The organism is Alteromonas sp. ABE4_545 (assembly GCF_056161325.1).
Window position 1 is genome coordinate 115,344 of sequence record NZ_JBSWYY010000009.1, and the last position, 49,209, is coordinate 164,552.

36 protein-coding genes (1 of these 36 cut by a window edge) are annotated in these 49,209 nt (G+C 46.8%); 21 read left to right on the forward strand and 15 right to left on the reverse strand.

All coding sequences use genetic code 11. From position 1 onward, the window contains the following. From ACXAH6_RS10785 to ACXAH6_RS10830, 10 genes are all read left to right on the forward strand, one after another. Positions 1-628 carry the 3' portion of an NAD(P)/FAD-dependent oxidoreductase gene (locus ACXAH6_RS10785; protein ID WP_474876771.1) on the forward strand. It extends 290 nt beyond the left edge of the window, so the window shows 628 of its 918 coding nt (coding positions 291-918); its start codon lies off the left edge, out of view; the stop codon is at positions 626-628. Between the two features lie 177 nt (positions 629-805). Next, positions 806-1,504 carry an SDR family NAD(P)-dependent oxidoreductase gene (locus ACXAH6_RS10790; RefSeq protein WP_474876712.1) on the forward strand — a complete coding sequence of 233 codons (699 nt, stop codon included), beginning with the start codon at positions 806-808 and terminating at the stop codon, positions 1,502-1,504. 198 nt (positions 1,505-1,702) lie between these two features. Next, entirely contained in the window at positions 1,703-2,947 is a 1,245-nt protein-coding gene (locus tag ACXAH6_RS10795; RefSeq protein ID WP_474876714.1) for an ABC transporter substrate-binding protein, read from the forward strand. Beyond that, on the forward strand, positions 2,944-5,814 hold the full coding sequence (locus ACXAH6_RS10800) for a response regulator (RefSeq protein WP_474876716.1): 2,871 nt from the start codon (positions 2,944-2,946) through the stop codon (positions 5,812-5,814). Before ACXAH6_RS10795 ends, ACXAH6_RS10800 begins: the two co-directional genes overlap by 4 nt. 106 nt (positions 5,815-5,920) lie before the next feature. Then, complete coding sequence (locus tag ACXAH6_RS10805; protein WP_474876718.1) at positions 5,921-6,712, forward strand: formate dehydrogenase accessory sulfurtransferase FdhD; 792 nt, start codon at positions 5,921-5,923, stop codon at positions 6,710-6,712. Positions 6,713-6,722: 10 nt separating this feature from the next. Beyond that, entirely contained in the window at positions 6,723-9,035 is a 2,313-nt protein-coding gene (locus ACXAH6_RS10810) for an FdhF/YdeP family oxidoreductase (RefSeq protein ID WP_474876719.1), read from the forward strand. A 137-nt stretch (positions 9,036-9,172) separates the two neighbouring features. Further along, on the forward strand, positions 9,173-10,174 hold the full coding sequence (locus tag ACXAH6_RS10815; RefSeq protein WP_474876721.1) for a family 43 glycosylhydrolase: 1,002 nt from the start codon (positions 9,173-9,175) through the stop codon (positions 10,172-10,174). Positions 10,175-10,299: 125 nt separating this feature from the next. Continuing rightward, positions 10,300-10,764 (forward strand): CreA family protein, encoded by a 465-nt coding sequence (locus ACXAH6_RS10820; protein WP_474876722.1) that lies wholly within the window; start codon positions 10,300-10,302, stop codon positions 10,762-10,764. A gap of 87 nt (positions 10,765-10,851) precedes the next feature. Continuing rightward, the gene (locus ACXAH6_RS10825; RefSeq protein ID WP_474876724.1) at positions 10,852-12,702 is read left to right on the forward strand and encodes a TonB-dependent receptor; all 1,851 of its coding nucleotides are present in this window, start codon (positions 10,852-10,854) and stop codon (positions 12,700-12,702) included. 71 nt (positions 12,703-12,773) lie between these two features. Continuing rightward, positions 12,774-13,199 (forward strand): DUF6314 family protein, encoded by a 426-nt coding sequence (locus tag ACXAH6_RS10830; protein WP_474876726.1) that lies wholly within the window; start codon positions 12,774-12,776, stop codon positions 13,197-13,199. A 33-nt stretch (positions 13,200-13,232) separates the two neighbouring features. Here ACXAH6_RS10830 and ACXAH6_RS10835 read toward each other — a convergent pair whose 3' ends face one another. Continuing rightward, on the reverse strand, positions 13,233-14,099 hold the full coding sequence (locus ACXAH6_RS10835) for an EamA family transporter (RefSeq protein WP_474876728.1): 867 nt from the start codon (positions 14,097-14,099) through the stop codon (positions 13,233-13,235). Between the two features lie 237 nt (positions 14,100-14,336). Here ACXAH6_RS10835 and ACXAH6_RS10840 point away from each other — a divergent pair, with 237 nt between their 5' ends. The 3 genes from ACXAH6_RS10840 to ACXAH6_RS10850 are packed head-to-tail and all read left to right on the forward strand — an operon-like array spanning position 14,337 to position 18,200. Next, positions 14,337-15,350 (forward strand): arginine N-succinyltransferase, encoded by a 1,014-nt coding sequence (locus ACXAH6_RS10840; RefSeq protein WP_474876730.1) that lies wholly within the window; start codon positions 14,337-14,339, stop codon positions 15,348-15,350. A gap of 2 nt (positions 15,351-15,352) precedes the next feature. Continuing rightward, complete coding sequence (gene astD, locus ACXAH6_RS10845) at positions 15,353-16,828, forward strand: succinylglutamate-semialdehyde dehydrogenase (protein ID WP_474876732.1); 1,476 nt, start codon at positions 15,353-15,355, stop codon at positions 16,826-16,828. After that, complete coding sequence (locus tag ACXAH6_RS10850; RefSeq protein WP_474876733.1) at positions 16,821-18,200, forward strand: aminotransferase family protein; 1,380 nt, start codon at positions 16,821-16,823, stop codon at positions 18,198-18,200. Before astD ends, ACXAH6_RS10850 begins: the two co-directional genes overlap by 8 nt. Positions 18,201-18,250: 50 nt before the next feature. Here the strand turns inward: ACXAH6_RS10850 and ACXAH6_RS10855 are convergent, their stop codons facing one another. The 12 genes from ACXAH6_RS10855 to ACXAH6_RS10910 form a co-directional block, all read right to left on the reverse strand. Continuing rightward, positions 18,251-19,558: an amidohydrolase gene (locus tag ACXAH6_RS10855; protein ID WP_474876735.1), complete on the reverse strand. Its 1,308-nt coding sequence runs from the start codon at positions 19,556-19,558 to the stop codon at positions 18,251-18,253. Positions 19,559-19,563: 5 nt separating this feature from the next. Continuing rightward, complete coding sequence (locus tag ACXAH6_RS10860; RefSeq protein ID WP_474876737.1) at positions 19,564-20,712, reverse strand: alpha/beta hydrolase; 1,149 nt, start codon at positions 20,710-20,712, stop codon at positions 19,564-19,566. 31 nt (positions 20,713-20,743) lie between these two features. Then, positions 20,744-21,211 carry an Lrp/AsnC family transcriptional regulator gene (locus ACXAH6_RS10865; RefSeq protein WP_474876738.1) on the reverse strand — a complete coding sequence of 156 codons (468 nt, stop codon included), beginning with the start codon at positions 21,209-21,211 and terminating at the stop codon, positions 20,744-20,746. After that, the gene (locus ACXAH6_RS10870; RefSeq protein WP_474876740.1) at positions 21,208-23,094 is read right to left on the reverse strand and encodes an MOSC N-terminal beta barrel domain-containing protein; all 1,887 of its coding nucleotides are present in this window, start codon (positions 23,092-23,094) and stop codon (positions 21,208-21,210) included. Before ACXAH6_RS10870 ends, ACXAH6_RS10865 begins: the two co-directional genes overlap by 4 nt. 37 nt (positions 23,095-23,131) lie before the next feature. Beyond that, entirely contained in the window at positions 23,132-25,843 is a 2,712-nt protein-coding gene (locus ACXAH6_RS10875; protein ID WP_474876742.1) for a winged helix-turn-helix domain-containing protein, read from the reverse strand. 46 nt (positions 25,844-25,889) lie between these two features. Further along, a complete protein-coding gene (locus ACXAH6_RS10880; RefSeq protein ID WP_474876744.1) occupies positions 25,890-27,635 on the reverse strand; it encodes an amidohydrolase in 1,746 nt (581 codons plus the stop codon). Positions 27,636-27,693: 58 nt separating this feature from the next. After that, the gene (locus tag ACXAH6_RS10885) at positions 27,694-29,760 is read right to left on the reverse strand and encodes a TonB-dependent siderophore receptor (RefSeq protein WP_474876773.1); all 2,067 of its coding nucleotides are present in this window, start codon (positions 29,758-29,760) and stop codon (positions 27,694-27,696) included. Positions 29,761-29,991: 231 nt separating this feature from the next. Further along, the gene (locus ACXAH6_RS10890; RefSeq protein ID WP_474876746.1) at positions 29,992-31,272 is read right to left on the reverse strand and encodes a cytosine permease; all 1,281 of its coding nucleotides are present in this window, start codon (positions 31,270-31,272) and stop codon (positions 29,992-29,994) included. A 3-nt stretch (positions 31,273-31,275) separates the two neighbouring features. Then, positions 31,276-32,403, reverse strand: coding sequence for a DUF917 domain-containing protein (locus ACXAH6_RS10895; RefSeq protein ID WP_474876747.1), 1,128 nt, complete (start codon positions 32,401-32,403; stop codon positions 31,276-31,278). Further along, on the reverse strand, positions 32,400-33,995 hold the full coding sequence (locus tag ACXAH6_RS10900) for a hydantoinase/oxoprolinase N-terminal domain-containing protein (RefSeq protein WP_474876749.1): 1,596 nt from the start codon (positions 33,993-33,995) through the stop codon (positions 32,400-32,402). Before ACXAH6_RS10900 ends, ACXAH6_RS10895 begins: the two co-directional genes overlap by 4 nt. Positions 33,996-34,495: 500 nt before the next feature. After that, a complete protein-coding gene (locus ACXAH6_RS10905) occupies positions 34,496-36,049 on the reverse strand; it encodes an ATP-binding cassette domain-containing protein (protein ID WP_474876750.1) in 1,554 nt (517 codons plus the stop codon). After that, complete coding sequence (locus tag ACXAH6_RS10910) at positions 36,049-37,647, reverse strand: ATP-binding cassette domain-containing protein (RefSeq protein WP_474876751.1); 1,599 nt, start codon at positions 37,645-37,647, stop codon at positions 36,049-36,051. The genes ACXAH6_RS10905 and ACXAH6_RS10910 overlap by 1 nt, the downstream gene beginning before the upstream one ends. A 288-nt stretch (positions 37,648-37,935) precedes the next feature. On the opposite strand from ACXAH6_RS10910, the gene ACXAH6_RS10915 reads away from it, so the two are divergent. The 7 genes from ACXAH6_RS10915 (at position 37,936) to ACXAH6_RS10945 (ending at position 44,885) form a co-directional block, all read left to right on the forward strand. Next, positions 37,936-40,044: a TonB-dependent receptor gene (locus ACXAH6_RS10915; protein WP_474876753.1), complete on the forward strand. Its 2,109-nt coding sequence runs from the start codon at positions 37,936-37,938 to the stop codon at positions 40,042-40,044. Positions 40,045-40,132: 88 nt separating this feature from the next. Beyond that, positions 40,133-40,843, forward strand: a complete 711-nt coding sequence (locus ACXAH6_RS10920; protein ID WP_474876755.1) for a TetR/AcrR family transcriptional regulator — start codon at positions 40,133-40,135, stop codon at positions 40,841-40,843. A 55-nt stretch (positions 40,844-40,898) separates the two neighbouring features. Then, positions 40,899-41,840: an ABC transporter permease gene (locus ACXAH6_RS10925; RefSeq protein ID WP_474876756.1), complete on the forward strand. Its 942-nt coding sequence runs from the start codon at positions 40,899-40,901 to the stop codon at positions 41,838-41,840. Beyond that, positions 41,837-42,787 carry an iron chelate uptake ABC transporter family permease subunit gene (locus tag ACXAH6_RS10930; RefSeq protein WP_474876758.1) on the forward strand — a complete coding sequence of 317 codons (951 nt, stop codon included), beginning with the start codon at positions 41,837-41,839 and terminating at the stop codon, positions 42,785-42,787. Before ACXAH6_RS10925 ends, ACXAH6_RS10930 begins: the two co-directional genes overlap by 4 nt. Further along, entirely contained in the window at positions 42,784-43,548 is a 765-nt protein-coding gene (locus ACXAH6_RS10935; protein WP_474876760.1) for an iron ABC transporter ATP-binding protein, read from the forward strand. The genes ACXAH6_RS10930 and ACXAH6_RS10935 overlap by 4 nt, the downstream gene beginning before the upstream one ends. A gap of 13 nt (positions 43,549-43,561) precedes the next feature. Further along, on the forward strand, positions 43,562-44,560 hold the full coding sequence (locus tag ACXAH6_RS10940) for a siderophore ABC transporter substrate-binding protein (protein ID WP_474876762.1): 999 nt from the start codon (positions 43,562-43,564) through the stop codon (positions 44,558-44,560). Next, a complete protein-coding gene (locus tag ACXAH6_RS10945; protein ID WP_474876764.1) occupies positions 44,553-44,885 on the forward strand; it encodes a DUF7709 family protein in 333 nt (110 codons plus the stop codon). The genes ACXAH6_RS10940 and ACXAH6_RS10945 overlap by 8 nt, the downstream gene beginning before the upstream one ends. A 66-nt stretch (positions 44,886-44,951) precedes the next feature. Here the strand turns inward: ACXAH6_RS10945 and ACXAH6_RS10950 are convergent, their stop codons facing one another. Continuing rightward, positions 44,952-47,210, reverse strand: a complete 2,259-nt coding sequence (locus ACXAH6_RS10950) for a TonB-dependent receptor (RefSeq protein WP_474876765.1) — start codon at positions 47,208-47,210, stop codon at positions 44,952-44,954. Positions 47,211-47,336: 126 nt separating this feature from the next. On the opposite strand from ACXAH6_RS10950, the gene ACXAH6_RS10955 reads away from it, so the two are divergent. Further along, the gene (locus ACXAH6_RS10955) at positions 47,337-48,200 is read left to right on the forward strand and encodes a helix-turn-helix domain-containing protein (RefSeq protein WP_474876767.1); all 864 of its coding nucleotides are present in this window, start codon (positions 47,337-47,339) and stop codon (positions 48,198-48,200) included. 468 nt (positions 48,201-48,668) lie between these two features. On the opposite strand, the gene ACXAH6_RS10960 is transcribed toward ACXAH6_RS10955, so the two are convergent. Further along, positions 48,669-49,025, reverse strand: coding sequence for a RidA family protein (locus tag ACXAH6_RS10960; RefSeq protein ID WP_474876768.1), 357 nt, complete (start codon positions 49,023-49,025; stop codon positions 48,669-48,671). Positions 49,026-49,209: the final 184 nt, after the last annotated feature.

The following is a 49,209-nucleotide window of genomic DNA, read 5'->3' on the forward strand; positions in this document are numbered from 1 at the left end:
GAGAGCCAAGGCCAAACGGTTAATAATAGCTTGTGGGATTACTGATAAATTGCCCGAATTGACCGGGCTTCAAAAGTACTGGGGAAAGAATGTAGTGCATTGCCCCTATTGTCATGGATATGAGTTGCGGAACACGGCGCTAGGTGTTCTGGCCACATCTGAATTGTCGATGCATCAAGCCGCGATGGTTCCTGATTGGGGAGACACCACTTTGTTTACTCAAGGAGTATATTTTCCGGAACCTACTTTCGAGACGTTTCTCCGATCTCGCAATGTGAATTTCGAGCATTCGCCTGTTGTGGCGGTAAATGGCAATGATGAAAAGATGGAGTCAGTAGAACTCGCTGATGGAAGAATAATTCCACTAAGTGGATTGTACGTTGGCCCCCAGACCCAAATAACCTCCCCTCTAGTGAATCAATTGGGTTTATCTCTGTCAGATGCGCCGTTAGGGAAAGTTGTCGAAGTGGATGAATTAAAGGAAAGTTCTATAAAAGGCGTCTACGTTGCGGGAGACCTATCCAACCCAATGCAGAATGGTACTTTAGCAATAGCATCTGGCACTATAGCCGGCATAAGCACACATCAATCATTGATTTTCGAAGGTTTAGGGCTAAACAACAAGTGATTGTAGACTGTCCAACCAGTGGCTTCTTGTTTTTAGCTGCCAGTAATGAGCGAATAGCGATTTCCGCTATTCGCTCATTACTGTCGTTTGGTATTTTATTACTTTCCCACAAATGTCTGGTGTTCACGCAAAGGTCAGTTAGTCTATACAACAAATTGATTTTTAGTGAAAAGCAACATGGCAAAACATTTGGTATTAACCGGAGCATCTTCTGGAATTGGTCGAGAACTAGCGAAACTGGCGCACGCACAAGGGTACGTGCTCAGCTTGTGTGGGCGAAGTGAGGAAAAGCTCGCTGCTACTATGTCTCAATTGCCGAATGACAATAACGTGTATCACGAACATTTTTGTTTAACCGACGCTCAGGCTCGAGAAGCGTTTTTCAACCATGCCGTTGCGGCAAATGGGCCAATTGATATTTTGATCAATTGTGCGGGTTTGAATAACGTCAGACAAAGTGGCGAAGCCACCCAAATTGAGCAACTTGATTGGTTAATGCAGGTAAACTGTTATGTGCCCATCGCTTGTATGCAAGCCGTTCTGCCGCGCATGCGAGAGCAAGGGCAGGGTGCTATCGTCAATGTGCTGTCTACGGTTTGTTTGTTTGCCAACCCTGGAATTGCGGCCTACACAGCGAGTAAATCGGCATTAGATGCTTACACAAAAGTGATGCGCAAAGAATTACTCGGTAGTCACATTAAAATGTTATCGGTTTATCCCGGTGGCGTAGATACCGACTTCAGAGAGGCTGACCGACCGAATTATTTAACTGCCGAAGATGTTGCCAAAGCCATCATGGGCCAGTTAGATACCACTGCCTCTGCGCATATTCATGAGTTAGTGATTCGTCCAGAAAGTGAGTCTAATTTTGTGTAAGCGAACCATGAGTACCGAAAAATAACGTGATTAAACCCATTTCTTGTTATTGTATTTACGTTTCATAAACAATTGAGTTGAACTAAAGTTCTGTTAGGTTACAAAGTCTAACCGTGACTTTTGTTGAATGATTAGTGAGCATTGCGTTGTCGACTGTGTATGTGGGGCAAAATAGCAATGGCAGTCGAGAGTGTTGAAATGAAAATACAAGGTTTGCGTTTTTTTCTCATTCCCCTGTACTTACTGGCCTTTGCTGGCCAGTCGGTGGCGGCGTCCAAGACTTTAACTATTTACCACGACGCTGATTATTCCAATCATGCTGCGTCGGCCGAATCGATGTACATGGGGCTGCAAACCGCACTAAGTGAAGTCGACTTTACCGTGCAAGGCTATCGTCTCGAACTATTGAAAAAGGACCATCGAGGCAATAGTAATCGCGCTAAAATGCATATGCAGCAGTTCACCACTGACAAATCAGCACTGTTTGTTTTAGGAGGGCTGCATTCTCCTCCTTATATTAAATACAGAGATTACATTAATGAAAACGGTGTTTTGTTACTGGTGCCATGGGCTGCTGGCGGGCCAATAACACGGTACGAAGCTGGGGAAAACTGGGTCTTTAGATTGTCAATTGACGACACCAAAGCCGGATTGAGGTTAGTCTCGTATGCAACTGACACGTTAAAGTGCCACAACCCCCATTTGTTGTTAGAAGAAACCCCTTGGGGGCGCTCTAATCAACAAACCATGTCTAGAGCTATTAATAAATCATATGGGCGTTCACCTAGTACCACTTGGTTTAATTGGAATACCAAAGAAAGCCATGCGCGTATCATGTTGCGCGACATTATTGCCCAACAAGCCGATTGCATTTTGCTGGTTAGCAATGCGGTAGAAGGGCAGGTTTTTTCAAAGGCGTTGGCTGAAATTAAAGGCGCTCAGCCTATAGCTTTAGTGAGTCATTGGGGTATAACAGGCGGTGATTTTGCCCAACGGGTCCCGCATGACATAAGAAAGTCGGTTAACCTTCACTTTATACAATCGTGTTTTTCGTTTGTGTCGTCTCCGCAAACCCCGTTTACCAATCAGGTGTTTTCTCACGCACAAGTGTTGTTTCCCAATCGCTTAGCTACACCTCGTGACATGCCAGCACCTGCGGGGTTTATTCATGCTTATGACCTCGGGCGTTTGGTGATTGCCGCGTTAAACCAAGTCGTGCTCACTGGTGATATGACAGTCGACAGAGCCAATTTACGCAACGCGCTGGAGCATATTGAAGCCCCCGTTCAGGGGCTGACTAAAACCTATCACACGCCCTTTCGTCCGTGGAGTAAGCAAGACGCAGATGCACATGAAGCGTTAGGGTTAGACGATTTTTGCATGGCCGAGTATTTGGAAGACGGCGCAATTAATGTATTCCCTGCCAAAGGGCGGCCTGAATGAATGTAAATTGGCGTTCTAATCGCGTTTTCTATTTATTTTTCTTCGCCAGTTTACTGCTGTCGCTGTTAATCAGTATGTTGATTGTCGGTCAGCGGGCAGAAAGTATCTTACTGCAAACTCAACGTACAGCTTCAAATTATGAAGCGTCGTATGCGATTGAAAATATTCGTCAGTACCTCGTTAATCGACAGCAGGTTTTAGAAGACATTGCACGCTCACCGGTTGTTGCCAATAGCGTGATGGGTTCAGATATTGAACGCGGCAACTTAGATGATTTTTTGAATAACTTAACTATTTTAGGGAATAAAGAAAATATCACGGTTTTCAATGTATTAGGCGAGGCGATATACGGTAATAAAGGCGATGAGTACAGCGATGTGTCGGGAGTCGATTGGTTTCAGCAATTACTGAATGACGGGTTAAACGTTAAATTTACGATTCATCATATTGATGAGGGGTTTTTCTTCGAGATCTCTGTGCCTATTTTATACAACGGGTTTGTTGAGGGTGTGTTAACCGCGCAGTTTAACAAGCCTCTCGCGTCTTTTTTCGCGGCGTCTATGAAACCGGGTCACGCTATTCGACTGGTTTCTGATGCTGCCACTTATCAAAGCTTTGAGCAAAGCAGTGACTTTGCATTAATCACTAATACCACAATTGCTGGAACGCATATTAACGCGCAGTATTTTATTCGCATCGCCAATTTAGAGCGTGAGAAGCGCGAGTTTATGTCGAGCATTGCCCTGGCGGTATTACTGAGCCTCACACTGAGCTTTTGCGTGCTGGCAATATTCGGAAAGCGCTACATATTAAACCCCTTTAAGCAGTTGGCTGAAGCCAAAGAACTCAATGAATTATTAGCCCAAGCCATCGAAGCGGCACCTATCGGTATTTCCATTGCCGATGCTAAGCAACAAGGCTTTCCGCTTACTTATGTTAACCAAGGCTTTTTGAATATAACTGGGTATAGGCGCAAAGATGTACTCGGGCGTAATTGCCAGTTTTTACAAGGGCCAGAAACCAGTGAAAAGTCGGTGGAGTTGATTCGGCAAACCATTCAGCAGCAACAAACCGTGGTGGTTGAATTGGTGAACTATCGCAAAAATGGTGAGCCGTTTTGGAACATACTGCATCTGTCGCCTATTTTTGATGAGCAAGGTGAGTTAGTCGCCTTTATTGGTATTCAGCAAGATGTCACTGAACGCAAAGAATTTGAGCACAAATTAGAGTGGGCGCGTATTGAAGCCGAGTCTGCCAACAGAACCAAATCGGATTTTCTGGCCAATATGAGCCATGAAATACGCACGCCCATGAACGGCGTAATTGGTATGCTGAACCTGCTAAAGCGAGAAACACTTACCCCAGAGCAAAAACAAAAGATTGATATTGCCAATAGCAGTGCAACGTCGCTGCTATCATTGATTAATGATGTACTCGACTTTTCAAAAATAGAAGCGGGAAAACTCGCGCTTGAAAGTATTCAGTTTGACGCGGAAAAGCTGATTGAAGACACGGTTGAAGGTGCGTCAGTGCTGGTTCAAGAAAAGGGCTTGGAACTGATTTTAGATACCAGTGGTATGCAAGCACCTTTGATGGAGGGTGATCCAAACCGCATTCGACAAGTGCTCACCAATATTTTAGGAAATGCGATTAAATTTACCCGCCAAGGAGAAGTGGTGGTTAAAGCTGAGTGCCGCCATCAGGACGACGGTACTTGCCTATTGCATTGCACGGTGGCTGATTCTGGTGAAGGGATTGCCGCTAACAGAATTGACGCGTTGTTTGACGCATTTACTCAAGCCGACGCCTCAATGACACGGCGGTTTGGCGGGAGTGGTTTAGGCCTTGCTATCGTGAAAAAGCTGTGCAAATTGATGGGTGGGAATGTCACCGCAACGTCAGAGCTTGGTGTGGGCAGTGAATTTGTATTTTGGGTGAAGCTCACTGCGGCCACTACCAGCAATAGCGCATCAGAACTCAATAACGGGTTTAGCGGGTCACGTGTGTTGCTGGTGGAAAGTCACAATAAAGCGCGTCAAGCCATAGCACAGATGCTTACGAAGATGGGAGCAAGGGTAGTGGTGAGTAAATCACAAGCTCATTTATTACAAACATTAACTGACCACGACAACCAAAATGGCGCTCCATTTGATGTTGTTTTGTTGTCAGACAATTTCAATTTACCCGCTACGTCTGACGATGTTTTTTTTCAAACGCTGAAAGATTTTCGTTGTTTACACGCTGCATATTGCATTTTGTTAACTACGTTTAGCGAAAACGACGCACTGACAAGTTACCAGCACACGCCGGTTTTTGGTTATATCAATAAACCTGTGTCTCGCTCAGACCTGGTAGCAACACAAAGGTTACTAAAACAAAAGCCCAATAACGCCGCCAATGCGTCGCCAATTAATGTGCGGCGATTTGACGACACACATCACGCACAGCCTGAAGATTTCTCACAAAAGACGGTGGCTCAACTACAAGACAAGCGTATCTTGCTGGTGGAAGACAACGACATTAATCAGATTGTTGCCACATCCATGCTCAACCACTTGGGCTTTACTCATATCGAAACGGCTAATAATGGCGTAGAAGCGATTGATGCTCTGAACGCTGACAGTACCTTCGACATTGTACTGATGGATTGTCAGATGCCAGAGCTAGATGGTTATGAAGCAACGCAATGTATACGCCGTGGTGATGCAGGCAATCATTATCGTACTATTCCCATTGTCGCGATGACTGCCAACGCTATGCGAGGCGACAAAGAGAAGTGTCTTGCCGCAGGGATGAATGGTTACATAACAAAGCCCATTGCTGAAGAAGCACTGTACACAACGTTAATTGAATGGCTCGACGAATAGGGCGGGGAGAATGACATCAACTGCCTTTTCTTTGCTATGAGTTACACTGCGCGCTTATTCATGAAGTGATAAACTAAATGGGTTCATTTATCACAAGTATTGCGTTATGTGTCAGGCAACATTCCAAACGCGGTATCTCACCGCTGATATCGAAGCCAACCCTGTCAATTTGATCCAAGAGTGTCCGATAGTTATCTCTATCGAGGGGCTAAGTCATGCCGTGATGATGATCACGCCAACAGATGTTGAAGCCTTTGTGATGGGCTTTTTATTTACCGAAGGGATTATCGAATCCAGCGCTAGCGTCACGGGTATCGAGTTGTCAGTGGTAGATATTCCAGAATTAGGTGAAGAGGGGATTCATGCCGACGTTTCTGTTTTAGGGCGAGCATTACATCAATTTAAATCGGCCAGACAGGCTCGACAAGGTAAATCTGGATGTGGGCTGTGTGGTGTCGAAACCCTCGCACAGGCGTTTCCTTCTCTCACGCCTGTTGCCGCCACGTCGAGAACATCACTCAGTATTGAAACTCTCTCATCAGTTAAGGCGCAACTCGCCAAGCATCAAATCATCGGGAATCAGACGGGGGGAATTCACGGTGCACTTACCTTATCTCCCCATGGCGAGGTTGGCTTTTTTGCCGAGGATATTGGCCGTCATAACGCATTAGACAAAGTCATTGGTATGCACTTATTGCATAACAGCCCGTTAAATGGGTGCCATTGTGTGATGACCAGCCGGTGCAGCACTGAGCTGGTTCAGAAAGCGGTAACGGCGCAATTCAGTAGCTTGATTCATTTGGCATCACCCAGTAGTTTGGCTGTCGCTATGGCTAAACGGTACGGCCTTGGGTTGATTCATATTCCGAAAAAAGACGCCCCACGACATTACAACTAGGATTACTTCAATGAGTAAACAAGACGATTATTATCAGCCTTATGCAGGACCTGCCGGAGGGTGGGGCGCACTTAAAAGCACCACTAAGCACCTGCTCGACAGCGATAACGCCGTGCGTAATGTTCATACACTACTCAAAACCAACCAACCACATGGGTTTGATTGCCCAGGCTGTGCTTGGGGAGAAAAGCACGACCCCGCCAAAATACGCTTTTGTGAAAATGGCGCGAAAGCCGTGAACTGGGAGTCGACAGGGCGAAAAGTTGATGCAGAATTTTTTGCTAAACACAGTGTGACATGGCTGAACAAGCAAACCGACTATTTTCTCGAATATCAAGGGCGCTTAACCGAGCCCATGCGTTACAACGCCGACACAGATCACTATGAACCCGTGTCTTGGGACGCAGCCTGTAAAGCCATTGCCGAACAGCTCAATGGGCTGGATAACCCCAATCGCGCCGCGTTTTATACTTCGGGGCGAGCAAGTAATGAAGCGGCCTTTTTATATCAGTTATTTGTGCGTGCTTTTGGTACCAACAACTTTCCAGATTGCTCGAATATGTGCCACGAAGCCAGTGGTTATGCCCTGATTAGTTCGATAGGGATCGGCAAAGGTACAACGACAATAGAAGATTTTGAAACCGCTGACGCCGTATTTGTGTTTGGTCAAAACCCCGGTACTAACCACCCTCGCATGCTCGATACCTTACGAGATGTAGTTGAGCGAGGAGCGCAAGTACTCACGTTTAATACCTTAAGAGAGCGTGGGTTAGAGCGATTCCAGCATCCTCAACATCCTATCGAAATGCTGACTAACGGTTCCAAGCCTCTCAACACTGCCTATTTTTGCCCCAAAATTGGCGGTGATATGGCGGCTGTTCGAGGCATGGTGAAATGTCTTGTTGAGCGTGAAGACAAGGGCGAAAGCCTCATTGATTGGGATTTTATTCACACCCATACCACGGGTATCGACGAGTATCTTGAAAAAGTGCGTCAGACCTCTTGGGATGCCATTATCGAACAATCGGGGTTAACCAAAGCTGAAATTACTCAGGCAGCTAACGTGTATTGTGAAAGCGAACGAGTGATCTGTACTTGGGCGATGGGGATCACCCAGCACAAACATTCGGTGCCGACTATTCACGAGATAGTTAACCTATTGTGCCTGCGCGGGCATATAGGTAAAGCAGGGGCGGGAGCTTGCCCTGTTCGCGGCCACAGCAATGTGCAGGGCGACCGCACTATGGGCATCAACGAACACCCCAGCGAGGCGTTTTTAGCGGCGTTAGGCCAACACTTTAATTTTACGCCCCCCAAAGAAGACGGGTTAGCGGTAGTGCCGACTATTCAAGCAATGCTCAATGGAGACGTTAGTGCTTTTATTGCGTTAGGTGGGAACTTTGCCGCTGCCACACCCGACACGCAACAAACCTGTAAAGCGATGCAGCAATGTGAATTGTCGGTGCAAATCAGTACTAAGCTCAACCGCTCACACTTGATGACGGCAAAACACAGCTACATTCTACCGTGTTTAGGCCGCACCGATATTGATATGCAAGCCAGTGGGCCGCAAAAAGTCACAGTGGAAGACTCGTTCAGTATGGTGCATGCTTCAGGCGGTGTGATGACTCCGCTGAGTGATACCATGAAGTCTGAACCCGAAATTATAGCTATGATCGCGCAGGCGACATTAGGTAATTACCCTATTGATTGGATGACGAGAGCGGCGAACTACGACCTGATCCGCGATGATATTGCAGCTGTGATCCCCGGCTTTGCCGACTTTAATACACGGATCAATGCGCCTGGTGGCTTTTATTTGGGCAACAGTGCCAGAGAGCGAAACTGGAATACCCCAGACAAACGGGCCTTAATTCATACCCATGACTTACCTGCGCATATTCTGCACGACAAAGCGCGTAAGTACATGAGCGACAAAACCCTAGTATTGCAAACGTTGCGATCTCATGACCAATACAACACCACCATTTATGGCTTAAACGACCGCTATCGTGGCATTCGCGGCGAGCGCAGAGTGGTTTTCATCAACCAAGCAGATATCGAACGCTTGGGGTTTGTTGCTGGGCAGAGCGTAACACTGCGGTCGTTATGGGATGATGACATTGAGCGCACAGCCGAAAACTTTAAACTTGTGCCTTACACCATACCAGTAGGGAACATAGCGGCTTATTACCCTGAAACTAATCCTCTGGTACCTTTGGACAGCTATGGTGAAAACAGTTTTACCCCTACGTCTAAAAGCATCGCGGTGGAATTAAGCGCCTATGAGGAAACCAGTGTGATTGCGGCGAGTCAGGTGTAATTACACGAAATGGATAGGCGGGAAGATTTCACCCGAATCTATGGCGTAGTTGACAGAAAAAGTGTTATCTTTGCGTCTGAATTGCATTTGTATGACAAATTGCTGGAATTAACTCAGATAATTGATCAGATAAAAAGATGACTGCGAAAACAAATACACCGTTAGTAGAGCAACGCGCCGATCCTTTTGTGTACAAACACAGCGATGGTTATTACTACTTCACTGGTTCAGTGCCTACCTATGACCGCATTGAGCTTAGAAAAGCGAAAACCCTTGAAGGTCTAAAAGACGCAGAAACCTTCGATGTGTGGTTTAAACATGAAAGCGGCCCGATGAGTCGTCATATTTGGGCGCCGGAAATTCATTATCTCGACGGTAAATGGTATGTCTACTTTGCCGCCAGCGAAGAAGAAGATATTTGGGCATTGCGCCCTTACGTATTGGAATGCCAAGGTCAGGACCCGCTCAACGATGAGTGGGTTGAATTAGGCATGATGCAAGCCGCCGAAGGCGATGACAAATCATTTACCGACTTCTCGCTCGACGGTACGGTATTTGAAAATAACGGTAAGCGTTATTTTTGTTGGGCCGAGAAAACCGGTGGTCAGTTTGCTGCTTCTAATTTGTACCTCGCAGAAATGGAATCACCAATTAAACTCAAAACGGTTCAGTTTATGCTGACCACGCCTGACTATGATTGGGAACGCATTGATTTTTGGGTGAACGAAGGCCCGGCAGTATTAAAGAACAATGGTAAGATCTTTGTAGCCTTTTCTGCCAGCGCAACGGGTGCATGTTATTGCATGGGCTATATGGAAGCCGACGAAAATGCCGACTTGCTCGACCGTAACTCATGGAAGAAAACGCGTACACCGGTTCTTGAAACCGATTACGACAAAGGTATTTATGGCCCGGGTCACAACTGCTTTACTGTGGCCGAAGACGACCAAACGCCTTTGTGTGTTTACCATGCACGAGACTATGAACACGCGGTAGGCGATGCGTCTGTAGTACCAAAAACAGATACTCGTTCATTGGAAGAGATCAAAAAAGATCCCTTGTACGATCCAAACCGTCACGCGCGTGTGATGGAAGTGAAATACGACGAAAATGGCCGCCCTTTGTTTGCGCTTTACTAGCCGTCATTGGTAACGCTTTTTGCGCGATAAAACAGGCCACAAGGGAAACCGAGTGGCCTGTTTTGTTTTTAACGTGTCGATCTGCCATGATGGGCAACAACTGGGTTACTTGAAAAAGAGAAATCATGAAATATTGGATCATGGCTGCAATGGCGGCGGTTACACTTACAGGGTGCGGTAAAAATGAAGTGGGCGATGTATCGCTGGGTTTGTTCACAACCAAAGACATTAAGGTTGATTCACTCACCGACCCCTTAGTACCGGGAGTGACTTGTCATGTGGCAAGTATTGAAGACAATCTCAGCTTGGCAGACCCGTCAGACAGCTCTATTGCTTGTCGACAAACAGGCGACATTACACCTGAAATGATCGCCAGCATCGATAAAAGTAAATCGGGCGAGGTGATCTTCGCTAAATCAAAAAGCGTGTTGTTTAAAAATATGAAAATTCGCCGTATTTACGACCAAAAGAATCAGACCCTCATGTATTTGTCATATTCCACCAAAGAAACCTCAGGTAGCTTTAAACACAGCTTATCGACCGTACCTTTGTGGGGAACGACGGCGTATCAAACAGTTGTTAGCCACTAAACAGTTTTTCATTAACCCTCTTTACTTATTCCGGTATCATCCGCGTAAAACAGCCTACTATTATTGATTATTGCCTCAGGACAAAGCATGTTTCGCAACGCGGTATCCCTTTTCTTATGCGCGCTGCCACTGGTTTCAGTCGCAGCAGACGAAAGCAAAACTAACGAAAAAAGTATTGAAAAAATAACGATTGAAGGTGGAGTGACAGCGAACGAGCTGTCTGTTGGCACCTTCAACTCTGCGGTTTCCAGTTTAGAGTATGACCCACGAGTCGATTTGCAGTCGCGCAATATGGGCGAAGCGCAAGCAGATGTGACGATCCGCGGTGGTATTTTCGAAAACACCGGGTTTCGCATTGGTAGTGCTACACTGATCGACCCGCAAACTGGGCACTACTTTGCTGAGATACCGATTGCGCCTGAAATGCTCACCGCAGCAAGTATTTTAACCGGCGTAGACAACGCGCTTTATGGTGTTAACAGTTCGGTGGGCACGGTGTCATTTGCTTGGCGACCCATTCAAACCGATGCTCGTGTATCGTTAGGCGTGGGCAATAATCACTTTCAGCTTCAGCGCGTTCACGGGGCTTACCGTTGGCCTGGCGAAGACAAAACAAGCGACTACTTTGGCCTCGAAGGGGAGTATTCGAAGTCTAAAAGCGACGGTACGATCGACAACGGCGATCACGACTTTGAACGAATTTCAGGCCGTATTCAATTTGGTGACGAGGCTTCTCAAACCGACCTTTTTGTGGGGTATCAACAAAAGTTCTTTGGCTGGCCCAATATGTATACCCCATACAACGTCAACGAAACTGAAGCGTTAAAAACCCGTTTGGTTATGTTCAATCATCAGCAGCAATACGGTGAGCGAAATACCTTTGAAGTGTCAGCGTATTATAGAAAACACGATGATCACTATGTTTTTTCACGGGAAAACCCTGATTCGTTTCAAGCCTTTCACGAAACCAGTGTAAAAGCGCTCGCGCTGTCTGGTCGACACTATACCAATAGCCCCATTGCAGTGAATTATGCGGCGCAGTTCAGTGCTGACAGCATTGACTCAACCACATTGGAAAACAACTTTACGTCTCGTAATTACGTTAAGTTGAGCCTAGTGCCCGAATACCAAATGACACTGAGTAATCGCGATACCCTTACTTTTAGGTTGGGCGGTGCGTACGACAATACCAATCGCGATGACGACAGCCTTTCGTTAATCAGCGACATGACGTGGCGCGAAGTTTTCTCAGATCGTTCAACACGCACTATGCATGTGTCTTACGCTGAAGCAACCCAAGTCGCGGGCTACACCGCCATTGGTGGGAGTACCTCAAGTGGCCTGTTCAGAAGTAATGATGCGCTGAAGCGAGAAACCAGTAAAAACCTAGAGTTTGGGATATCGGAAGACAGAGGCGCTTGGCGTGTTGACTCAGCGGTATTTTATCGGTGGGATAACGAATTAACCGATTGGACCTACAGCTTCGATTCTACCTCTGCACGCGTTGCTAACCCCGTAGATATTGATACTTTTGGGGCAGAATTTATCGCCCTAACACGCTTCGAGTACGTTGATGTAGTGGCAAGTTATACTTATTTGCACAAGTCTGAAAACTATCGAGATGACAACATAGATGCGAGCTTCTATGCACTCAATTACCCACCTCATCGGTTTACATTAGGAGTGGTGTGGTATCCATTAGAGTCGGTTGAAATTAAGGTTGATAACGAATGGCGTAAACAAGAAGAGAATGCACTGCGCAATGGCAGTGATACCGCGTTATTTAGTTATCTCACGTTAACGTATTCACCTGCGCAAATACCCGATTTACAGGTGGTGTTTGCTGCCGATAATGTGTGGAATACATCGTTTGAAGAAATTCCGGGAACACCGGGTAGAGCAAAGCAGTTTTCAGTTACCGCAACCTACGCTTTTTAAGTGCGCAATAGGGTAAAACCAATGTTGAGAGTGAAACGAATGTTAGTTTTCAGTCATGGGAATGAGGCGCGATGAGTAGTAATTTGTTGCGTCGCCTCGACGACTTTGTTGGTGATTGGCAGTTAAGTCGACGCATTTATGAACATCAAAACAATACTGTATTTTGCTTTGAAGGCGACGCCACTTTTACTTGGCACAATGACATATTGTGTTATTCCGAAAAGGGAATGGTGACAGCGCCAGACGGAAAAACACTGCTCGCTGAGCGCCAATACTATTGGCAGCAAGGGCACAATGGTGAGATTGAAGTGTTATTTGACGATAAACGCTATTTTCACGCATTCAGTGCTGTGCAAACCCATGCCGACCACCTATGTGGCGAAGACTATTATCAAGTTGATTACGCGTTCCAGCAGTGGCCGAACTGGTCTTCGATATGGGAAGTAAAAGGGCCTCGCAAAGACTATCGAATGGAGAGCCACTACACTAAGCGATAGCCGCTATGCCAGTGCCTAGGCGGTATCGCTTAATTACATTGATTGGGACTGGCCTGTTGCGCGCCGATGCGACATCCAAAGCGCAATGGCAATAATTGTACCTCCCAATACCAGCCGGCTGTAGTCGGTGTCTTGGTGCCATAATACAAGATTAACGATAAGACCAGCGGGGATGAGTGCATTGTTCATTATAGCCAGTGTGCCCGCTGATACCTGCAACGCGCCTTGGTTCCAGAAGTAATACCCCAAGCCCGACGCCACTACGCCAAGCCACAATAAAACACCCCAATGCTCAGCTGTTTGTGGGAGCTTGTCAGTGTTTCCGAAGATAAAAAATGCTGGCAAGGCAACGGCGAGGGCACCTAAATAAAACCAACCGAATACGCTGTGATGAGCGATGGGGGTGTCGAATGAAGACACCCATTTTCGGTAACCGACCTGCCCAAGCGCGAAACACAGGTTTGCCCCTTGCACAATGAAAAAGCCCTGCCAGAAGTTTTCACTCACGCCTTGAAAGCGGATAACCGCCGCGCCAGCAATGGCAATGCAGGCACATAAAAGGTGAAAGGGCGTAAAGCGCTTAAACAGTGTGTCGTTGAGAATGGCGATATAAAGCGGGGTGATAATGGTAAAAAGTAACACCTCGGGCACCGACAAAAACAGGAAGGATTGATAGAAAAAGATATACATTAGCCCGAGTTGTATCGCGCCTAAACCCGCCAGTATGAGCTTGTGTTTTGTACTGAGTAAAGCGCTTTTTATAAAGGGTAAAAATACACATGAGGCCAGTAAGACACGTGTGAGTACCGCAAAGTAACCGTCTACGTTGCCAGCTAAAAATTCACCAATGAGTGAAAAGGAAAATGCCCATAAAACGGTAACGCAAACTAAATAAAGCACCTGAGTAAGCTCTTGGTAAAAAGGGGTCTGTAAAATAGGGGATTACGACGGGTTAATCAACTCTTGCAAGGTGTGTTGATAAAGTGGGTTGGTTTATTTGCCTTGTGTAAGTGAATATCACGCTTATTGTCACCGGTACAAAATTAGTGCGTATATCAGCAGAATTTCGCGAAATTTTCACAGCTTTTCCCTTTTATGATGGTGTTTATTCTCTGTCATAACACAAGGTTTTAGTGAATGAACATCGTGCGTCCTGTTACTCCTTCGGATCTGGATGCCTTGTATCAGCTTGCCAATAAGGTAAGCCCAGGCATGACCACATTTCCGCCCAACAAAGGTATTCTCGAAGCTAAGATTCTCGCCTCTCACGCCGCATTTTGCGGTGAGGGAGATGACTATTTAATGGTGGTACAAAATACCGAAAGTGGCCGCATTCTCGGTACCGCAGGTGTGTATGCCAACATAGGTATTCAGCGCCCCTTTTACAGTTTTACTATGCTGACGCGCACTCAACAAAGCTATGATCTCGACCTGAGAGTGTCGTCTCGCACCTTGCACTTAGTAAATGCGTATGCCGGTGAGACCGAAGTCGGTACGCTCATACTCGACCCAGAAACACGGGGTAAAGGGTTGGGAAAACTGGCGTCAAAGTCTCGCTACCTGTTAATGGCGCAGTTTCGTGAGCGTTTTGGCGAAAAGGTGATGGCAGAACTAAGAGGTTGGTCTGACGAACAGGCGGTATCGCCATTTTGGGAGCATGTGGGCAAGTTCTTTTTTAAAGGACTAACGTATGAACAGGCTGATTTACTGAGTGCGACGACTAACAATCAGTTTATTGCTGACCTTATGCCAACGCACCCTATCTATGTTGATTTATTACCCGAGGCTGCGAAAGCGGTTATTGGTAAACCTCATGACCTCGGACAGTCGGCGTTGAACATGTTATTGAAAGAGGGGTTTCGTTACGAAAACACCATCGATATTTTCGACGGTGGCCCTACGGTTCATGCCAGTGTAGACGACATCAAAACCATCGCTAATAGCCGTGAATATGTTGTTGGCGCAGTTGGTACACCAGTGGCTCATGCCAAGCGATGTTTAGTGTGTACAACGACGCTAAACGCATTTCGCGTGGCTGAAATTTTAGTGGGCTTTGATGCAAATGAAGAGGTGGTGTTAGCTTCTGCAGATGCCGACGCTCTGCAAGTTGAAGCGGGTGCTGGCTTGCGACTTTTTCCGGTGGAGGCATAAGCATGACGACTAATTATGTTAACGGAGAATGGCGAGCGGCTGGCGGTGAACTTATCGCCTCACTGAACCCATCGAATCACGAGGTCATGTGGCAAGGGCGAGCTTCGAGTAACGACAATGTGCAGCAGGCTGTCGATGCGGCGAATGCGGCCTTGTCAGATTGGCGTCAGCTTACATTCAAACAACGAAGTGCTTTTATTGAACGCTTTGTAGAACTGGTTGCACAGCAGCGCGATGAACTTGCATTGTTGATCAGTCAGGAGGCGGGTAAGCCACTTTGGGAGTCAGAAAAAGAAGTGCAGTCTGTCATTGCGAAGTTATCCATATCGCAGCAGGCTTACCACGCGCGTAGCGGGCATCAACGCCACGCGAATACCGTGCTTGATCACGCACCGCACGGTGTTATGGCTGTTTTTGGTCCGTACAATTTCCCTTGTCACTTGCCTAATGGCCACATTATTCCCGCTTTGCTGGCGGGTAATACTGTTGTTTTTAAACCCAGCGAACTCACGCCCGCGTGCGGTGAGTTTATGGTGCGCTGTTGGCATGAGGCGGGGTTACCCGCCGGTGTACTCAATCTTGTTCAAGGAGCAAAGTCGACAGGGCAAGCACTGGCGGCCGCGAATGGGATTGACGGCGTTTTATTTACCGGTAGCGAGGCCACAGGGCTCGCTTTGCATCGCCAATTTGCAGGGCGGCCAGAAGTGATGTTAGCCTTAGAGTTGGGCGGTAACAACCCGTTGGTGATCGGCGACCTAGCCGATACTGAAACGGCGCTGGATATTGTGCTGGAATCGGCCTTTATCAGTAGTGGCCAACGTTGTACTTGCGCACGGCGTTTATTGGTTCCTGAAGGCGCACAAGGCGATGCATTTGTGACACGCCTTGTTGCCAAAGCGCAAACCATTCCCATTTCAGCTCCACTGGATTTGCCCAGCCCTTTTATGGCGGCAATGATCAGTGCGGAAGCGGCGTCTCATTTATTGAGTCAGCAAGCAACGCTCATCGATGCGGGCGCGATTTCCTTGCTTCCTTGCCGTCAATTACCATTAGGGAAGGCATTTGTAAGCCCGGGAATTATTGACGTTACCGCAATGTCTGCCCGCTATGATGAGGAGGTGTTTGGCCCCTTGTTACAAATCGTGCGCTATCAGAGTTTTGATCAAGCAATTGCGTTAGCAAACCAAACAAGGTTTGGCCTTTCTGCCGGATTACTCGGCGGCACATTGGCGCAATTTGATTATTTTAAAGCACGGATACGCGCAGGCATTGTGAACTGGAATACACCACTCACTGGTGCGAGTAGCGCGATGCCATTTGGCGGAGTGGGGCGCAGTGGCAATCATCGACCCAGTGCGTATTACGCGGCAGATTACTGCAGCTATCCGGTCGCCTCGTTACAACTTGAAAACATGGCGACAACGACAGCCATTAGCCCGTTCTTTTGCGCCGAAAAAGCAGGAAATTCTCATGAATAATGTTTATCCCAGTAGCCAAACGTTAATGCAGCAGATTGACGCCAACACCATTTTGCATCCCGCATCGTCAATTAGTCAGATCGAGCAGCACGGGACACGCATTATGCACAGTGGCAAAGGCGTGACGGTAACCGATGCCAGTGGTAATCAGTACATTGATGCAGTAGGTGGTTTGTGGTGTGTGAATGTTGGATATGGTCATCCTGAACTCGCCAAAGAGATGGCGGCGGCCAGTGAGCAATTGGCGTATTTTCACACCTTTGGTGGGGCGAGCAATGAAGCGCAAATTAAGCTTGCTCAGCAGTTGTTAATTCACGCTCCAGAGTCGTTGGGCAAAGTGTTTTTTGGGTGTTCAGGATCTGATGCCAACGACACCTTGCTCAAGTTGATGTGGCATTATCAAACCCTTCGAGGGAAACCAACTAAAACAAAAGTGATCAGCCGTCGGCAAGCGTATCACGGCACATCGGTCGCGACCGCGTCATTAACTGGGTTAGCCAGCTTTCATCGGCATTTTCCGTTGCCGCAAGACTTTGTGCTTCACACGAGTCCTGCGTTTTACTATCGCGACGGTTTACCGGGTGAAACAGAACGCGCGTACAGTGAACGATTAGTTGCAGAGTTAGATGCACTAATTTTGCGTGAAGGTGCAGACAATATCGGCGCTTTTATCGCTGAACCCATTATGGGAGCGGGAGGCGTGATTACCCCGCCAGAAGGCTATTTTGATTTGCTGCAAGCGTGCCTTAAAAAACACGATATTTTGTTTATTGTCGATGAAGTTGTGTGTGGTTTCGGTCGAACTGGGCATTGGTTTGCCAGCGAATATTATGGCTTGAACCCCGACATGATGGCGACGGCAAAAGGTATCACCAGCGGCTATTTTCCGCTTTCTGCCGCCTTTATTTCTGACAAAATATGGCAGGAACTAAGATTACATAGCGAGCAAACGGGGGGGCTGGCCCATGGCTATACCTACTCTGGGCACCCTGTTGGCGCGGCAGTTGGATTAAAGAATCTGTCTATTCTCAATTCCCAAGGTCTTATTGGTAAAAGCGCAGATGCTGGGGCTTATCTTCTTCAGCAATTACAGGGAATAGTGGGCGACCACCCTCATGTAGGAGAAGTCAGAGGGGTAGGTTTGTTAGCTGGAATTCAACTAGTGGCAGACAAAGCAACACGGCAATTTTATGACCCAAGTGAAAAAATTGCCGCGAAGGTTGCTGCGGAAGCCCATAAGCTAGGTGTGATTGTGCGTGCGTTACCTTCTGTTTCCACGTTGGCATTGTCGCCGCCATTGTGCATTAGCCGGGATGAGATTGACCAAGTTGTCGCTGCCATTGCGGTGGCTATTCAAAAGGTGTTGGGATAGTTTCTCACGCTTATATTGCTAAGTTAGCCCACAACGTTGTGGGCTTTTTTTTATTTAGCGTTATTTTCCAAAAAGCCAAGTGCCAAGGTAGACAGTGCTTCAACGCCTGTGATTAAGGCCTTTTCATTCACTAAAAATTCAGGGCTATGATTAGGTGCATTGGCATAGAGAGGCTGGTTGTCTGCGCCTGTTCCTAGCATCACGAAGAACCCCGGAATTTCTTGTTGATAATAAGAAAAGTCTTCTCCCGCCATAATAATCGGTGCGGTTTCTAATTTATCTTCACCCAGTTCAGTGGTTAATATTGGTAGCATGGTGTTAACCAAACTCGGTGCATTAAAGGTAACAGGGGTGGCTGATACCACGTTAAGTTCGGCTTCTGCGCCGCTACTTGCTGCTGTAAGAGTGACGGTTTCGCGCAGTTTTTCTAGCAAGGACTGCCTTACTTCTGTGTCGAATGTGCGAATGGTGCCCGTCATCGATACTTTGTCAGAGATGATGTTGGGTCTTACCCCACCTTGAATCGTCCCTACGGTGATCACTGAAGGCGATTTGGTGATATCCAAACGTCGGCTTGGAATTCCTTGGATCGCCGTGGCGATTTGAGCCGCAGCATAGATAGGGTCAACCCCACCCCAAGGGGCAGAGCCATGAGTTTGTACGCCTTTTACATCAAGGTAAAAAGTATCAACTGCGGCCATAGTGCCACCACTGCGGTAGTACACTTTACCCGGTGGAAATGGCCAGACATGGAGGCCAAAGATGGCATCGGGGGCATATGGTTTATCAAACACACCCTCTTTTACCATCATGCGAGCGCCACCGTCTTCACCAGGAGGAAGGCCCTCTTCAGCTGGTTGAAAGATAAACTTAATCGCGCCAGAAAAACTATCTGTTTTTTCACTGAGTATTTTGGCAACACCCAAAAGAATTGCCATATGAGCATCGTGACCACAGGCGTGCATTACCCCGACTTCTGTTCCATTGAACAGTGTGGTGGTTTGTTTGGATGCGTAAGGTAAGCCGGTTTTTTCTGTGACGGGTAATGCGTCCATATCTGCGCGTAATGCCACCACTGGACCGGGTGCTCGCCCTTTGAGTATACCCACTACACCGTTGTGAGCGACGCCAGTTGTGACTTCAATGCCCAAGTCACGAAGATAGCTGGCAATGTATTCAGCGGTTTTATACTCTCTGTTTGAGAGTTCTGGGTATTGATGAAAATGTCGACGCAAGGTGATGACTTCATCGTTGACTGCCGATAGTTCATCTTTACTGACATACTGATTGGCGTTGGCAAAGGCACTGATCAACGAGAGCAGTAATGTGGGTAGAATGCTTTTTCTCAGGTCTTTCATTATGTTCACTTTGTTTGGCGAGGTTGAGTTTCTTGGTTCTGTTCCGATTGCGTAATTTCACTCAGCAGTAACTTAGCTGACGCACTTTTACCGTCGGATACTTCTAGTGCATGGTTGGCGTACAAGGCCGCCTGCGATAGTTCACCGCTTTCATATAACATCCAGCCTAATGCCGCGAATTTCCCCTTGGGAACGGGCAATGCAATGCCCCATGTTTGCCACAGCGTACGATAGTAGTTTTCAACCGCCGTTGGCCCTGCAAATACAAGGTTTAAGGGAACCTGACTGTAGTTAGCAAAGAGATACTTCAGGCCTAGGTAAAAAGTGGGTAGCGGAATGGTCATGTGCGATTCATCGGCAATGGTGTCAAAGCGATACGTAAAATGCTCGGTAGCACTGAGTTTTAAAGCCGAGGCGAAGCGCTTAGCGGTAGTATTCATCACAATCAGCCCATCGTTGCCCAATGCCGTGTGGTCGGCCGACCCCAAATACAAACGGCCATTCAGAGCTACGTTTTGGTGTATCAGGCTCTGTTCATATTGCTTAAGCGTTGTTTTTTCGTCCCACCAAAGGCTGGGGTCAATAGCCATGTAGCCCTGAAATACATCGGGTTGCGTCATCATGCTCTGTATCACCATTAACCCCGCAAGGGAGTGACCCACAAACACGCGAAAAGGCAGCGGGCGATAGGTATTATCGATATAAGGGATAAGTTCGCTGTCGATAAAAGACAATAAGTTGTTGCCGTTACCACTTGAAGAAAAGGAGGCGCGCTGTTTGCCGGTCCAGTCTGTTAATGCATTGCTTGGCGTGAGGTCTGACATACGCTTTGCTTGCGTGTGTATGCCCACAACAATTAAAGGTGGGATTTGATTTCGGCTCGACATTTCTTTACTGAGGGTGACGAGGTAATTCATATACCAATCAGCATCGAGTAAGTAAGCCACGGGGCATGCAGTATTGCCAGATTCACCTTTACATGCTTTGGGAATAAATACAGAAATGGCGCGTTTTTCTTGCATCACCTCTGAGTCGATGTCGAATGACTGCACTTCTTCAGCCTTGGCGAAAACACTCATCGCGCTCAAAAAAAGTAAGCTCAAGCATAGAAATGGCATGCGGTATTGGCGTGTCGGGTCGGCATTATTTTTCATATTGTTCTCGTGTTTGTCAGCCGGCTTCGGCTTAGGGTATGGGTAACAGTGTCGAGCTTTTGAGGTTTTCCATCATCAAAATGCTTTCTGATGATGCAATGTGCTTGATTGCCATTAATTCCTCACTGATAAAGTGGGAAAACGCAGCCATGTCTTTGGCGAGTACGCGCAGCATGGCATACTTTTCACCGACCACAGTCCAACACTCCAATACGTTGTCGTTGTCTTGCACAAAGCGTTGAAAGGCTCGCTTCGCTTCTGGCGTATCGCGATGCACGGTGACCATGACGATAGCGTTAAGCGTTAAGTTGAATTTTTCTGGTGATAATTGGGCACAGTATCGTTGAATATAGCCTAGGCTTTCTAGGCGCTTGATGCGCCTGTGACATTGTGAAGTCGATAAGCCTATATCTTCACCTATAGCCGCGGCGGTTTGGCTGGCATCGCGTTGCAACTGCCGCAATATGCTGATATCGAAAGCATCGAGTTTTTCCATCATTCGTCCTTGGCTAAGCACAAATCAGATTGAGGAATGCAACTGCATGTTAGAATGTAGTTAGCGGCTTTTTCAACGGCAGATAACCCGCCCATATCAGGCAATTGTGTGACTTCACCGGATACCAGTTTAACTTTACACTCGCCGCAAATACCCGCCCTACAATCAGAGGGGAGTGCTTCTCCGGCTCGTTCACATTGAGTGAGAATACTGGCTTTATTGTTGGCGTTAATCACTGTATCGCTATTTGCAAAGCGAATGGTAATGGCTTTTTCTTCCACGTTATTGACGAGGTTGGTCGCATCAGCGCCGCCAAAACTTTCAAAATGAAACTGCTCGGGGGGCAGCCCCATCTCTATCAGCAGCTCTTCACAGTGTTGCTTGAACCCGTTCGGGCCGCATAAAAAAACCTGTCGCTGCAATAAATCGGGAATTGAGGCTAGTGTTTCTTGGCTTATATGGCCTTGCAACATTGGCTTTGGTGGCTGACTGTCACGAGTTAAGGTGTAGATTACCTGACACCGTCCGTGTTGTTTGGCAAGATGCTCAACGGCTTGCTTGGCGACAATGTCGCTTTGTGTACGAGCACTGTGTAGATACACAATGTCGTTGTTTAGCGAGTCGGCAACCATGGTTTTCAGCATAGATAAAACAGGTGTTATGCCGCTACCCGCAGAAATAAGTAAAACCCGTGATACATCGGTTGCTGCTTGTAGTGTGAAGTGCCCACTTATATTGCGTACGTGCAAGATATGCCCAGCAGTAAATACGTCGTGCAGGTAATTTGATACGAGACCGTTTTCAACCCGTTTAACGGTGATGCTTACTTTTTCGGGCTGGGTAGGGCTTGATGATAAAGTATAACGGCGACGTATCGGCTCGCCGTTTACGTACACCGTGATAGCAATATGTTGCCCAGCAGTATAGTGCACGGGCATGCCGTCATACCGCGTAAATTCAAACGTTTTCACGTCTTGGGTTTCTTCAATTACCGAGGTACAAAGTAGCGTGAAGCCCGTTTCTTCTGGGGCTTGTAGTAATGCCGGTTCGCGCGGTTGAGTGTTGTCAGGGTAATAAGGCGCGGTGTTTGTTGAAAGTACCTCTACTTTGTCGCCGAGCCGAATATGACCTTGATTGAGTGCAATCAGGTTTTGACCAAACATAACGTCGCCGTTTTCCTGACGGCGAAACTGTTGCAAGGTTGCCAAGGGTTCACGCAATGGGTGAGGCTCAGCTGAACCTGGTGATAGAGTTGTCATTACGCAGCGTGCGCATCCAGAATGCACTTCAAAGTCTACATCGCCAATGCGGATCTGTTGCCACCCATCTTCAGCAAAGGGGAGGGTGTGATCGACAACCAGATTCGGGCGAAAACGCGACATACGCATAGGCACAGGAAGACGAGCGTTTAGCGCATCCAGTGAGCCTTGAGAGATGAGTAATAATGGGTAGCCATCTGCGAAAGACACAGGCGCATCGGTACCGTAAGCATGGCGTTGACTCTGCTCGCCAAAAAACAGTAGCTGACAGGGTTGGCCTAAAAACTCACTAAACCAAGCGTCATAATCACGATGGCAATGCTGCGCTGATACATTGTCTTGCCATACAGTGACGCCCTGATAATGAGCTGAAAACTGGGCGTAAGACAAGCGAATTTCAGGCATGCCGGGGGCGTGTAATCGTAAGCCTTGTTCGTCAATCACCGAGTGAATAAGAGCGAGTTTAGGCTCAGAACGCGCAGTGATAAACTGCCCGTGTTGATCGCTCAACACAAAACGGCGGTCGTAACGTAAGCCGGAAGGCTCCACCATACTCTGCGTTAACGCATTCCCCGTAATTGATTTTATAGGGTAGATGCTAATTTGACTTAATGTAGGTAACAACATCGTGGTGGTTTGGCCTTAACGCTAACAACGGAATTCTCTACTCAACCATGCCTTGTTCGCGAACAATCTGTACCAAGTCGTTGCGCTTGGCGACACCGAATTTGGCAAAAATGCCTTTTAGCCGGTATTTCACAGTATTAGGTGATATACCCAATTGCAGTGCGATCTTTTTGTTTGAGTAGCCCTTAATGAGCTCTTTTAATACTTCAATTTCTGCCTGTGTTAGGGCTTGTTCGTCGCGAAGACGTGTTTTTTCCCAAGCTGTCATGGCCCGTTTTAGGTCCACTAGAAAGCTATTGCGGTATTTGTCGGTGGGTAACAAGTTGTCAGCTTTAACCACCGTGTTAACCAAGGGCAATAACCAATGTGCATACTTTACATAGGTATGATGAAAGCCCTTAAATAACCCTATTTGCACAGCTTCATCGAGTTGCTTGGCTGCCTCTTCTGATGATTTATTATTGTGATGTGCAACAGCAATAAGGCAGTCGAGAGCAATAAGTTGCCGTAAGTCTCCCGCTTGTTCTGCCGCCTTTTGATGTGGCGTTAGCAACGGAAGGACTTGCGTATTTTGATTACTCGACAATTGGTACAAAGCAACACAGATAGCTATAGTACCGAGCATAAAATGAAATGGCTGCTGCGCTTGGGCCAAAATACTTTCCAGTTTAGCCACGATGGGTTGTGCTTCACTGAGTTGGCCATCCATGCACAGATAAAACACCGACTCACAATCAGCGAGAATTTCTAAACGTTGCAGGTGGCGAGATTTTGCAACCACACGTGCTCGCTGTACAACAGACATCACCTCATCAATGCCACCATGATGCCACGCTAATGTGGCGGCGATTTCATAAGCGCTGGCATACAGTTCAAACCAGCCATCGGCTTGTTCGATAAGGGATAAGGCGTTATCGAGTTGCTCTCCTGCGGCCTCTATTTGCCCTTGCTCTAATAATAACTCAGCATGAAAAATAGTGTTGTGAGCGGCTAAGTCGGTGTTTTCACCAAGGCGAATTGCAATTTCACGATGATTTTGCTCGGCGATGGTACGTGCTTCGTCGAGCCGACCTTGTGCAACACAAACTTGTAACTGTTTAAAACGAATGAACATTTCACCATACAAAGAATGTAAAACACGATAATGACTGGCCGCATCTGCACAGGCTTCATGGGTTTGACGGTAGAGCCGTAAGCCATAACATTTTGATGCTAATGAGTCTGACAACAAGGCTTGTAGCAAATGATCCTGACGAGGGAATTGTGCTTTGAGATGGTGAATTTGTTCTATTTCTTCCAGCGTAACTTTGTCATCAGCGTAATCTGACAAGGTATTCTCTATCACCTGGTAATCGATAAGCTCGGCTGGCCCCCAATGAGATGTATCTTTTATGTCCAATTGTTGAAACACGCGATAGGCGTCGTCAATATGCCCCTGTTTTATCAATAATAGAACTTCTGCTAATTGCAGCGTTGGAAAGGTGGCGAGAATGTCAGTGGGTAGCTCGTTTAGTTCACGGTTAATCAGGTTCATTCTGCCATCCATCACCAACCGCCAACCACCGGCTCTATCGAGAATACTGGCAACCAATGTTGCGTCGTTGGCATGACGAGCGTGATACACCGCGCGACGTATATCGCCTTGTGCTGCTAACCAATCGGCAGCTTTGCGATGAAGAATTTCCACTTGATCGGGCTGGTGTTTAGAGAGTGAATCGCGCAAGTATTCTAAAAACACAGCGTGATAGGTGAACCATTGGCGGTCATTTTCCAACGGCGATAAAAACAGGTTGCGTTCGTAGAGTTTTTCTAACAAAAGCCAACTGTCGTTACGGCCTGTAACTACTTGAGCAATTTCACCGTTCACTCGGTCTAATATTGCCGTTTGAAGCAAGAAATCTTGTTCTTCTGGGGGGAGATCGAACAGCACTTGCTCACTTAAGTACCGTGCCATGTCGGTGGTTTTTCGGCTGAAATCAGCAATGAGGTCGACACGGCGATGGCTGCCGTTTAGCCACAGTCTAAGCATTTGCAGCGCCATGGGCCAGCCTTCAGTGTACTTATGGAAGTTAACAATTTGCTCCATGTACTCCTGAGTTACTGATTTATCCAATAAGCTCACGGCTTCGTCTACGCTAAAGCGCAGGTCATTGGCGGTGATTTCCAATAAATCGTCGTGGGCGCGTAGGTTCTCAACATCGAGTTGTGGCCGCCAGCGTGACGCAACTACCATGTGAACGTGTTGAGGAATATGGCGGATCAGCATGCGAACAAAGCGATCCATATCATCAGATTGCACTCGGTTATATTCGTCGATAAATATCACCAAGGGCTTTGTTTGGCTTGTCAGCGCATTAATAAACAGGGTGGTGAGGACTTTAAGGGAAACTTTCTCATCCACTCTGCCGATATTGGTTAATACGTTTTGTTCGAGGTAACCGGCTTTAATACATGCACTGATCACATGCACTAGAAAAGCCGACACGGCCGCTTCCTCTTCTTCCAAGGTCAACCATGCTGTGCAAACCCCCGCTTCTCGTAGTTGGCGCAGCCATTGACCAAGCAAACTACTTTTGCCATATCCCGGAGCAGCGTGCACCAGTGTTAACCGACGTTTGAGTAAGGTCTGGGTTTTGTGCAGCAGCCCGCAGCGGTTAATGTACCCCTTGCGATATTGCGGCGACAGTTTGGTTGCGACCACCTCATACATGGATAAAAGTGTCTCGTTGTTGGCGTCTTTCGTTGCCATGTAAAGTCAAAACCTTCATAAATAAGCGCATTTATTGCTGACCAATTTATAACGTTTTAACACTACCGTGAACCGCTTCGCCGCGAAACAGGGTGAGTAACACCTTTGTTTTTGCAATTTGGTACACAGGAACCGCAAAGATATCTTGGTCTAATACCACGAGATCGGCGTCTTTTCCTACCGTAATAGAGCCAGTGCGATCATCATTGTGGTTAACATAAGCCACTTTCAGGGTATAGGCCTCAATCGCTTGTTCTAGCGTAACGGCTTCGGCTGGAATTAGCGGTTCAGCATCAGGCTGGCCCGGCGTACGTCGTGTGAGTGCAACCTCAATTCCCCAAAGTGGGTTAGCAGATGCGACCGACCAATCTGAGCCATACACCATATCGCCACCTGCGGCTAATACACTGTGAGCGGGGTAAACCGATTTCATTCGTTCAGGCCCCACACGGTTTGCTGTGAGTTTCATGTAGGGGTCCATTGTCGACCACAGCGGTTGAAAGTTAGCCATCACGCCTAATTCCGCAAATCGTTGAATGTCGGGCGCGGTGATAAATTCAGTGTGGGTGATTTGGTGGTGGTTGGCTGTTGTGCCATTTTGCGCTTTGGCATAAGCAAATGCATCGAGCGACATTCGAATAGCGCGATCACCAATGGCGTGAATCATGACTTGATAGCCCGCTTTATCAAATCGCGCCACAACGGTATTTAATTGTTCAGCGCTCATAGTCGGCTCGCCGCGAATTTCTGGCGCGTCAGCATAAGGAACAAGCATTGCGGCAGTGCCTTGGGCGATAACGCCGTCAATCCAAATTTTAAGCGTGTGATTGTCAATGTAATCACCTTGCACTTGTTCGGCTGCGGCCATTAACTGAGGAATTTGTTCAAGGCCTACATCGTTATTCCACTTCACGGCAACTTCGGCATTAGTGTGCAGTTTGTTCGCGTCTTGAAGTTGGCGATACGCATTGATAATTGGGCTGACTCCAGAAGCATTAACCTCAACACCAGCGTCGAGAATATTGGTAATGCCCAGCGTATTGAAATGGTTAACGGCATATTCAATCGCATTGGCTAAATCTTGTTGGGTGGGCGGAGATAAGTATTGGCTGACTAATGCCATTGCACTTTCCTGCAGTCCACCGAGGAGTTCACCTGTTACCGGATCGCGATCAATTCGGCCGTTGTACGGATCAGGTGTATCTTTTGTAATACCTGCCATTTTAAGTGCTTTAGAGTTTACCCACAGGCTGTGGCCTCCGGTTGAACGAAAGACGATAGGTCTTTCTGTAGAGATGGCGTCTAGCAGTTCTTTTCGTGGAATACCATCGGGAGGGAAAAGGCCCGGCATCCAGCCTACACCATACACCCAACGGTCTGGCTCAGTTTGTTCCACACAAAGGCGTGCAATGCGAATGTAATCTTCGACACTTTCTCCGTCGTGCATCGCACAACGAGCGTGAGCGAGGCCGCCGTAAACAGGGTGAACATGGGCATCGCCAAAACTAGGTAATACACGTTTGCCCTGAAGATCTACTAGTTGTGTTTGTTCACCTGCCATTGCGAGCATGGCTTGACTCGCACCAACACCAATAATTTTCCCTTGTCTGATCGCTATGGCCTGAGCTTCGGGAACGGCTTGATCTACGGTGTATATTTTACCATTGTAAAATACCGTATCGGCCTGTTGTAATGGGGCTTGTTTACTTTCACAACCGCTCAGTGTACTTGCGATTAGACACAGCATGAGTGTCGATTTAACTACGTGGCGAAAAGGCCTAAATACATTCACAAAATAACTCCTTCATACGGCTATGCCAGCTGAACGTCGAGTTCAGCTGGCATAGTGATTAAAACTGACGGCTAACCGTTAGCATGATGCGGCGGTCCATTCCCGGTGAACAAAAACCGGTGGTGCCTAAACCCCAAGAATCAGAGCACGTGGCGTAATATTCTTTGTTGAATAGGTTAGTCACGTTAAATCGTGCACTCCATTGCTGATAAATTAAATTGGCAGACATATCGACTTGAGTGACAGACGGCGTGATAAAACTGTTTTGTGTATCGGTTTTATCGCCGACATAGCGCACACCAAAACCGGCATTCAGAGCAAAATCTGACTCGTTAATAAAGTGATTCATCAGCCAAATTGAAGCTAAATCTTCAGGTACATTACCCGGGCGTAATGTTGGCTCACCAGGGTTGTCATGCACTTCTGAGTCGGTATGACTGTATGACGCGCTCAATCGTAATGAGTCAAACAAAAAGGTCGATGCTTCAATTTCAAACCCTGTTGATTTAACTAAACCAGCCTGAAGCGTATTTTGAATTTCTTCTGGGTCGGCGGTTAGGCGATTGGTTTCTTCAACATCGTAATAAGCCACAGTGATCAACGTACCCTGATTGGGTTGGTATTTAATACCAATCTCAGTTTGTTCACCTTCTTGAGGCTCAAATGGTACACCATAAAAGTCGGCACCGAACACGGGCTGATAAGATTCTGAATAGCCAATATAAGGTGAGAATCCATAACCAATATCGGCTACAGCTCCAACGCGCACGGTGGTTGCGGTATTAGGCTCTTCGGCTACATCGTTTAGCTCAGAGGTCGATTTGTCACGACGCACACCTAAAATAAGTGATAACCACTCGTCGTATTTAATCTGATCCTGAAAGTAATAGCCCAGTTGGGTACTGCGTGTGTTGTACGCGTTGAGTATTTGGGCATCAATATCTACGTGATAATCAGGATTGCTGCGGTCTAGGTCGGGAGCGCTTCCCCAGCCTTCGCCACGTTCCTGTTTAAACTCTGTGTAGTCAATACCGAATAAAAGCTGATGCACAACATCACCCATTTCTAGGGTGTAGCTCAAGTTGTGATCTGAATTCAGCACATCGTATTGTTCGTCCAGAATATAGTATGAGCGAGAATAAACCATGTTTTCTGCGTCGGGCAGCAAACCATAAACTTCGGCGTAGTCAGTGTCTTGGGTGAAATACCGAGTGCGGGTGGAGTATGACAAGTTATCACTAAAATGATGATCCAACATCAAGGTACCAGAAATGTGTTCGGTATCCATGTGGTTGAAGTCTTTGTCACCAGCGAAAAAATCAATCGGTGGGCGTTCGGCTGTAAAGTCGACACCGTAGTAGGTGTGCGTGCCCATATCATCTTTTTGGTATAGCCCCAAAACGGTTAGTTCGGTATTTTCTCCAATAGCCCAAGAAACTGAAGGCATAGCAACAATACGGTCGTCAGCTTGGTCTTCTGGTTGTAATTCTGCGTCTCGAACCACGCCAACAAATCGGCCGGCTACGTTATCACCGAGTGCGCCAGTAACATCGGCCATCACCTGTTTGCGATTATCTGACCCAATTTGTACGCCAACCTCACCGCCAAAGTCGTAACGGGGAGTTTTACTCACTGCGTTGAGCAAGCCACCGGCACTTCCTGCGCCATAGAGTACGGCTGATGGGCCTCGCAGTACTTCAGCGCGTTCCAAAGTGAACACTTCCATACGGGCACCGTAGATAAAGTCGGGCATACGGTTGAGGCCATCCAGATATTGTACGGTTGAAAAACCTCGGGAAGAAAAACTGTCGTATCGCGCATCAACGCCATTGTCTTCGGTGCTGACACCGGCGGTATAGCGAAATACGTCTTGAAAGTTTACCGCACCCATCTCTTGGAGTTGCTCAGAAGTTACGATACTGATGGACTGTGGAATATCGTTAAGATCAGCGTCGGTTTTGGTTGCTACACGAGCTGAAGTGGCAACCACTTCGATTTTTTCTATGTCGCTGTTATCCGTTTGGTTGGTTTCTTGTGCATGCGCCACACCAATGGCCGCGCCAGTTGCTGCGCATAAACAGCCTAGTTTTACAGCTTTGGAAAGTGTCGTATTAATGACCTTCATCACTAATATCTCCCTGAATATAATACTTGTTATAAGTAAGCGCTCACTACACGTTATTGTTTTTTTTAACAATGACTGTATAAAACACTGAGGTTTAAGTTGTTCTCAAAAACGCCGAATCGATACGGCTACATCCAGTATATTGCTCCCAGTGCACCGTCCAACCGTTGTGATGGGTAACTTTGTAGTAATATGGGTAATCGACTCACGGCAACGGGCACAGAAATGGGGCTAATGGGCTTTGCGTTGACCAAACGGTCGAACAATTAAGTACAACACTGTGGCGACTAACGTGGCGTCAATGGCGGGGGCAGTGGTCAGCGTAAACCAGTTGTTCATTGATGCTAGTGCGACCGCCGAAGAAACTATCCATGTAGCAATACTCAACCAGTGCACAGACGGCCCGTACTGCAAACGGGATAGGTCGTAGCCTTGTTTAAACTCCATAAAACAGTCAATCACGTATATTGCCGCGACGGGCGGTATGATCACACCAAGGATCAGCAAAAATGGCACGAAGGAATCGATAATTCCGATAACCGCGAATGCGCCCCCAATCAACGCGCCCACTAAGGTGAAAATCCAAGGTTTTACTGATTTAAACGTAGCGGCCAAGCTCAGGCTATAGGAGTAAAGGTTCACCGAGTTAGCGGTCCAGGTAGACAAAATTAAAATTAACAACGCTGGTACGCCAAGTCCAAACTGACGAATGATGTTCATAATGTTCACGTCATCAACTGCCATAGTAGGGACAGCGGCAAGCAAGGTAAGAAGAGGAATGGCAATGGGGAATGATAAAAACATACCAAATGCCGCCTGACGGTGAGTGGTGATAAAGCGCGACATATCAGGCATGGCCACTACGGTCAGTAGATTACTTCCTACCAATGTTGAAAGTGCAATGCCGAAGGTCATCGCCACATCGGGCGTGGCGTCTTCTGTTACTATGCCAAACTTGCGTAAACTCATCACAAACACGGTAATAAAAATCACCATCATGATAGGGATCGCCCACACCGCGAGTTTGTTGATTGCGCCGAAGCCATAAATGGTGGTGATCGCCATGAAAATACTGCCCACCATCACTATGACGCCAAATGGTCCAACCCAGTCATACATCTCTGATATCGCGGCGACCAAAGCACTGCCGAAAAATGATGCATTTACACCAAACCACCCCAAATGCACGATCGCCAGCATGATGTTTACAATCACAGCGCCTTTTAACCCGAAAGAAGACTGTACCAGTACATAGGTGTTTAAGCGTGAACGAACACTGACTATTGAAGTGATCGTACCCATAATACACAGGATCACGCCGGCCCAGAATGAACACCAAAGGGCGTCGATTAAGCCGAGTGCGCTGCCAACTTGCGCACCATTCAGAAATGTCGACAAGCCCACATTAATGCTGATGATAACGATGGCTACGCGCCAACCTTTTATCGTTTTGTGTTCAGGTACTTGTGAGTCTGAATAGTTGTTAACGCCACTTTTTGTTTCATCAATCATCGGCTATTGCTCCCAGCCATTAAGTAACTCCACTGGCTGATATTGTTCAGCCATACCAAACGCCGAGGGGCCCATAATGTGTAATGCTGGTTCACTACGCAATACACTAGGGGCACTCACACCCACAATTTTCACACGTTGACCATATTTTAATTGCTCTGTAGTGATGGTTTGCGCGCTGTCGCTATCCAGCACAGAAATAATATCGGGTACCGTAGCACAGACGCGGTCACCAAGAGTGGCAATGAGGTTTTCATTTTGAAACGTCACCGCCATTTGCTGTTGCCCATCGTAACTTTCTACGAGTAAATGACCTACTGAAAAGCCGTCTTCTGTTTTACGCTTAACATCAACAATTTTACCCTCAAACAAAACACCGCCGTGCCCATAATCAGGGCATTGTTTCATAATGCTCAGCAGAGCTTGTGTCGGGTCGTCGCCATTCTGGGTAGCGTGACGCATGCTACGGCCAATTCTTAGTGCCAATGACATGGTGCCGTGAATCGCGTGTCGTTTCACTTCCGCGCCACTTTGTACGTATTCAAACAGATGGCAACTGCCACCTAGTGATACTGCCGCCGCTCGCGCCACCATTTCTTCGGTGAGATTATCAACGGTGTCGATAATCAATGTATTGCCTTTCGCATCTGTCATTACCGCTGGGCTTGCACTAATACCTGCAACGTTAAAAATTACCATTTGTGATTCAGGGAAGGCGCGCCCCATGCCGTCGCAGTCAACAATGGGTAAGCCAGTTTTCAGCGCTAAAATAAAGGGCGCTAGCCCGTTGCTGCCACCAATTTCAATGGGAAATATAGCATCGACTTTTTTGCCCAACGCCTTTTCCAATTGACGCAAGCCAGATGTTGCTTCAGTGCCACTGGGTAGTTTTTCTAGAGATACGGTTGGGGCGCCGAGCCAACCACAGGGCGCCACTACCGCATCGTCGCTGAGTTCGTCAGCAGAAATGATTTTGATTGGATGGTGATCCGGCTGGTCCAGTAAATTAGCAATTTCTAAGATCGAGTAATGCGGATCGCCGCCGCCCCCCGAACCTAAAAAAGCACAACCATTAGCGAGATCTTCTAATGTTTGTTGGTCGAGCACGTTTAAGTCAGCAGTTGAGCTCATGAGTGTGCTCCTTTGTTTAAGGTTATGTTTAAATCGCCCACGGCTTTCGCCCTCACCTGCACCATGTTGCCGGGCATATAACTTAAATACACTTCATCGAGGTCGATAATTTTTACCGTTTCTTTGGCTGCTCCAGACTGCACGGCTTTGGCCATTGCTTGTTGTTTTAGCTGGGCAATGGCTTGTTCTCGGGGTACTGCATCGTAAGACACAATACTCTCCGTTTCGGCACCCACTTGTGCAATCGCCGCACCTACGGCATTGGCCACCGATGCGTGGGCTGGACGAATCACTTGGCTGGCACCTTTTAATTGATCGGGGGCGATCACGCTGCCACCGCCAACAAGGATCACTGGTACTTTATCCCGCGACATTTTCATGCGATCCAGCCCGTCTTCCATAATGCCGTCAATCTGAGAGACTAGACTGTGCAGCATGGCAGGGTTAAACGCGGGAAGGCGCGATTTATCGCCAAAATTCGCTCGGCCACTTGCCACTGCCACGTCGCTGGCAGTGAATGTGTTACCACCAAATAGCAGGGCTTCTTGTGCCAATCGGTAACCAACAGATTCTGGGCCAATTGTTACATCACTCGGGAGGGTAGGGTGTTTGTATTGATGGGGCGCAAGTTGAATAACAGTGCCGCCGCCTAACCCAAGAGCGAGAATATCGGGCATGCGAAAATTTGTTCGCACTCCACCAATGTCGACAGCCATGGTAGATTCACGGGGAAAGCCATGAGTGAGCGCGCCAATATCAGTGGTAGTGCCACCAATATCCATGACAATGGCGTCTTGCAAACCGGTTAAGAAGGCACCGCCTCGCATGCTGTTTGTGGGGCCTGAGCCAAATGTGAATACGGGGAATTGGGCCGCGCACTGGGCTGAAATGAGGGTGCCGTCGTTCTGACTAATATAAAACGGAACGTTAAGCCCAAGCTGGTCAAAAGCTGTTTTAAATGACGCGGTAACTTGTTTTGCCATGGCCGCTAGTGAGGCATTCATGATCGCGGCGTTTTCCCGCTCTAAAAAGCCTGGCCGCCCAAATGAACTCGATAACGTGAGTGCGATATCAGGCGCCTCTTGGGCAAATATCTCGGCGGTGCGTTTTTCCATTTGCGGGTTAATCAATGCAAAGGTACAAGATACTGCGGCACTGCGAAGCCCTTTTGCTTTCATATCTCGTACCGCATTGCGAACGGCTTGGTCGTCAAAACGACTAATATCGCGACCATCAAACTCATAGCCACCGGGCAATAAATAAATATGATGGCCCATTTTGTCTGCCATCGCTTTGGGCCAACCCGTCATCGGTGGCAAGGCATCGCTGGCAGGGCTGCCTAAGCGAATAATGCCAACTTCAAGTAAGCCTCTTCGCTCCACAAAAGCATTGGTGAAGTGAGTTGTGCCAAGCATGATACATTCAACATCATTCACTGAGACCTGGGCTTGTTTGAGGACGGTTTCAATGACATGGATGATACCGTCGGTGACATTGTTAGTTGTCGGACTTTTCGACCACGATAGAACCTGATTACCATTTAAAAGTACTGCGTCGGTGTTGGTGCCACCTACATCTATTCCCAATCGCATAGACCGCTAAACTTCCTTAAAAAACATTTGTGTAGATTGTAGGGAGGTTGGGAAGTTAATAGCTATGCTAGAAATGGGTGTATTTGGGTTTAGATGGGTAGGCGAGAATAGAGAATGGGTAATCGGAGGAAAGGCGTGAACTTTTTCGGTGGGTTATTTGTTCACAGCAACACTATGATAGAGCGGGTATTTCCGCAGCTGATTATCGACAGCTGCGTTCAATCAATACCGGTCGGTATACTTATTCAGTGATCTCAGCAGCAATTACTGATATCTCAACCAACAGGGCTTCACGAGCCATATTGGCAGTGAATTTCAGGCACAAAAAAACCGACTTTCGTCGGTTTGTGTACACATCTAAAAGTGGTACCAGAGGCAGAACTTGATTGGACCGACACTCGGACGGCACAGAGTTACCCCCGGCGGATTTTGAAAATAATTTTCTCTCTACGAGAGGATATTGCGAAACCATCCATGGTTCAAACACTAAAACAGAGTGGTTATATGTAAAGCATAGTTGTTGGCTGCCAAATATCAGGTTTGCGGTGTGAAACAACAATCAGGGAACTCGCCTTCTCACAAATCACAGTAGCTACATGCTTCTCGGTAGCCTCATCCAGCGCGGAAGTTGCTTCGTCAAGTATCAGAACCGGCGCATCTTTAAGTAAAGCCCTTGCTAACGAGACTCTTTGTTTTTCCCCGCCGGAAAGTGTGTCTCCCATATTACCTATTTGCTGATTAATACCTGTAGGAGAGCGGTCAATTACATCTCCGAGTAACATCAGGCGCGCAAGATGCTCAATGGTGTCATCATCGGCATCCGGTCTACCAAGCCGGATGTTGTCGGCTAAGGTTCCGGAAAATATGGATGGATTTTGAGGAGCATAAGCAAAATACTCGCTAAGTTTATCCCGTTCTACTAATGGTAGAGGCACATTGCCCAATAAAATCTTACCTCGTACCGGGTCTTCAAAACGCATGATGTTGTTAAGTAATGTGGTTTTGCCTGACCCGCTGTTTCCTGATATCAGCCAGCGTTCACCCGGATTTATCGATGCGCTGATACTATGTTTGCGAGAATTAAGATGTACGTCTTCTATAGTCAGAATACTGTTATTCGGAATTTTTCTGTTCAGAGGATTCGGCTCTTCTATTGTCGGAGCGCGGTCGAGAAGACGGAATTGTGTCATGGCTGCACGTTGATCATTCATGCTGAGTACCGTCAAAGCCAGGCTATCCAGAGGGGTTGTGGCTCGCAAGCTTAAAATAAGTAGCCCTAAGGTAGCTTCTGCAGAGGCATGGGACGTAAAGCAATAAACTAATGTTCCCGCTACGGGCAAACATGCTGCAACAGCAGCTGTGAAAGTCGATAGGGCAGCGTTGCGGCTAATTTTTCTCAATAGGGTGTTTTGTACCGCCCAGCTCTGAGAAATCCGGGAGGTAGCACTCTGATAGCCTCCGGCAGTGCGCAATAGCTCCAGATGTCCGATAAGCTCTAATGCTGATTGATTGACTTGCTGATTCATTTCGTTCCGTTGAGTGTCAGCCTGTTTAAGTTTCCGTTGTGATAACCCAAGCATCAAAAATGCGACTGCAAGCAGACCTGATAAAACCAGCATCATTGCAAGATTAACTAAGAGACCAACACCAATTACAATCACTATGCTAACAACCGGCCCGTGAATAAATATCTGGAGCTGATGTGCCGGTATGCTCATAAATCCGGGGATATTGCGGCAAACAATGCTATTGAGAAGGGCTTTTTTATCCGAAGTAAACCACGTAAGTTTCGTGAGGCGTAGTCTTTCTCCAACCAGCGAGTACAATGTTCCGGCCAACCCGGCACCGGCCCTGAAGCCGGAGCGCGATGCTAAGACAATACTTAAAATCGCCAGAGTAGCGCAAGCCAGTATCCTTTCCGGCGTTTGTTGGTGCATAATCGCCATCACCAGCAAAAGGTAGGTCATCGCCTCTAAAATTGCAGCCGTTGCCCAGGCCGCTGCTGAAGGTATAAGAAGACGGGTCATCGCTGTTTTCAAACTTAGCGTTTTCATCAGCCAGCTCCTTCCAGGTAATAATCATTCATTGGTAGCTTTACATCGCCCTGAGACGCTATGTCACTATCATGTGTAACGATCAAGATAATTTGATTTTTGTTAGTGGCTTCTTGCTTTAGCTCAGCAAAAATAGCCATCGCTGTGCTTCGGTCCAGCGCTGACGTAGGCTCATCGAGTAAAACGACTCGGTGTTCAGACAGAAAACAGCGGGCAACATTGACGCGCTGTGCTTCTCCGCCTGACAGTGACTGGGCAGAAGTTTTCAAGGGCTTGTTAAGCCGGGCGCGTTGCAAAGCACGCTGCATAGCCCCTTCATCTGCACCAGGTGCAGTAAGCGCTAGGTTATCTGCAATGGTGCCGGGCAGCACGTCTCTGCTTTGTGGTATCAACAAAATGGATTGTTGACGGCATAGCGGGCTCAGATAAGCGATATTTTTTCCTGAAATGCCTATCTCTCCGTATTTCAATTTCTCAAAACCGGCAATTAATCGTAGTAATGTGGACTTTCCCGAGCCGCTTTTACCGGTGATAATACCTATCTGTCCGGCGGAGAAGGTGATATTCAGGGGTCTGGTTCGACAAACGTTACCAACAGCGGGAAAAACATCAGATATCGTTAGCACAAGATGCTCTGTATTTTCTAAGGACTCATCACCATCGACTAATTCAGGCTCTTGTAAACAGTTATTAATTCTCTTTAATGCATTTCTGCCACTGGCCACATAGTCCAGGCCATGCCCTAATTTTAGTCCAGGCGTAACCAGAGCCAGACTGAATAGCAGAGCAATAGCCAATACCTCAACGGGCCAGTCGTACCCGATGCCATAGACAATTGCATAAGTACCCACTGCTTGAAGCAGGGCAGTTGCGATAGCGACAACGGTCGCCACGCTGCCAACCCGTTTCGCGATACTTTCAGTAAAACGCGAGGCAGCGCTTTTGTATCGGTATAACGCACCGCCCCTCTCATCGTAAATGCGGAAAACGGCAGCTCCCTGACTGTAGTCCTGAATAGCCGCAGACATATTTTCCAGCTCCCCCATCATTAACTCACCATTTCTGGCAGCAAGCTTTGGAACAACAATCAGGTAAACCAATGTCGCCAAAAGCCCAGGAATAAGGGTGAGCAGGGTGACCACTCCGGCGGTTTTAAGAAGAATCACGACAGAGATGATGGGGATCACCAGAAAGGTGACGAATTCTGAAGGTAGGTGCGCCATCATATGATGCAAGGCTTCTATATCTTCAACGAGCAATTGCTTTAATTTTTCACGTTTAAATTCCGCTAGCTTACTGGCGGGTAATCTCACCAGATGGTTGGCTACAATTCCTCTTATTTTACCGGAAAAAGTCGTTTCCATCACATGACTTAGCCACGAAGCGAAAGCTGAATGTAAGGCTGCAACGATCCAGGACAGCGTCATTAAACCTACCCACTTTATATCCGGAACCGCAATAAGTTTTACGGCGAACCACAAAGCAGCAAGATTCGCGAGGCCTGCCGAAGTGGACAACACAACTGAAACGAACAGTGCCGGAAGAGCAGCATAAAATGCCGCTTTTAATGACGGGGTAATTGTCGTAGATGAAGGCATTAGTAGGTCCTGCCCGAACAGAGAATCTGAAAGCTTGATCTTTGCCACCAATATCCAAATTCAAGTAACCAGCTGAAAATTAACGGGTATATCTTAATGTTTTGAGATTTTGTGGATGCTTTCATAATGATGCTGGCCTTATAACTGTTATCACTCGAGCTGACTGGCGGAACATTATTAGCGTGAAAAAATATTTTTTCAACACGGTGTTGATAAATAGTTTTTTTAGCCTTAGCATAATTGCGAATTATTCGTATTACCTTTTTTGGGTGTAAAGGAGTTGCATAAATGCCCCGAATTATTGAATGTCAGTTCAACATGAAACTGATGGCCAGCTCTGTAGCCGTGTTATTTGCTACCAGCGCTATCGCAAATGAGAGTTCATATCCGTTAGTCGCTTCAGCCGGCAGTGAAAATGAAGACAGCGTAGAATCTATTGTCATCTACGGGCAGAAAATAGAGCGGACGATGAAAGATACTGCCAGCTCAGTGTCGGTTATCGGTGCCGAAGATTTGCAAAAGAATGCTGATCAGTCGACTATTTCTGAGGTGATTAACGGTATTCCTAACGTTATTTACGCCGGGAGTACAGATGCTCCAATTATTCGGGGAACAGATACAAAGGGGCCAGTGAGCGCGGGTAATGCCTATCTGGCTAAACCTGTGCCTGGTGCCACTATCAGTCTTGATGGCAGATATCTGACCCCGGCGGAGTTGAGTCTTGGTGCGGCGGGCGTGTGGGATGTCAGTTCGATTGAAGTTTACCGCGGGCCGCAAACAACCAGTCAGGGCGCAAACAGTATTGCAGGCGCTGTAGTCATACATACTCGCAACCCGAGTTCAACGCCAGAGTTTGCATTTCAGGCTTTGGCCGGAAGCCGAGATAAACGGCGATTTTCAGCTATGGCCTCGGGAGCTGTAGGTAGTGATATTTCTGCCAGAGTCAGTGTTGATTACAGCAGCCGGGACACCTTCGTGAAGTACGTAAATTCTGATTTTACCTCACATGACTTTGACTTCGGTTTTAAAAATAAGAATATTCGGGCGAAAGTGCGCTGGGAGCCTCAGCAATTCAGTAACTTCTCCGCCATGTTAACATATTCAATGACAGAGGCCGATCGGCCCAGTAGCGAAGTCGTTTCTGAGCCGTATGAAGATTTAGAAAACGGGTCGCTTTATCAAGACAATCAGCAGGTTAAAAACGACGTTGGGATACTTGATCTGGAATATGAGTTTGATAACGGTGCTGTATTATCGAATCAGTTGCAATACTCCAAAGGGGATTTTGATTTTGTATTCGCTCCTCCATACGAGGGCACGGCAAATCGTGAAAATACCAATTTCTCTAACGAGCTGCGGTTGAACTTCGGAGACGGTTCATCTGAATTCAGTGGCGTGGCAGGTTTCTTCTATTTTAATGATAAAACGAACAATCAGTTAGACAATGCCTTAGGCAACGCTGATGCAGATATTCAACAGGAAAGTGTTGCGCCATTTACAGAACTGGTCTGGCGTCCTGATACCCAATGGACGATTGCTGGTGCATTGCGTTATCAGGTAGACACGATTACTCATGATGGTGTTAATAGCTATGTGCCTGATGTGGAACATCATTACGATGAAACATTTAATGCGCTGCTGCCAAAGTTAACCGTTTCTTATGATATTACTGACGATATTCTCTTAGGCGCATTAGTCAGCAGAGGGTATATTCCTGGTGGGACCGGCGTGAATTTTCGAGGTGGTGAATATTATAGTTTTGAAGCTGAATACGCCTGGAATTATGAGTTGTTTACTCGCATGGCATTGCTTGATCAACGCCTGATTATTAACAGTAATCTATTCTATACTCGCTTTACTGACTCACAGCGTTCGGTGACAGACTATTTAGATGGTCGAGCGTTTGGTTCAGTGATTATCAATGCCGATGAAGCTAAGTCTTACGGCCTTGAGTTAGACGTGAACTATAAAGCCACCGATAGTTTGAAATTCACCGGTGCACTGGGCCTGCTAAGTAGTGAAATCAGTGAATTCAACGATTATCGGGGGGAGCAGTTTGTTGGAATGGAAATCAGTAAGTCTCCCGGTTACATGTATAGCTTAGGGATTGATTTTACTATTACCGATGCGTTGAAGGTGAACGCTGGCCTTCGTCATGTTGATAGCTATTTTTCTTCTGATACTAATGAGGTTGAGCTGAGGGTGGACGCTTACACCACAGTCAACGTTAATGCGACATATCAATTTACCCCAAATATCGAAACCTTCGTGTATGCCCGCAATTTAATGGATGAACACGCGCCTATAGCAAAAGTTGCAGACCGGAGCACTGGTGGTATCAATGCGTACTTGCTGGAGCCAAGAGAGCTAGGGATCGGGATACGGATAAACTATTAGCGAGTCGGGCATGCTTCAGTGGGCGGGATATGCAGTCAGTTAAAATAGTCGTTAGAATAGCTTTTTTTAAACCGGAATTATTAAAGCTATGACAGACGCTTCAGAACGGGCTGCCCCTCGACGTCCCCGTGGTCGGCCCAGGAAAATATCTCGCGACGCTATTGCGCGTGCAGCCCTGGCAATTGGTATCGAGAACGCCACCATTCCTGCGATTGCCGCGCATTTAAAGGTTGATCACTCGTCTCTTTATCATCATGTGAAAGGGCGAAACGATCTCATCAGCGTTGCTGCAGAGTTGGCCATTGAAGAACTGGAGTGGCGACCTCCGGCAGCCACCAATTGGCGTGATGAGCTGATTATTTTAACCGACGCATTGTGGGCGCTTTATGACCGTAATCCCGGACTGGCCGATGCAATTCACCGGGCAGATATTACGCCTTCGACGGGTATTCACTCTTTCGCCGAATCTGTGAAAAAGTTGCAAGAAAAAGGCTTTTCACTGGATAACGCGCTGGTGGCCGTAGACGTGCTTGTGGATATGGTTGGTGAGTGCTTTTTGGGATGGTGGGCAACAACGAAACCGGAACCCGATGGACGTACCCGCAAGGCACGAATTATCGAAATCTGGCAAACAGAAGCGGAAAAAATCCCGGAAAATGCCGCGCAGATCAACGGCATGATAGACATCATGTCGCGCGGCACCCGTCGCTGGTGGGAACGAAAACGTGACCTGGTATTAGATGGCATTGCTTTATCCCATGCCAGAGACACCGCAACACATCAAAAGAGCAAAACATAGCGCTACCTTCAGATAAAACCTGTCAGTAGCGCTTTTCAATAAGGGCAGGTTTTCTTTGAAAGTAGTAATGGCACTTTTGTGCCTTTTTATTTTGTGCGTGCTATCACTGCTGTTGGGGGCGAAAACCACATCGCTATCGGAATTTTTAGCACTATCAGACAATTCCTGGCTTGTGCTATCCGCGAGTCGAATTCCACGGTTGATTGCTCTGCTTTGTGCAGGGACAGGACTGGCAATTTGTGGTGTTATTTTGCAGCAAATTGTGCAAAACCGTTTTGTTGAACCAGCAACATGCGGCGGGCTGGATGCCGCTAAACTGGGTATTCTGGTTACCATCACTATCGCCCCGGAAGCCGGTCTTAGCGGCAGAATGGCAGGTGCACTGACCTTTGCGTTACTCGCCTGTTGTATTTTTATATTCATCATCCGCTGTTTGCGGTTTAAAAACGCAGTGCTTGTGCCGATTGTCGGATTAATGTTTGGCAGCGTGCTCAGTGCGAGTGCAGAATTTTATGCCTTTCAGCACAACATTATGCAAAGTATGCAGGGATGGCTGCTGGGCGATTTTTCAAAAGTCGTTCAAGGTAATTACGAAATCATTTACCTCATCCTACCGGTCATTGTGCTTACCTACTGTTATGCACAGCGCTTTACGATTGTGGGCATGGGGGAAGGCATGGCAAGCAGTCTTGGCCTGCACTATTTCAATCTCATTGCTCTCGGATTAATGCTGGTGGCAATAACCATTGCCGTCACTATCATCACCGTTGGCAGTATTCCTTTTGTCGGATTAATTGTCCCCAACCTGGTTGCGATGCGTTATGGCGACAACCTTCAGCGTACATTGCCTGTTATTGCATTCTTTGGTGGAACATTACTACTTCTCTGCGATCTACTTGGGCGTATTCTCGCATATCCGTTTGAAATTCCTATAGGTATCACAGCCAGTTGCCTTGGCGGTCTGACTTTTCTGTTTGTAGCGTGGAAGACAAAATGAAGCAGCGTTTAGTCCAAACCATTATCTGCATTGTGTTGGGTACCTTGAGCCTGTTCTTTTTATTGTATGGCTCAAACCTGGATTTCACGTATGTGATCCCCAACCGGGCTATACGTTTGAGCACCATATTTCTCGCAGGCGTCAGTGTTGCTTTTGCATCCATCTTATTCCAGACAGTCAGTAATAACAGAATACTCACGCCGTCTGTGATGGGGTACGAGGGCGTTTACATTATATTACAGACACTGCTTTTATTCGTCTTAGGCACGGTCAGCAGTGTTCTGGTTGATATGCAAACCAACTTCCTTTTATCCATACTGGTTTTACTGTTGTATTCCATTGCCCTTCAGCGGTGGCTATTCAGCGGCGACAGGCAGAATGTTTATTTCTTACTGTTAGTGGGGCTGGTACTAACAGTGATCCTGCGTAGTTTCAGTCAATTGTTGGAGTACACGATCAATCCCGGCGAGTTCTCGGTGCTGCAAAGCTTTAGTCTGACATCATTTAATCGCGCTCAACCCGATCAGTTATGGATTGCCTTTTTACTTGTGACCGGTGTGAGTTGTTGTATCTGGCGATCCCGTAAAGTGCTCGATGTGATCTTGTTGGGCCGGGAACAAGCGACTTCTATCGGGATCAACTATTACAACGTGGTAAGACTTCAGCTAGGTCTTATCGCCATTCTGGTTGCGGTTTCCACCAGTCTGGTCGGGCCCACCGCATTTATGGGCGTTTTCGTTGCCAATATCGCCTATGCATGTGCCAGGCATGCAAATCATCAGGCTATTTTACTTACAGGTGCAGGCATTGCCGTGTCGGTAATGCTCTGTGCACAAATTTTGGTCGAGCATCTTTTCAATTATAAAACCAGCGCAGGCCTTCTAATTAACCTGTTTTGCGGGTTGTACTTTTTTATCTTACTTGTCAGGCCCGGGAGAATAGCGTGATAAAAGCAATAAGCGTAACGAAATCATACGGTGACAAAGTCGTGCTGAACAATGTGACGGCAGACTTCCCCGCGGGCCAGATGACTTCCCTTATTGGTCCGAACGGAGCCGGAAAAAGCACACTATTAATGACACTGGGAAAGTTACTCAATGCTGACTCGGGAAGCGTGACGCTTAACGAACAATCTATCGAAAATATTCCGGCTAATAAGTTTGCTTGCCGGGTCGCCACTATGCGCCAGTTCCAGCAACTTAATTTACGCCTCACGGTCAGGGAGTTAGTGGCATTTGGGCGTTTCCCTTACAGCAAGGGCATCCTAACAAAAACGGACTTTAGCGCAATTGATGAGGCCATCGGGCTATTAGCGCTACAGTCTATCGCAGATATCTTCATCGACGAACTCAGTGGGGGACAGCGTCAAATGGCATTTCTAGCGCTGGCGCTTGCTCAGCAAACGGATTACCTGTTACTTGATGAGCCGCTGAATAACCTGGATATGAAGCATGCGGTAAACATTATGCAAACGTTACGCTATTTAACCGATGAGAAACGAAAGACGGTGATTTTAGTGGTGCACGATATCAACTTCGCGGCCAGCTATTCAGACAGGATTATCGCGATGAAACAGGGAATGGTGCATAGCGCAGGAACAGTGAAAGAGGTGGTGACAGAGGCAAATCTGGAACAACTCTTCGACCTTAAGTTAGAGCTGGTTAATACCCGAAAAGGCCCGCTCTGCAATTTTTTTAATGTTGAATAAAAGGACACTATCCATGACATGGAAAATTTATCCCAGACTAAAAAATAACATGATACTTCTGTTTAGCTTGCTGATTCTGGTAGCCTGCGATGGTAAGCACGTACCCGGTGAGTCTCAGGAAACTACAGCAATGAATGAAAGTGCTGCGGAGTTCGAAGCTCTGACCGTTACCCATGATTTGGGTACAACCAAAATCACAAAGCGACCTGTTCGAATAGCTGCACTGGATATGAACGAAGTCGACGCGCTGGCCCGGCTGGACGTTGATATTGTAGGTATGCCCAAAGATTTTGTACCACATTTTCTCGAAAACTACGGCAACGATGCGGACATTGCTGACTTAGGTGCCATTGTGCAACCGAACTTGGAACGTATTTATACGCTGAAACCTGATCTCGTGTTGATATCGCCAATGCAGGCAAATCATTACGATGCCTTATCAAAACTGGCGCCGACCATTCTTTTAGACGTGGATTATCAGCAAAGTAAGCAAAACCACTTTGAGGCTGTAGGGAAACATTTGCTATTTTTAGGTGAACTGTTTGATAAGAAATCCCGGGCACAACAAATAGTCGATGCACTGAATCACAAGTTGTCGCTGGCACAAGAGAAAATTACTGCGCGGCCGGAAAAAGCCATGGTGATTTTACACAATAATGGTGCGTTTCGCTTTCTCGGCGTAAATTCGCGTTACGGATTTGTCTTCAATGTACTGGGTGTGAAGCCAGCTAAAATTTCTGACAAGGAAGGGGTTCACGGCCAGCCCGTGTCCAGTGAGTTCTTACTGGAAAACAATCCTGATATTCTCTATGTAGTAGATCGAACGGCCGTTATGGAAGGGCGCCCGACGCTCGATAAAAGCGCGATTGCGAATCCTTTAATCGAACAAACCAATGCGTGGAAAAACAATAATATAGTCTTTGTCGATCCTGATGCCTGGTACATAACTGCCGCAAGCGTAAGTTCACTTGAGATAATTATTGATGATGTACTCAGGGGGTACTATGACTGATATTCATAATACAGAGCAATTAGCAGCCATTAACAAGAAAGTGGTAAAAGACGGTGAAGTTCTTCCATCAGTTAAACTTACAGATGGCAGTAAAGTGCAAACGGGTACAGTGGCGACGATGTTATACAACGTTGAGCTTTATAATTCAGGTGAGCGGGGAAGCGTAGAGAAAGAGTTGGAACTCTGTGTTCCGACTCTGATTAAAGTAGGCTTATTTGAACTTTTTCCTGTAGATGATTGGCTATCTGGTGATAATCCGGGCCGCCGTTTTGTGCGTCAGTGTGCCAGGCAATATCTCAACCCGGAGGAGGTCAACACCAAGTAAGGTGTGATTTGATCTGACCGGGCATAAAACAAGCCCGGTCCTATAGTGAAAATATTAAGACGCCCGCTACAACCAAAATTCCACTTCAACACCGATGATGCGGGGCGCGTCAAGCGGACTATAAAACAATCCGTCGGTGCCAAAAGCCATATTTTCTATGGCAAGCCCGCTGGCAATTCGCTCGTCTGTCAGATTTTCGCCAAACACTCTTACAGCTGTCTGACCATTATCGTATCCTAACTGCAATCCCAGTGTCGTGACCGCCCGCTGGACGGCGTCGCCTTTTGCCCGCAGCGCCGTCTTACCAGTAAAGTTGGTTTCAGCTCTGACGTAAAAGTTACTATCCCATTCGTAACGGACAGCCACACCGGCATCATAGTCGGGAACAAACTGAACCGCCTGTCCCGCAGCATTCAGTGACTCACTAATCTGAAGATCGGTGTACTCAGCGTCCACAAACCCGTAGTGGCTATTTATAGAGAGCGAGTCAACCGGCCGCCAGACTAGTTCAAGTTCAGCGCCTTTGCTTTCAATTGATGCGGCAGAGCCGATATAATCCGAGCTGACAGGGCGACCATTTGCATCGGTAGCGACCTGAATCTCCTGCCAGTTATCTGATTCTATGAAAAATATTGCGCCGGAAGAGCGCCACTTTCTGTCTGCGGACATCCACTTGAAGCCTACTTCTCTGCTGAGCAGCGTTTCACTGTCATAAAACAATATGCTGTCATCTACCACATCGTCTTGTATGGCAGTAAGGTTGAATCCGCCCGGAATATAGCCTTTAGAAACTGACGCATGAAAAGACAGGTTGCGATTAAATTGGTATAAAGCGCTGATGCGCGGTAGCCAGTTTTCGAAGGTATTTGAAAGATCCGCATCCTGATAGTAGGTTATGGCGCCCAGACCTAAATCCAGCGTACCAGCGGTTTGTACCGCTGATCTTTCTGCATGTTCATAACGCAACCCTGCGCCAAATTTAAGCTTATCAGTTACATACCAGTTCAATGAGCCAAAGAGACTTTTGTCTTCACCTTCTTTGTACTGTAGAGGAGCTGCCAGATAGCTGTTCAGGTCGCCGCTGCCCATAAACGTCGACTTGGTATTTTCTTCGCTTTGGGCATAATAGGACACACCAATAATATAATCGAATACGTTATTTTCTGGCGAGCTGTAGCGCAGTTCTATGTTCTTGTAGTCTTCACTTTTTTCTTCACGGCCGGACACGTACGGTGTGGCAGTAAGATCAAAGTCCAGCCCTTTCGAGTCTTCTTCTAGAGTACGATAAGAAGCGGCCAGATCAATGGTGCCAAGCTCAGTCTCGTAGGTCAGACTCAAACCGGCAACAAATTCTTCCGAATTGGTATATTTGGGGGCATCTTCTAACGCCGTCCACTTATCAATTTGGCGCCCGCCGTTCATCGTATCTGCATATAACTGATTGTACAGGTTGATATTTAGCGGAACATATTGCTGTACGAACAAACCCGGCGCATCCTCATCAAGCCAATAGGACGTTGCGTTAACGGTAAGTGTGTCTGTTGGCGTCCATTGCAGCTTACCCTGAACAAAGTTCTCTTTAACTTCACCACTTTCACCCGTGGACGTCCCCACATTCTTTACGTAGGCATCCTCCATCGATGTACTGAACGCCAGGGAACCACTGAGTGAATTTTGATTCAGTGGTCCGCCAATGAATCCGGTACCCACATAGCCCTGGCCAGAGGCATAACTTGAAGCGGAAACACGATAGTTCTGCTCCATGATATCGGAAGGTGTTTTTGTGCTAACTAAGATTAGCCCTGACTCTGAATTTGCGCCATAGAGCGTTCCTTGTGGGCCGCGAAGCACCTCGATGGAGTCAACCTGACTAAGTACTGAGTTACTTAGCTCACGAAACGGAATGCCATCTATGTACACCGCGGCTCTGTTAACAACAAACGGATTGGACTCAACGCCGCGAATCGTTATGTAAATACCGCCAGTCTGCCCTGACTCGTTAAATTGTACGTTAGGAACAAGCTCATCTATCCGGGTAAAATCGCGAACTCTCGCTTCATCAATCATTTTTGAATCGATTACAGTAACAGAAACATCTGCTTTTAATAGCTCGGTTCCTCTTTTAGTGCCTTTAACTACTATCTTCTCAACGGAGGTCTCATTCGCAAAATCGTCGTTACTTTTATGTCGATTTTCAGTTTGTTCTGCTTCATCTTTACGAAGCGGTATAGCATACTCTTCTGATACTGCTGTAGAAGATAAAAAAATTAGTCCAAGACCTGAATACACACATAGTGCTTTTTTTAATGGTGCCTTTTCAAACATACTGAAGATTTTCCCTTCTCAATTGTAAAGTGACGTAGTTTAAAAAAACGCAATGTGAACACCGCTCCAAAATGCCCCATCACTCCATTTTGGTACATTTTTTATTGTTATTGCATAGTGAAAAAAATGGATAACGGAAGTCTTATTGTCGATAGTTTGAAAAAGAACACCCCGAAACCAAATATTATGAGCTTTGCTCAAGGAAGCGTTGTTTTAGTACGCTCACACTTTCCAGCTACAGCAGGAAAATTGGAGGCGGGAAAGCATTTGAAAATCGGTATCTGCTTGTCTGATGGAGGTATCGTAAAATATGGAAATCGTTCGTGGCGCTGGAAAAAAAGAAGTGTGCTGATCACTGCTCCTCATGAAAGCGGTGAATTTTCTTCTCCTGATGTAAAGATGCTGGGAATTGCTATTGATACAGAAAAATATTGTGGCGTTTGTCAGTCAGCATGCAAGCGCTACCGATCTACGGTACTGGAAGATGAATTAATCAGTTCGGTTGCAACAGCCATGTGGGAGTGTGCTGAACATCAAGATGCCTTTTCGATATTCATTCAGGAAGGGGTTTCCGTAATATTACGTCGTATTTCCGCACTTTCTGACAATGTCATAAAGCATCACGCCGAATCATGCCTGAGTCGTCGACAATTAAATTGCCTGTCTGACTATATTCAAATGCAAATTGAGCAGGAAATTAAGACCGACGAACTGGCGGGGCTTTTAGGTATGGGAATGAAACAATTTTCCAATGCAATAGAGAGAACCACTGGTACCACACCTTATAAATATATTCAGATAAACAAAATGCGTGAAGCCAAACGATATCTATTAGAGGGCTACTGTGTAACGCATGTAGCAGGCATGGTTGGCTACAGTAATCCAAGTAAGTTTTCTGCAGCATTCACTCGTGTGGTCGGGTGTACTCCATCACACTGGAAGCGAAGATCTCACTACCACATATCACCTGGCAATAATGCTAGTAGCTGATGGTATGGTTATAGTTGAACAGTGAAAAACCGACTCGCGTTGGTATATGTTTGTTTCGTAAAGGATGAGAGTGGCCCCAGTGGGCAAACTCGAACCGCTACGCCCGAAGGCTGCGGGTTTTGAACAGTTAGTGTTTGATTTTTTATCCGTTAAGTCAGATCTTATTTCTAACCCTTGTAACTTCTTCGCGAAGTCGTTTTCATTATCAACCCTGTTCCGGTCAATTTTCTCAATTGGAAGAGCTTTTTAAAAATTCTAATTTTAGGTTTGTAATACCATATCTTGGGTATATCAGGCTATTTCTTTGATAGAACTTATATCACTTTTATCGAGCAGTAAAACATTGATGAATCAGAGGTTTTACGGGGTAAAAAAGCCGGTAATGTACTGAATAGATCCACTATCTTGAACCATAAAGCAGTGTTGCAGATGGTATAACTAATTCAGTTGGGTTCACATTGTGGCTATTTAAGCGCTTATCTCAGCGGCAATTACTGATATTTCAACCAACAGGGCTTCACGAGCCATATCGGCAGTGACGCAAGCTCTTGCTGGCGCATAGCCTTCTGGCACCCAGTTATCCCACACCGCGTTCATTTCTTGAAAATCGTCCATGGTTTTTAAGTAGATGGTTGCAGAAAGCATGTGTTTGCGATCACTGCCTGCTTGCGCAAGTAAAGCATCTACCTTATCCAGCATGGTTTGGGTTTGTTCTGTAATTCCTTGTGTGGCGTCAGCACACACTTGTCCACACAAATAAATCACACCATTGTGTTTCACAATACGGCTCATGCGTTGTTTAGTTTCGATTCTTTCAATACTCATGGCGGACAGTCCTAGGTAGGCAGTGAATTTCAGGCACAAAAAAACCGACTTTCGTCGGTTTGTGTACACATCTGGCTCTTCATCATTAACGGGGGACACCCGCATTCATTAAACTGATTTTGCGAAGAATCATTTAATGGAGAGTACAGATGTCCCACGCAGGTACTATTTTAGGCATAAGTGA

What these genes read in the sequence shown, in the direction of transcription:
- ACXAH6_RS10790 (WP_474876712.1), top strand. Translation starts at nt 806, where the DNA reads ATGGCAAAACATTTGGTATTAACCGGAGCATCTTCTGGAATTGGTCGA.
- ACXAH6_RS10795 (WP_474876714.1), top strand. Translation starts at nt 1,703, where the DNA reads ATGAAAATACAAGGTTTGCGTTTTTTTCTCATTCCCCTGTACTTACTG.
- ACXAH6_RS10800 (WP_474876716.1), top strand. Translation starts at nt 2,944, where the DNA reads ATGAATGTAAATTGGCGTTCTAATCGCGTTTTCTATTTATTTTTCTTC.
- ACXAH6_RS10805 (WP_474876718.1), top strand. Translation starts at nt 5,921, where the DNA reads ATGTGTCAGGCAACATTCCAAACGCGGTATCTCACCGCTGATATCGAA.
- ACXAH6_RS10810 (WP_474876719.1), top strand. Translation starts at nt 6,723, where the DNA reads ATGAGTAAACAAGACGATTATTATCAGCCTTATGCAGGACCTGCCGGA.
- ACXAH6_RS10815 (WP_474876721.1), top strand. Translation starts at nt 9,173, where the DNA reads ATGACTGCGAAAACAAATACACCGTTAGTAGAGCAACGCGCCGATCCT.
- ACXAH6_RS10820 (WP_474876722.1), top strand. Translation starts at nt 10,300, where the DNA reads ATGAAATATTGGATCATGGCTGCAATGGCGGCGGTTACACTTACAGGG.
- ACXAH6_RS10825 (WP_474876724.1), top strand. Translation starts at nt 10,852, where the DNA reads ATGTTTCGCAACGCGGTATCCCTTTTCTTATGCGCGCTGCCACTGGTT.
- ACXAH6_RS10830 (WP_474876726.1), top strand. Translation starts at nt 12,774, where the DNA reads ATGAGTAGTAATTTGTTGCGTCGCCTCGACGACTTTGTTGGTGATTGG.
- ACXAH6_RS10840 (WP_474876730.1), top strand. Translation starts at nt 14,337, where the DNA reads ATGAACATCGTGCGTCCTGTTACTCCTTCGGATCTGGATGCCTTGTAT.
- astD (WP_474876732.1), top strand. Translation starts at nt 15,353, where the DNA reads ATGACGACTAATTATGTTAACGGAGAATGGCGAGCGGCTGGCGGTGAA.
- ACXAH6_RS10850 (WP_474876733.1), top strand. Translation starts at nt 16,821, where the DNA reads ATGAATAATGTTTATCCCAGTAGCCAAACGTTAATGCAGCAGATTGAC.
- ACXAH6_RS10855 (WP_474876735.1), bottom strand. Translation starts at nt 19,558, where the DNA reads ATGAAAGACCTGAGAAAAAGCATTCTACCCACATTACTGCTCTCGTTG.
- ACXAH6_RS10860 (WP_474876737.1), bottom strand. Translation starts at nt 20,712, where the DNA reads ATGAAAAATAATGCCGACCCGACACGCCAATACCGCATGCCATTTCTA.
- ACXAH6_RS10865 (WP_474876738.1), bottom strand. Translation starts at nt 21,211, where the DNA reads ATGATGGAAAAACTCGATGCTTTCGATATCAGCATATTGCGGCAGTTG.
- ACXAH6_RS10870 (WP_474876740.1), bottom strand. Translation starts at nt 23,094, where the DNA reads ATGTTGTTACCTACATTAAGTCAAATTAGCATCTACCCTATAAAATCA.
- ACXAH6_RS10875 (WP_474876742.1), bottom strand. Translation starts at nt 25,843, where the DNA reads ATGGCAACGAAAGACGCCAACAACGAGACACTTTTATCCATGTATGAG.
- ACXAH6_RS10885 (WP_474876773.1), bottom strand. Translation starts at nt 29,760, where the DNA reads ATGAAGGTCATTAATACGACACTTTCCAAAGCTGTAAAACTAGGCTGT.
- ACXAH6_RS10890 (WP_474876746.1), bottom strand. Translation starts at nt 31,272, where the DNA reads ATGATTGATGAAACAAAAAGTGGCGTTAACAACTATTCAGACTCACAA.
- ACXAH6_RS10895 (WP_474876747.1), bottom strand. Translation starts at nt 32,403, where the DNA reads ATGAGCTCAACTGCTGACTTAAACGTGCTCGACCAACAAACATTAGAA.
- ACXAH6_RS10900 (WP_474876749.1), bottom strand. Translation starts at nt 33,995, where the DNA reads ATGCGATTGGGAATAGATGTAGGTGGCACCAACACCGACGCAGTACTT.
- ACXAH6_RS10905 (WP_474876750.1), bottom strand. Translation starts at nt 36,049, where the DNA reads ATGAAAACGCTAAGTTTGAAAACAGCGATGACCCGTCTTCTTATACCT.
- ACXAH6_RS10910 (WP_474876751.1), bottom strand. Translation starts at nt 37,647, where the DNA reads ATGCCTTCATCTACGACAATTACCCCGTCATTAAAAGCGGCATTTTAT.
- ACXAH6_RS10915 (WP_474876753.1), top strand. Translation starts at nt 37,936, where the DNA reads ATGCCCCGAATTATTGAATGTCAGTTCAACATGAAACTGATGGCCAGC.
- ACXAH6_RS10920 (WP_474876755.1), top strand. Translation starts at nt 40,133, where the DNA reads ATGACAGACGCTTCAGAACGGGCTGCCCCTCGACGTCCCCGTGGTCGG.
- ACXAH6_RS10930 (WP_474876758.1), top strand. Translation starts at nt 41,837, where the DNA reads ATGAAGCAGCGTTTAGTCCAAACCATTATCTGCATTGTGTTGGGTACC.
- ACXAH6_RS10940 (WP_474876762.1), top strand. Translation starts at nt 43,562, where the DNA reads ATGACATGGAAAATTTATCCCAGACTAAAAAATAACATGATACTTCTG.
- ACXAH6_RS10945 (WP_474876764.1), top strand. Translation starts at nt 44,553, where the DNA reads ATGACTGATATTCATAATACAGAGCAATTAGCAGCCATTAACAAGAAA.
- ACXAH6_RS10950 (WP_474876765.1), bottom strand. Translation starts at nt 47,210, where the DNA reads ATGTTTGAAAAGGCACCATTAAAAAAAGCACTATGTGTGTATTCAGGT.
- ACXAH6_RS10955 (WP_474876767.1), top strand. Translation starts at nt 47,337, where the DNA reads ATGGATAACGGAAGTCTTATTGTCGATAGTTTGAAAAAGAACACCCCG.
- ACXAH6_RS10960 (WP_474876768.1), bottom strand. Translation starts at nt 49,025, where the DNA reads ATGAGTATTGAAAGAATCGAAACTAAACAACGCATGAGCCGTATTGTG.